Origin of the sequence: Streptomyces caeruleatus (assembly GCF_001514235.1) — a bacterium.
Taxonomy (GTDB): Bacteria; Actinomycetota; Actinomycetes; order Streptomycetales; family Streptomycetaceae; genus Streptomyces; species Streptomyces caeruleatus.
Window position 1 is genome coordinate 516,428 of record NZ_KQ948928.1, and the last position, 57,137, is coordinate 573,564.

Here is a 57,137-nt window from a genome sequence, read left to right on the forward strand (position 1 = left end):
CCGCGAACGGCTCGTCCATCAGCAGCAGCCGGCTGTCCTGCGCCAGCGCCCGCGCCATGGCGACCCGCTGCCGCATCCCACCCGACAGCTCGTGCACCCGCTTGCCGTACGCGCCCTTCAGCCGGACCAGTTCGAGCAGCTCCTCGGCCCGCTCGCGCCGCTCGGCCTTGGCGACCCCCCTGAGCTTGAGGGCGAGTTCGATGTTCTTGCCCGCGGTCAGCCACGGGAACAGCGCGTGCTCCTGGAACATCAGCGCCGGCCGGCCGTCGGTCGTGATGCTGCCCGCGCTGGGCCTGTCCAGCCCGGCGACCAGGTTCAGCAGCGTCGACTTGCCGCAGCCGGACGCCCCGAGGAGGGTGACGAACTCGCCGGGAGCGACATCGAGCGTGATGTCGTCCAGGACGAGCTGCTGTCCGGCGGGGCCGGCGAAGGACTTCGAAACGTGGTCGATACGCGCGGCGTGCTCCACGGACGCATCCGTGTCGGCGGCCTTGGCGAGGGCGGTAGCCATGGTCGTCACCTCCTGGGGAACTCGCTCAATCCGGAAACGGGACTTACTCGACGCCGAGCCCGGCGTCGTCGACCTCGGGTTCGCCCTCGGCCTTGAGGACCCTGTTCAGCGGTGTCAGGTCGTAGATGCCGGTCAGGTCAGGCTTCTGCAGCAGGCCCGCCTCGACCGCGTGCTTCGCCTCGGTGTCGAGCGTGGCCGCCAGCGGGTCGTCGGTGACCTGGATGGACTGCCACGCCGGGTCGAGCACGGCGGCCGGCAGCGCCTTGCCGGTGTCGGCCTTCAGCTGCGCGTTCGCCGCGGCCTTCGCCTTCTCCGGGTTGTCGTCGATCCACCGGTTGGTCCGCACGGAGGCGCGCAGTACGGCCTCGACTGCCTCGGGGTGTTCCTTGAGGAAGTCCTGCCGCACGATGACGTTCGTGATCACGAACTTCTTGTCCGGCCACAGGTCGGCCTCGTCCAGCAGCACCTTGCCGCCCTCGGCGACCAGCTTCGACGCCGTCGGCTCCGGCACCCACGCGCCGTCGATCGAGCCCGACTTGTAGGCGTCCGGCGTGATCTTGTTGTCCGTACGGACGACGGACACATCGCCCTTGCCGCTCTCCGCGTCGACCTTCCAGCCCTGCTCGGAGACCCAGTTGAGGAATGCCACGTCCTGGGTGTTGCCGAGCTGCGGCGTGGCGATCTTCTTGCCCTTGACGTCCTTCAGGGACTTGATCTTGTCCGGGTCGACGACGAGCTTCACGCCGCCCGAGGCCGAACCGGAGACGATCCGCAGGTTGGTGCCGTTCGACTTGAGGTAGCCGTTGATGGCGGGGGAGGGGCCGATCCAGCCGATGTCGATGGACTGGGAGTTCAGCGCCTCGATCTCCGACGGCCCCGCGTTGAACGTGGCGTACTCCGCCGTCGTGCCGCCCAGCTCCTTCTGGAACAGCCCCTCGTGCCGCCCGACCAGCGCCGTGGCGTGCGTGAGGTTCCCGAAGTAGCCGATCCGCACCGAGTCCAGACCGTCGACCTTGGCCGCCCCGGCGACGGCGTGCTCCGTGTTCTCCTTGGCCTGGGAGCCGTAGCCGCAGGCCGCGAGGGCCAGCAGCGGCAGCGCGGCCAGGACCGCGAACGTCCGTCGCAGGGCGGGAGTGGCAGGCACGGGAGGTGTTCCTCTCGGTGGCCCGGCGTCACGCCCGTGTCAGGTCGTGGCCGGGAAGTCGGCGGGTTCGTGCGCGGCGGCGCGCATACGGTGCACGCGGGTCAGCGCACACATCGCGCCACTCCGCCCTGCCCGCTGCCCAGGGCGCCGCTGCCGACGCGGCCGCCCTCCTTCGCGAACGTGGAGTAGACGTCGTGGGCCAACATGATCAGAAGTCCCACCCGTCGTCCTCGGCCTCGTCCTTGACCGGCTCAGGCGAGGCGAACGACTCGCCGACCATGCCCGCGGTGAGCGTGGTGCCGTCGTTCGGGTCGATCAGGATGAACGATCCTGTGCGGCGCGAGTCGGCGTAGGAGTCGACCGGCAGCGGCTCGGCGGTACGGATCTTCACCCGGCCGATGTCGTTGGCGACGAGCTGCCCGGGGTGCGGGTGCAGGGACAGGTCGTCCAGCGTGAGCCGGGACGGGATGTCCTTGACGATCGCCTTGACCGTGCGGGTGCCGTGCTTCAGCAGCACCCGGTGACCGACGGTCAGCGGCGCGTCGGCGACATGGCAGACCGTCGCCTCGATGTCCTGCGTGGTCGGGGGCGCGTCCTTGGTCGGCACGATCAGGTCGCCGCGCGAGATGTCGATGTCGTCCTCAAGCAGGAGGGTCACCGACTGCGTGGTCCACGCGATGTCGACCGGCTCGCCCAGCAGGTCGATGCCGGAGATCGTCGACGTACGGCCGGACGGCAGCACGGTCACCGACTCGCCGACCCGGAACGAACCGGCGGCGATCTGACCGGCGTAACCCCGGTAGTCGGGGAGCTCGGCGGTCTGCGGCCGGATCACGTACTGCACGGGCAGCCGGGCGTGGCAGTGGCTCAGGTCGTGGGTGACCGGGACCGTCTCCAGGTGCTCCAGGAAGGTCGGCCCGCCGTACCAGTCCATGTTCGCGGACGGGTCCACCACGTTGTCGCCGGCCAGCGCCGAGATCGGGATCGCGGTGATCTCCGGGACGCCCAGCTCCAGCGCGTACGCCGTGAACTCCTCGGCGATCGCGGCGAACACGGACTCCTGGTAGTCGACCAGGTCCATCTTGTTCACGGCGAGCACGACGTGCGGCACCCGCAGCAGGGCCGCGATGGCCGCGTGCCGGCGGGTCTGCTCGACGACGCCGTTGCGGGCGTCGACCAGGATCACCGTCAGCTCGGCCGTCGACGCGCCCGTCACCATGTTGCGGGTGTACTGCACATGCCCGGGGGTGTCGGCGAGGATGAACCGGCGGCGCGGCGTCGCGAAGTAGCGGTACGCCACGTCGATCGTGATGCCCTGCTCGCGCTCGGCCCGCAGACCGTCCGTCAGCAGCGCCAGGTCGGGCGCCTCCTGGCCGCGGTTGCGGGAGGCGTGCTCGACGGCCTCCAGCTGGTCGGCGAGGACTGACTTGGAGTCGTGCAGCAGCCGGCCGACCAGGGTGGACTTGCCGTCGTCGACGGAGCCCGCGGTGGCGAACCGCAGCAGGGTGGTGGCCGAGAGCTCCTCGGTCGTGATCGTGCTCATGCTTAGAAGTACCCCTCGCGCTTACGGTCTTCCATCGCGGCCTCGGAGAGCTTGTCGTCGGCGCGGGTGGCGCCGCGCTCGGTGAGCCGGGACGCGGCGATCTCGGCGATGACCTGCTCCAGCGTCACCGCGTCGGAGTCGACGGCGCCCGTGCAGGACATGTCACCGACGGTCCGGTACCGGATCAGCCGCTTCTCGACGGTCTCGCCGTCCTTGGGCCCGCCCCACTCGCCCGCCGTCAGCCACATGCCGCTGCGGGCGAACACGTCACGCTCGTGCGCGAAGTAGATCTGCGGAAGCTCGATGCCCTCGCGGGCGATGTACTGCCACACGTCCAGCTCGGTCCAGTTGGACAGCGGGAACACACGGACGTGCTCACCGGGCGCGTGCCGGCCGTTGTACAGGTTCCACAGCTCGGGCCGCTGGCGGCGCGGGTCCCACTGCGAGAACTCGTCCCGCAGGCTGAACACCCGCTCCTTGGCGCGCGCCTTCTCCTCGTCGCGCCGCCCGCCGCCGAAGACCGCGTCGAACTTCTCGCTCTGGATCTTCTCCGTCAGCGGCACCGTCTGCAACGGGTTGCGCGTGCCGTCCGGGCGCTCCTTGAGCACACCCCGGTCGATGTAGTCCTGCACCGACGCGACATGCAGCCGCAGGTTGTGCTTCTCGACCGTACGGTCGCGGTACTCGATCACCTCGGGGAAGTTGTGCCCCGTGTCGACGTGCAGCAGCGTGAACGGCACCGGCGCCGGCGCGAACGCCTTCAGCGCCAGGTGCAGCATGACGATGGAGTCCTTGCCGCCGGAGAACAGGATCACCGGCCGCTCGAACTCGCCCGCCACCTCACGGAAGATGTGGACGGCCTCGGACTCCAGCGAGTCCAGGTGGGAGAGGGCGTACGGGGAGTCCGTACCGTCCTCGCCCCCCTTGACCGTGGCAACGGTCGTCGTCATGCCAGTCCCCTCTCGGTGAGCAGCGCGTGGACCGCGCCCGCGGATTCCTGGACGGTCTGGTTCTGCGACTCGATGCGCAGATCGGGCGACTCGGGCGCCTCGTACGGGTCGTCGACGCCGGTCAGACCGCTCAGCTCGCCCGCGGCCTGCTTGGCGTAAAGACCCTTCACATCGCGTACGGAGCACACCTCGACCGGAGTCGCCACGTGCACCTCCAGGTACGGCGACCCGTTCTCCTGGTGGCGCTTGCGCACCGCGTCACGGCTGTCGGCGTAGGGCGCGATCACTGGGACGAGCGCCGTCACGCCGTTACGGGCGAGCAGTTCGGCGAGGAAGCCGATGCGCTGCACGTTGGTGTGCCGGTCCTCACGGCTGAAGCCGAGGCCCGCCGAGATGAACTCGCGGATCTCGTCGCCGTCGAGCACCTCGACGCGGTGGCCCTCCTCGCGGAGCCGGCCGGCCAGTTCGTAGGCGATGGTGGTCTTGCCGGCGCTGGGCAGACCCGTGAGCCAGACGGTGGCTCCGCTCGTCACGTGGTTCTCCAAATTCGCAGAAGGCGTGGGAAACGCAGAAGACTCGGTCATGGGTCAGCCGTGCAGCCCGCACTCGGTCTTGGCGCGGCCCGCCCAGCGCCCGGCGCGGGCGTCCTCGCCCTCAAGGACCCGGCGGGTGCAGGGGGCGCAGCCGACGGAGGCGTAGCCGTCCATCAGCAGCGGGTTGGTGAGGACGCCGTGCTCGGTGACGTAGGCGTCGACGTCGTCCTGCGTCCAGCGGGCGATCGGGGAGATCTTGACCTTCTGCCGCTTCTCGTCCCAGCTGACGACCGGGGTGTTCGCCCGGGTCGGGGACTCGTCGCGGCGCAGTCCGGTCGCCCAGGCCACATAGTCCTTCAGGCCCCGCTCCAGCGGCTCGACCTTGCGCAGCTTGCAGCACAGGTCGGGGTCGCGGTCGTGCAGCTTGGGCCCGTACTCGGCGTCCTGCTCGGCGACCGTCTGGCGCGGGGTGAGGGTGATGACGTTGACGTCCATCACGGCCTCGACCGCGTCCCGGGTGCCGATGGTCTCCTCGAAGTGGTAGCCGGTGTCGAGGAACACGACGTCGACGCCGGGCATCGCACGGGAGGCGAGATGGGCGACCACCGCGTCCTCCATCGACGAGGTCACGCAGAAGCGCTTGCCGAAGGTGCCGACCGCCCACTGGAGGATCTCCAGCGCGGAGGCGTCCTCCAGGTCACGGCCCGCCTGCTCGGCGAGCGCCTTCAGATCGTCGGTCGTGCGCTCTTCCTGAAGCGTCGTCATATCTGTTCTCCCCCTGCGTCGTTGTGCTGAAGGCCCTGGGCGAGCAGCCCGAGGAACTTCAACTGGAATGCGCGGTTGCACGCCGCGCATTCCCACGCGCCGTGACCCTGCTCGCTGGGACGGAGGTCCTCGTCACCGCAGTAGGGGCAGTAGAAGGGGGCGGCCCGCTCGCTCATGACCCCTCCTTTCGCTGTCGTTCGCTGACGCTCACGACAGTGCCTCCTCGGAGGCGCGCGAGGCCCAGGCGGCGAACCGCTCGCCGTCCTCACGCTCGTCCTGGAAGCGCTTCAGCACGCGCTCGACGTAGTCGGGCAGCTCGTCGGAGGTGACCTTCAGACCACGCACCTTGCGGCCGAAGCCGGCCTCCAGGCCCAGCGCGCCACCGAGGTGCACCTGGTAGCCCTCGACCTGCTCGCCCTGCTCGTTGAGGACCAGCTGACCCTTGAGACCGATGTCCGCCACCTGGATACGGGCACAGGCGTTCGGGCAGCCGTTGAGGTTGATGGTGATCGGCTCGTCGAACTCCGGGATGCGGCGCTCGAGTTCGTCGATCAGCTGGGAGCCGCGCGCCTTGGTCTCGACGATGGCGAGCTTGCAGTACTCGATGCCGGTGCAGGCCATGGTGCCGCGCCGGAACGGGGACGGCTTGGCCGTCAGGTCCAGCGCCTCCAGGGCCTCGACCAGCGGCTCGACCTGCGCCTCCTCGACATCGAGGACGATCATCTTCTGCTCGACGGTGGTCCGGACCCGGCCCGAGCCGTGCGCCTCCGCGACCTCGGCGATCTTCGTGAGCGTGGCGCCGTCGACGCGGCCGACGCGCGGCGCGAAACCGACGTAGTAGCGGCCGTCCTTCTGCCGGTGCACACCGACGTGGTCGCGCCAGCGGCCCGAGGGGTCGGCGGGCGCGGGGCCGTCGACCATCTTGCGCTTGAGGTAGTCGTCCTCCAGGACCTGGCGGAACTTCTCCGGGCCCCAGTCGGCGACGAGGAACTTCAGACGGGCGCGCGTCCGCAGCCGCCGGTAGCCCCAGTCACGGAAGATGCCGACCACTCCGGCCCACACCTCCGGCACCTCGGCCAGCGGCACCCAGGCGCCGAGCCGGACACCGAGCTTGGGGTTGGTGGACAGGCCGCCGCCGACCCACAGGTCGAAGCCGGGGCCGTGCTCGGGGTGCTCGACACCGACGAAGGCGATGTCGTTGATCTCGTGGACCACGTCCAGCAGCGGGGAGCCGGAGATCGCCGTCTTGAACTTGCGCGGCAGGTTGGAGAACTCCTTGCTGCCGATGTACCGCTCGTGGATCTCGTCGATCGCCCAGGTGCCGTCGACGATCTCGTCCTCGGCGATCCCGGCGACCGGGGAGCCGATGACCACACGCGGGCAGTCGCCGCAGGCCTCGGTGGTGGACAGCCCGACCGCCTCCAGGCGGTTCCAGATCTCCGGCACGTCCTCGATGCGGATCCAGTGCAGCTGGATGTTCTGCCGGTCGGTGATGTCCGCGCTGCCCCGCGCGAACTCCTCGGAGATCTCACCGATCACCCGCAGCTGCTGGGTGGTGAGGCGGCCGCCGTCGATGCGCACCCGCAGCATGAAGTACTTGTCGTCCAGCTCCTCCGGCTCCAGGATCGCGGTCTTGCCGCCGTCGATCCCGGGCTTGCGCTGGGTGTACAGACCCCACCAGCGCATACGACCGCGCAGGTCGTTGGGGTCGATCGAGTCGAAGCCCCGCTTGGAGTAGATCGTCTCAATGCGTGTCCGCACATTGAGACCGTCGTCGTCCTTCTTGAACTGTTCGTTGCCGTTCAGCGGGGTGTGGTGCCCCGCGGCCCACTGACCCTCACCGCGGTGACGGCTCACCTTGCGGCGGGGAGTCGCGGCGGCAGGTTTCTGCGGGGTGGCGGCCATGGTTGATACGTCCTTCGGGACAGGCGGGAATTCGGCTCTGACCTGCGCATACGGGCGCATGGGTATAGGTGCGCGTCATTGCGCGGGAATGAAGCGACAAGAGAGAGATGTCGGGCGCTGCGGGGCTGTCAGCGCGCCGGACAGATGGCGCTGGACATGCGGCCGAGGTCGACGTGCCGCCGACTCACCAAGGCAATTCCAGTTCCGGACATGACGGAAGCGTGTCACGGCGATCTGGACAGAGTCCAGCTTCGTCCAAGATGCGGACACCCTTGTCCCGGAGGGTGAGACAAGGGTGGTGTCGGTCACATGGCCCGTATCGGACCGTTTCTCCCCAGCTCAGCCAGGGTAAGCGCCGGACCACGGACCGGGCGTGGCCACCACGGCCTCCTCCTCGACCTTGGTGTCGAAGAGCTTGAAGCCGCGCCGCAGGTAGTTGTCCATGGCGTGTTCCCCGTCCTTGCTGCACGTGTGCAGCCAGACCCGCTTCGTCTGCGCCAGCCCCGGCCAGCGCTCCGCGAGATCCCAGGCGCGGGCCGCGCCGTACGAGAGCAGATGACCTCCGATACGGCGGCCGCGGAAGGCCGGAATCAGCCCGAAGTACTCGATCTCCACGACCCCGTCGTCCTGCGGGCTCAGCTCCACGTACCCGGCCGGGGTCCCCCGGTCGTAGGCGACCCACGTCTCGACACCCGGACGCTCCAGATGCGCCTGCCACTGCGCGTACGTCCAGCGCAGCCGGTCCACCCAGAGGATGTCGCCGCCCACGGACGCGTACAGGAACCGGCTGAACTCGGGGGAGGGCACCTCGGAGCGGACGATCCGTACGTCGCCCTCCGGGGCCTGGGCCGGGAGGAGGTCGGTGGGTGCGGTCTGTTCCAGGGACCAGGTGGTCACGGCGATGTTGGGCATGTCGGTCAGGGAATCATCCGGGCGGCCGATCTGTCGATCGGCGTCCACGCCGGCCGGCGCCGGCCGGGCGGTTACCCCAGCGCCCGCTCGATCGACGTCAGCGGTACGGCGAACAGTGCCCGGCCCGACTGGGACCAGACCTCGCCGGTCGCCTCCCAGTACGACAGCGGGCCGGCCTGGACACCCCAGCAGCGGGGCGCGTCCTCGGAACCGCAGCGGGTCGCCTCGGCGCCGTCCGTGTCCTGGCGCCACAGGCTGCCCTGCCGGTCGGTGGAGCCCGGGGCGCGGCTGACGTACCAGTCGGAGCGGTCCGTCCCGGCGGACGGGTGCGACAGGACACCCGCGATGCCGGAGGCCTCCGTCTCGTACGCCTCGACCGCCGAGGCGGATCCGGTGGCGTCCGTGGAGAGCAGACCGGGGCGGGCCGGGTCCTTGCTGAAGTCGTAGCGCCACAGACGGGCGTGCCGGTCGCTGTCGGCGCCGGTCCACTCGCTCGCGACCAGGCTGTCGGGCGCCGTGGCCCGGTCGAGGGAGATGCCGCCGAGCGCGGGGGCGATGCTTCCGCCGGTCAGCCGGTACGAGCCGACGGCCGGCAGGACGAAGCGGTAACCGTGCGCCGACCAGCCTTCCTCGACGCGGCCCACCGCGGGGCTGTCCACCGTGGTGCGCTGGACGCGGTTCATGTCGTACACGTACAGGCCGTCGCCCGCGGTGACCAGCAGCTTGTCCTGGTACCAGACCATGCCGGAGAGACGGGAGGTCAGCGCGCGGTAGTCGCGTCCGCCGTCCACCGGGACGACGAGGAGGGCCGACGCGTACCTCAGGCGGCTCAGGTCGCCCGCGTCGACGAAGGCGATCCGGGCGAGACCGCGGTCGGCGGAGCCCTGGCTCCAGCCGGAGAGCAGCACCCGGTGGTCGTTCCACCAGCCGTCGTCGTCGGCGTCGCCCGAGGTGGTGACCGCGCCCGCCCGCCAGCTCCGGGTGTCGGCGGCGTCCCAGCAGTACGCGCGGGTGGCCGCCGGCGCGACCGGCAGCGCCGTGCGCTCGTCGGCCGTACAGCCGGACGCGGTGCGCAGACTGCGGTCGGCGGTCTCCAGGACGGCGCCGACACCGACCGGCCTGCCCATCCCGGAGGAGAGCTCGTCGAGGGTGGCCTGCGGGACCAGCTGCTCCTGGAGCCGCAGTGCGCGGGTCTCCGCCGCCCTGGTGAGGGGCTCCAGCGCGCCGGGGTTGTCGCCGACCGTGGCCTGTGACGCGCTGATCATCGTGGCGGCGGCGGTGAGCGCGAGGGCGGTTCCGGCGAGGAACGCGCGCGCCGCGCGGCCCTGCTTGCGTCGACGATGTCTGCCGCGGTGCTTCATCACAACCTCCCGAGGCGGGCCAACTGCGGCTATTGGTCCGTGCGTTGACCAAAGGAGCAGGTGGGGCGGCCCGTACAGGGATGCTACGGCAGTTGGGCACGGTTGCGGACTAAGACCCTGCAAATATGCGGAAGATGCACTCCCCGGGACGTCCGGAGTCAGGGCACGTCGGCCGAGATCCGCCCCCGCGCCACCGCGGGTGCCGTCGAGTGCGGCAGCAGATCGCGCGGGTCGTCCGGCAGCAGCACCTCGACCTCCGCGTCCTCGCGGAAGCGGTACGGCCGATGTTCAAGGAAGGCCCCCAGGTAACGCCGTACCCGGGACATCTCCGCGCGCACCGTCACCGTACGGCCCGCGTCCCCGAACACGTCCTCGGCCAGCCCCGCGGCGCTGCGGCCGGACCGGTGCAGCGCCAGCAGGTACAGCAACTCCGCGTGCCGGGGACTCAGTTCATGGCTCCAGGAGCCCGCGCCGCCGGACACCGTCACCGACCAGCGGCGCGGCTGGGTCAGGTCCAGCGCGATCCGTGTCGCGGCCGGAACCTGCTCCTCCGAGGCCCGCAGCAGCCAGCCGCCCGCCAGCGGCTCCACCGAGCACAGGCCCAGCGGCGGCAGCCACCGCCGGCCCGGCGACAGCGACTTGGGCAGCGCGATCCGATGCGTGTACGGCATCCCGGACACCGCGGCCGTCCAGCCGTCCCGGTCCACCACCAGCGCCCGGTCGGGCAGCCGCGCCAGCAGCGGCGCCGCCACCGCGCGCAACCGCTCCAGCGAGGTCAGATGCAGCTCCCGCAGCCGGGCCTCGGCGAGCTTGGCCACCGAGTCGACCCAGGCGAGCGTCGCCGGATGCATGGTCTCCAGCGGCCCACTGACGTCCACTACGCCGATCAGCCTGCCGTCCCGGGGATCCGTGATGGGGGCACCGGTACAGGTCCAGGAGGTCTGCGAGCGCTGGAAGTGCTCGGAGGCGAAGACCTGCACGGGCCGGCGCACGACCGCCGGGGTGCCCACGCCGTTCGTGCCGACGACGCTTTCGCGCCAGTCGGCGCCGAGTTCGAAGCCCAGGTTGTCCGCCTTACGCAGCACGGAGGAGTTGCCCTCCCGCCACAGCACCCGGCCGTCGTCGTCGGCGACGACCATGATGTGGTGGGCGACGTCCGCGACCGACAGCAGGCCCTCGCGCAGCACCGGCAGCACATGTCTGAGCGCGGTGTCCTCCCGGCGCCGCTGCACCTCCTCGCGGGTCAGCAGCCCGGACCGGACGTCGTGGTCCGGGTCGACGCCGCTGCGCAGCATGCGTGACCAGGACTGCTCGATCACCGGGCGCGGCGCGAGGGGCGCGCGCCGGCCGGAGAGCGTGGCGGCGCGGACCTCGCTGAGTACTCGCGCCGCCCGCGCCGCGTCCACGACCGCCAGCTGCGTCACGTCCGTCGGCGAGTGCGCCAAGGGTCCTCTCCGTTCGGGTGTGTCCTGACCGTGTGTCTCATAGTGCCGCCCGCCGCTCGCGGAGGCACACACTCCGCACACAGACGCCAACAAGTTGCAACCCCTTGCAACCCTGGTGGACTGGCTCTGGCCTGGTTGAAACTTGAGCAACGCCGTCCCGAGCGGCGTTCGCGGCCTCGAACGGGCCATGGTGGGGGTGGTGCCGTGTCGGCGCAGCACCACCCCCTACCTCCGGCGGTTGAGCAGGGCGCCTCAGGTGGGTGCCGGGGTGGGTTTCGTTTGCGGCTGCGGGTGCGTCGTGGCTGGTCGCGCAGTTCCCAGCGCCCCTCGGTCAGGCCTGCGGCCTTGACCGGGTCACCACTGAACGCAGGTTCAGCGTCGAGGGCAGGGTGCCGAAGGTGGATCCTCCGTCGGTGCCCAGGCGGGAGGCGCAGAAGGTGTCCGCTACCTCTGGGGGAGCGAAGCGGACCAGTAGGGAGGCCTGGAGGACCAGGGCCAGGCGCTCTGTCAGTCGCCGGGCCCGTCCCTCGATGTGCTCCAGGTCGGCCAGTTCCGTCAGGAGGGCCTTGATCGCCGCGTCGAGGCGGTGGTCGGCGCCGCGGGCCTTGCCCACCTCCTGGAGGTAGGCGTTGAGGGCAGCCGGCTCGCGCTGCAGGGCGCGGAGGACGTCCAGGGCCTGGACGTTGCCGGCGCCCTCCCAGATCGAGTTCAGCGGGGACTCACGGACCAGGCGGGGCATGCCGGAGTCCTCGACGTAGCCGTTGCCGCCCAGGCATTCGGAGGCCTCGACCGTGAGGGGCGTGCAGCGCTTGGTCACCCAGTACTTGGCGGTCGGCACCGCGATCCGCAGCAGGGCGCGCTCCTGTTCGCCGCCGTCGTCGTAGGCGGCGGCGAGGCGCAGCGCGAGGACGGTCGCCGCCTCGGACTCGACGGCCAGGTCGGCCAGGACGTTGCGCATCAGGGGCTGGTCGACGAGCTTCCCGCCGAACGCCTCGCGGTGGGCGCAGTGGTGGACCGCCTGCGCGACGGCCTGCCGCATCAGGCCCGCCGAGCCGAGGACACAGTCCAGGCGGGTCGCCGCCACCATCTCGATGATGGTGCGCACCCCGCGGCCCTCCTCACCGACCCGGCGCGCCCAGGTCCCGTCGAACTCGACCTCGGCGGAGGCGTTGGAGCGGTTGCCCAGCTTGTTCTTGAGACGCTGGATCAGGAAGACGTTGCGGCTGCCGTCCTCCAGCACGCGCGGGACGAGGAAGCAGGTCAGCCCCGCGGGCGCCTGCGCGAGAACCAGGAAGCCGTCCGACATCGGCGCCGAGCAGAACCACTTGTGGCCGGTCAGAGTGTACGTGCCGGCCTCCGCGAGCGGGGTGGCGGCCGTCGTGTTGGCGCGTACGTCGCTGCCGCCCTGCTTCTCCGTCATGCCCATCCCGAACAGGGCACCGGCTTTGTGCCCGGCGGGCCGCAGCTCACGGTCGTAGATCATGGACGTCAGCCGCGGCTCCCACTCGGCGGCGAGGGCGGGATCCGTGCGCAGGGCGGGGACGGCGGCATGGGTCATGGACAGCGGGCAGCCGTTGCCGGCCTCGACCTGGGTCCACAGGACGAAGGCCGCCGCCCGTCGGACGTGGCCGCCGGGCCGCCCCCAGGCCGCGGTCAGCCCCGCAGCGACGCCCTTGCCGAGCAGCCGGTGCCAGGCCGGATGGAAGTCGACCTCGTCGACCCGGTGGCCGTAGCGGTCATGGGTGCGCAGCGTCGGCGGGTGCTCGTTGGCCAGCACTCCCCACTCCTGCACCTGCGCCGACCCGCAGGTCTTCCCGAGCGCCGCCAGCTCGCCCCGGACCTCGTCCAGCAGCTCCGGGTCGAGATGCCGTTCGACGGCTTCGCTCAGGGCCCGGTCGGAGGTGTAGGCGTCGTACCCGACAAGGGGCGGGGGCTGGTTGGTCACGGTGTGCGTGCTGCCTGCCATGGCTGTGAACCTATCCCTCCATAAGGCGTCGGTCTCCACCGTGACACGGCACCGGCGCGCGGGATCGGACAGGCCGTGAACATCGGACCCGGCGCCGCGGTGAGTGCGCCCCCGCACGGCGGATACCTTTGGTTCGTGCAGCCAGCAAGCGAATCGTCCCCTCAGCAGCCCTCCGGGCGTCTCCACCGGGCGCGTGTCCTCTACCGGAACGTCTCGAAGCGCAGGACCGCCTGGCTGTTGATCAAGGACACCGTCAACTCCTGCATCGAGTACCGCATCCTGGGCCTCGCCGCCGAGGCCGCGTTCTTCACGCTGCTGTCGGTGCCGCCGCTGCTGCTCAGCATGATCGGCCTCCTCGGCTACGTCGACGACTGGACCGGCACCGACACCATCAGCAGCCTGGAGGCCAACCTCATCGAGGCCTCGCGCACCGTCCTGTCCGACAAGGGCGTCCGCCAGATCGCCCAGCCGATCCTGGACGACGTGATGCACGGCGGCCGCCCCGACGTCATCTCCGTCGGCTTCCTGTTCGCCCTGTGGTCGGGGTCGCGCGCGGTGAACGTCTTCATAGACACGATCACCGTGATGTACGGCCTCGACGGCGTCCGCGGCATCGTCAAGACCCGGCTGGTGGCGTTCCTGCTGTTCATCGCGGCTCTGCTGATCGGCTCGGTGGCGCTGCCGCTGATGGTGGCGGGACCGGACGCGGTGGTACGGATCGTGCCGTGGTCGGAGACCTTGGTGCAGGTCCTGTACTGGCCGGTCGTGATCGTCCTGTCGATCGCGTTCCTGACGACGCTGTACCACGTGTCCGTGCCGGTCCGCTCGCCCTGGATCGAGGACGTGCCCGGCGCGCTGGTCGCCCTCGGCATGTGGGTGCTGGGCAGCTTCCTGCTGCGCATCTACCTGACGAACACGATCGAGGGCGCGTCGATCTACGGCTCCCTCGCCGCCGCCGTCGCCGTGATGCTGTGGATCGGTGTGTCCGCGTTCGCCGTGCTCGTCGGGGCCGCGGTCAACGCCGCGATCGACCGGGTCTGGCCGGCCGCCGCGACGGCCGCGGCCCGCGCCGCGAACGAACGCCTGCGCGAGGCCCAGGTCGCCGAGTACGTCGCCCGGGCCGCCGCGGCCCACGACCACGACCCCGAGGACCCGGACATGCCGTCCGAGTTCCCCGAACGCTGGACCCGCTTCCTCCCCCCGGAGGACGTCACCTCGCGGCTGCGCACCCACGCCAAGAGCACCCACCACCACCCACCGCACAAGCCCGAGGACTCCTAGGGCTTGTGCGGCCGCGCGTCCGCTCAGGCCTTCCACGCCCCCGCCGCCGCGGCCTCCCGCGCGAAGTCGGCGAAGTCGCGCGGCGCCCGGCCCACTACCTCCCGGACGTCGTCCGTGACATGGGCGTTGCGGCCGTCCATGAGGGTGTCGAAGACCTCGGTCAGAAGCTCGACCTCCTCGGGCGGCACCCCGAAACCGGCCAGGGCCTCGCCGTAGGACCGGGTCGGGACCGGTGTGTACGTGATCGTGCCGCCCGTCGCCCCGGAGATCTCCGCGACCGCCTCCCGCCACGACAGCAGCCGCGGCCCGGTCAGCTCCAGCGTCCGCCCCACATAGCGGTCACCGGACGTCAGCACCGCCGTCACCACGTCCGCGATGTCCCGCACGTCGACGAACGGCTCCCGCACCTCGCCCGCCGGGAACACCAGCTCCCCGTGGACCATCCCCTCCACCAGCGGCCCCTCGCTGAAGTTCTGCGAGAACCACGACGCCCGTACGATCGTCCAGTCCGCGCCGGACGACGTCAGCGCCTCCTCGGTCGGCAACGCCTGGTCCTCACCGCGCGCCGACAGCAGCACCAGCCGCCGCACCCCGAGCCCGACCGCCTCCCGCGCCAGCGCCCCGACGCCCTCCGCCGCCGCCGGGGAACCCACGTCCGACGGGTACATCAGATACGCCGCGTCCGCGTCCCGCAACGTCTGCGCCCATGTCGTCGGGTCCTCCCAGTCGAAGCCCCGCGCCCGGGAAGCGGCCCGTACCGCGAGCCCCGCCCCGCGCGCCGCTTCCGCCACCCGGCTGCCCGTACGACCCGAGGCCCCGGTCACCACTACCGTCATCCGCTGCGTGTTCGCCGTTCCGGCTGCGTTCTGCGTCATGCCTCCAGTCAACGGCCGTGCGCCCCAACAGCCCATCGCTGAACGGCTCATTCCCATGCGCGGCCGTCTACGCTGACGCCATGGACGCCCTTGCCGGCCTGCTGGAGGGCCCACGCGCGCGTGGCGCCTTCATGATCCGCGCGTGCTTCGAACCGCCCTGGTCCATCCGCGTCGAGGACCGCGCCCCGCTCACCGTCATGGTCATGGTCCGCGGCGAGGCCTGGGTCGTCCCGGACAGGGGCGAGCAGATCCGGCTGCGCCCCGGCGACCTCGCCGTCGCCCGCGGCCCCGACCCCTACACCTGCGCCGACGACCCCGGCACCGCGCCCCAGGCCCTGATCCTCCCGGGCGCCGAGTGCCGCTACCCCGACGGGCGCTCCCTCAACGGCTCGATGGACCTGGGCGTGCGCACGTGGGGTGATCGGCTCGACGGGTCGGCCGTGATGCTGATCGGAACCTATCTGTGGCAGGGCGAGATCAGCGGGCGGCTGCTGAATGCCTTGCCGCCGCTGCTGTGCCTCCCGGCCGACGTGTGGGACTGCCCGCTCACGCCGTACCTCATGGAGGAGATCGTCCGCGACGAGCCCGGGCAGGAGGTCGTCCTGGACCGGCTGCTCGACCTGCTGGTCATCGCCGCGCTCCGGGCCTGGTTCTCCCGTCCCGAGGCGGCGGCCCCGGCCTGGTACCGGGCCATGGCCGACCCGGTCGTCGGCCGGGTGCTGCGGCTGATCCAAGACGATCCGGCCCACCCGTGGACGGTGGCCTCGCTGGCCGGCAAGGCGGGGGTGTCGCGGGCGGCGCTGGCCCGGCGGTTCACGGAGCTGGTGGGGGAGCCGCCGATGACGTATCTCACGGGGTGGCGGCTGGGGCTTGCGGCGGACGCGTTGCGGGACACCGGGGACACGTTGGATGCCATCGCCCGGCGGGTTGGCTACGGGGGCGCGTTCGCGTTGTCCAGTGCGTTCAAGAGGGTTTACGGGGTGAGTCCGCAGGACTATCGGGCTCGGGTCGTGGGATAGAGCGGGTTCGCCGTGGGAGTGCGTGTGGTGGGCGGGGCGCGCCACGTAGCCTCGTCCGTATGTACGCGGAGTGGGCCTCACGGTTGCCTGGTGCCGTGATGTGGACGAACACGCCTGGTGGACCCGGCGCGGGGCGGGTGCTGCCCGACGGGTGCATGGATCTGCTCTGGAACGACGGGCGGCTCCTTGTGGCCGGGCCCGACACGCGGGCGTACGTCACCGAGGGCGCGCCGCGTACCTGGGTGGGGCTGCGCTTCGGGCCGGGGACCGCGCCCGCCTTCTTCGGGGCGCCGGCGTACGAACTGCGCGACCGGCGGGTGGAGTTGACCGAGCTGTGGCCCGCGGCGGAGGTGCGACGGCTGCAAGGGCGTGTCGCGGCGGCCGCCGACCCCGCGACGGCGCTCGAAGAGGTCGCACTGGAACGCGCGACCCCGTCGGACCCCCTGCTGGACAGGCTGGTCGGAGCCCTCCACGCCGGCCGTCCGGTCGCCGCCACCGCCGACGAACTCGGCCTCGGCGCACGCCAGTTGCACCGCAGATCGCTCACCGCCTTCGGGTACGGCCCCAAGACGCTCGCCCGGATCCTGCGGCTGCAACGGGCTCTCGCGCTGGCCCGGGAGGGCGTCGGCTTCGCCGAGACGGCCGTTCGGGCGGGGTTCGCCGACCAGGCTCATCTGGCCCGGGACGTCAAGGAACTCACGGGACTGCCGCTCGGTCAGCTACTCGGCCGGCGTGGCGGTTAGGGCCCTAGGGGCGCGAACAGGTCGACGCCGTTGCCGTCCGGGTCGTGTACGGAGGCGTACCGCTGGCCCCAGAAGGCGTCCCACGGCTTGAGCTCGCCGTGGTAGCCGGCGTCGACCAGGTCCTCGTACACCGCGTCGACCTCCGTCGGATCGTCGCAGCGCATCGCCAGGGCGTGACGGCCGCCGCCGCTGGGCGGCTGCCACTGCGGGAGGAAGGACCGCACCGTCGCCTCGGTGTCCAGCAGCAGGCGCAGTCCGCCCGGGAGTTCGGCCTCGGTGTGGGGCTCGTCCTCGGCACCGTCGGGGAAGGCGAAGCCCAGGCGGCGGTAGAAGGCGACCGAGGCGGCCATGTCGGAGACGACCAGGCCGATGGCGTCGAATCGTGGAGTCATGCGGCCACCGTAGGCAGCCGGTCGGCGGCCGGTCTTGAAGGAATCGGACGTCTTTCGGACATCTAGAGCCCTAGTGGAACGTGACCGGACCCCGCGGTGTGTCCACCGTGAACGAGATGCCCACCGGGCCCGTCGTGAGGTCGAGGTCCGTGCCGAGTGCCGACAGCAGGGGGCGGATCTCGGCCGGGTCGGGGGCGCTCGCGGACAGGGAGAGCAGGGGGGTGACCGGCAGGTCGGAGGCGGTGGGGTGGACCGTGGCGCTCCAGTCGATGAGGAAGGGGACGAGGCCGGACGGGTGGGCGTCGTCGCCGTCGGTGAGCCGCCACCGGAGCAGGGTGCCGTCGGGTCTGCGGCGGCTCATCGTCTGCGCCGCGCCGGGGTCGTATCCCTGGGCCCGGGCGGCCTCGATGGCCTCGTCCAGGTCGGGCGGGCTGATCGCCCAGGTCACCGTGCGCGGGGCGGTGAGTCCGTCGACCTCGAAGGGGCGGGGCTGCCCGGGCGCGGACTGCTCGGGATCCGGGCCGATGATCTCCAGATAGCTCGCGCCGCCCAGCGACACCAGGTAGTTGCGGGTGCCGAGCCCGATGTGCACGCCGCCCGGGGCGGGGGTCACGCCGGTGCGTCGGGCGAAGCCGGCGACCGTGGCGGACAGGTCGGGGGTCGCGAGGACGAGATGGTCCAGGAGCGCGGGAATGGCGTTCATCGCAGCCGAGGCTACGCAGAGCGGCGCGCCATATGGAACACCTGTGCGCCGGACGGTGGGCGTCGGGTCACTCGTCGTAGACGAGCGTGCCGTCGTCGAGCAGCGTCGGATGGATCTTCATGGGGCCGTAGTCGTCCCTGTCCGAGGGGCGCGGGGTCTCCGGGCCGTCCGGGCCCATACGAAGCAGGCGCTCGGTACGGCAGATCCGGAAGACGCGGCCCTCTACCCGGGCCTCGTCGGCGCGTTCGCGCGACCGGAACTCCTCGGCGGCCTTCGCGTACACGGCCTTCCTCGCGTCGTCGAACCGGTACAGCATGGGCCACATCTCGCCCAGCGCGTCGTACAGCACCCGCCGGGCGTCATGCGGGGTGGACTGGAGGGCGAGGGCCGGCTCCCAGCCGGTGCGTTCCCGTTCGACCACGCCGAAGCAGGTCGGCAGCAGCACGATCGTCGGATGCGAGAGCACCGCCCGTTCCGAGTCGCGCCGCACCAGGGCCGGGAACCGGATGCCCTGATACGCGAAGCCTCGCAGCGCCGCCCGCAGGGCGCCGGCCATCGGGCCGTCGTCGAGGGGATCGGGGTCGAGGACGAAGTCCAGGTCGGGGGAGGGGACGTGGTCGGCGCGCGGGTCCCAGGTCCGTTCGGCGGGCTCCGGGTCGGTGGGCCGGGGCGGCTCCAGCCCGTTCCGGTCGTCGCAGCGCGTGAACTCGTCCCCGCGCACGATCCGGTACCGCACCCCGCACGCCACGACCTCGTTCACCGGCTCCCGGCTCAACACGTCCACGGCGGCCAGCAGTTCACGCCGTACGGCCGGATCGTCGGTGTCGTCCTTCGCGCGGAACCACAGATAGGTGTTCAGCGCGTCCCGGCACATCTGCGGCATGCCGTTCACGACCGGCTGCAACACCCGCCACTCGGGCCCCACCGCCGGATCCTGCACGGCGACCCCGAACACCGGCCCCCGCAGGGCGAACCCGGGATACTGCAGAGAGGCGTCCACCGCGTCGGCCTCCCGCACCCAGGCGGCGGGGTCGTCACGCCGGACCAACTCCTCGTGGAGCGCGTGGATCTGTTGCTGCCAGTCATGGTTCATGCACGCATTGTCGCGGGGTGCCCTCTGCCCTTGTGGGTGAACCGGCCCAACAAACCGGGTTGTTGGACCCGTCGGCGCCGCTGCCGCGTGGGATCCGAAATTTTCGGACCACTTGCGGCAGTGGGCCCGTCCGCCCAGGTCACCTAGGCTCGGCAGCATGCCCGCACGACTCCTCGTCCACACCCGGACCACCGGCTACCGGCACGCGTCCATCCCGGCCGGCGTCGAAGCCGTACGCACCCTCGCCGACTTCGAGGTTGACCACACCGAGGACCCGACAGCCCTCGACCGGCCCCTGGACGGATACGCCGCCGTCGTCTTCCTCTCCACCAGCGGGGAGGTGCTCACCCCGACCGGGCGCGAGCGGCTCGCCGCCTACGTCGAGGCGGGCGGCGGCTTCGTCGGGGTGCACGCGGCGGCCTGCACCGAGTACGACTGGCCGTACTACGGCGAGCTGCTCGGCGCCCGGTTCGACCGGCACCCCGAGTACCAGCCGGGCAAGGCGCTCGTCGAGGACCACGAGCACCCGGCCACCCGGCACCTGCCCGCCGTATGGGACTTCGTCGACGAGTGGTACGACTTCCGCAGCAACCCCCGGGGCGCGGTACGGGTGTTGGTCAGCGCCGACGAGTCCTCGTACGACGGCGGCGGCATGGGCGAGGACCATCCGCTGGCGTGGTGCCGTGAGCAGGGAGCCGGGCGCGTCTTCTACACGGCCCTCGGCCACGCCGCCGAGGCCTACGACGACCCCGACTTCCGCGCCCACCTCCTCGGCGGCATCAACTGGGCGGCGAAGTCGGCCTAGCGACGAGACGGGCCGGCGTGGCGCGGCCGGGCGGGCCCCAGGTGGGCTTGCCACCGGGGCGGCCCTGGACTCCGGCCTCCCCGATGAGGAGGCCGGCGATGGCCTTGGCGGCCGCCCAGCCGCGGGCCCGGCGCAGGGTCGCGGCGTCCGGCGTCGGCTCGTAGGCGGCGAAGAAGCGGTCGGCCGCGCCGTCGGGCAGCAGAAGCCAGGCGCCGGAGAGATCGTAGGCCGGATCGCCCGGGCAGAGGTCACCGAAGTCGATCACGCCGCTGAAGGTGCCGTGCGCGGTGCCGACGTTGGCCGGGTGCAGATCGGCGTGCGGCCACAGCGGCGGCCCCGCCCACTCGGGCGCGGCGACGGCGTCCTTCCAGACCGCGCGCACGGCGTCCGGGTCGGGGATCAGCCCCATCGCGGTGGCGGCGTCCAGCTGCCCGGTGAACCCAGCGGAGTGGTCGGCCGGCGGACCGCCACGGTGGCTGCGGCTGACGGGCGCCCCCGCGGGGGCGGGACGGTGAAGGGCCGTCAGGAACGCGGCCGGCGCGTCGGCGGAGGACTCGGCGTCGGTGGCGGGGGCGCGGTCGGCGGGCTCGCCCCGCACCCAGGTGGTGACGATCCAGGGCCGCGGAAACCGCTCGGAGGCGTGGCCGAGGCGCTGCGGGACCGGGATGGGCAGCGGCAGGTGCGGGGCCAGCGCGGGCAGCCAGGTGTGTTCGTTGTGCAGCAGCACGTCCGCGGACTCGGTCACCCAGGGCAGACGGACGGCGAGTTCGTCGCCGAGCCGCCACAGCCGGTTGTCCCAGCCGCGCGCGCCGAGCCGCACGGGGCGGTCGGCGAGATCGGGGTGCTGCTCATTCAGCAGCTCCCGGACCAACTCGGCGGTGATCTCGATCGGGGTGTGCGTCATGCGGATCAACGGTGGCCGTGAGCACGTTCACGGCCACCGGCATGCGTCAGGAGACCACAGGCCGCTTGCGGAGCGCGCGGAACTGGGGGCCGTAGGTGCCGGGGACGTAGCGGTTCGGGGTCTCCATCAGTTCCACGGCGGGCCGCTCCAGACCGCGCATGGCGTGGATGGCCGCGTCCAGGGTGCGGTGACCGCCGCCCGCCCAGGCCGCGTCGAGGGTGTCCAGCACGGTGCTGTAGGTGGCGTCGAACTGGTACAGGAGCTGCCGCACCCGGGCCGGCGGATCGGGCCAGCCGCCTGCCGGGATCGGAGCCATGGGCCGTACGTCGGGGAAGGGCACGGGCGCGCCGACGTAACTCCAGCCCTGGTCGGTGCGGCGCAGCTCACGGCCGTGGTAGATCTCGCCGAAGGCGTAGTAGTGCGCCGGGTGGTCGTCCTCGAAGGAGGCCGACGGCGAGCTGCTCGTGCCCTCGCCCTGCTCCATGATGATCTCGACGGCCTGCTCGACGTGGTCGGGGGTGACGATCGGCGACAGGTCGTCGGAGAAGACGTACTGCGACAGCTGCCCCCGCGCCGACAGTTCCGGCCGCACCGTCCGGAACGCCCGCAGCAGCTCCTCGTAGAACTCGCCGACGGTGGGCGAGGCCTGCGCGCTGCGGACCAGCGACTCCTCGGGGGCCTCGATCGCCATCATCACATCGCGTACGTAGGCCTTGGTCAGGCCCGACAGGTAGACGGTCACGCCGGCCCGCACACCGCCCGGCAGCGGGCCGGGGTAGACCGGCGCCGCGGCCTTGATCTGCGGCCTTCCGCCCACGGCCACCAGCAGGTTGCAGACGATGCCGAGGTGGTACATCTCGTCGCCGACGATGCGCTGGATCAGCCGCGCGACCTCGCTGCGCCGGTCCTTCACGGACCACAGGCCGCAGAAGTACGGCGGGATGGTGGCGAGTTCGAGTCCCACGGCCACCTGAAGGGCCGACCTGATCCAGTTGACCCCGCGGCTGTCCGCGGGAACGGCCAGCAGCCGCGCCACGGATCCGAGGGCGGGCGCCGCGAGCGCACCGCCCGCCGCCGGCGCGGCGGCCTGCGCGGGACCGGCGGCCACGACGGCGGCCGGCGCGCCGCTCGCCAACGCGGCCGACGCCAGGAAACTCCTGCGCCTGAACGGGGCAACCGCCTGACTGTCCGGCTCTTCGCTCATACCCGTCCCTCTCGACTCTCGCCTCAGCTGATGGCCGTGGCCCCGCCTCGGCTCGATGCCCCGGGACCCTCGGACAGCTCGCGAAGCTAGCAATGATCAACGCCGCGACCAGGGCGGACGGGCCGGTCGGCGCATCAACCACCCTGTCGGGCCAACGTGATCAAGGTCGGCGCCGCGCGCCGGAACCGCTCAGTGGGCGTGGGTGCCTACGGCGCTGCCGTCGGCCTCGCGCACCGCGATGCGGGCGAGTTTCGTGAGCATCATGCCGTTGCGGATGCGGACGAGATAGTCGACGGGAAGCCCGTGCATCCGGATGCCGGGGCCGCGCAGGGCGTGCCAGTCCAGAGTGACGAGGGTGTTCTCGCCCCAGGGGATCAGCCGCATGGCGATCCGGGCCGCGCCGAAGGGATCCGCCTTCGCCTCCAGCTCCAGCCGGCGCTGCGGTTCGCAGATCCGCACGACGCAGGTGTCGTCGAGGACCAGCGGCCCCACCCCGACCCGGACCTGGAGCCGGGCGCCCACGTCGGGCCAGTGCGGGTCAGCCTCGAGGACCTGCTGCGTTCCCGACACCCACTCCCCGTAGCGATGGCCCTCGGACAGCAGCCCCCAGACCTGCGACGGCGAGCTCAGGATCAGACGGCGGTTACGGGCCACACCGACCACGCTCCTTCCGGACACTGCCGAGTTGCTCGACCTGGCGGTCCACCGGCCCCTCGACGCTAGGGCCTGTCCGGCGGATCAGCCCGGCGTCACGGGGCCCGGCCCGCCCCTCTGCCGCGTTGTCGTCAGTGACCGACGCCCCGCGTCGACCCCGTCCTCCGCCGTGCGGCAGCCCGCACCGGACCCCGCTCACCTGCGCTGACGAGGTGCCGTGCCGTGCGGCCGCCCTGGTCCGCCGGCCAGGCGCTCGCCGCGCACACGGCCCGGCATCCGTAACCGGGGCCCGCTCGGCCGACCAGGTGAAGCCTCAGCGGGACGGCGCGCGCGGCACGGCCGTGCTCGCCCGCTCCACCAGCCGCGTCGACAGCTCCGTCCGCGTGCTCTCCGGCCGCTCCCCGTCCATCATCCGCACCAGCAGGCGCAGCGCCGTCGCCGCCATCTCCGACAGCGGCTGACGGACCGTGGTCAGGGCCGGGGCGATCCAGCGGGCCTCCGGCAGATCGTCGAAGCCCACCACGCTCATGTCGTCCGGCACGCTCAGTCCCCGTTCCGCGAGCGCCTCGTAGACACCGAGGGCCATCCGGTCCGAGCAGACGAAGACGGCGGTCGGCGGTTCCGGCAGGTCGAGGAGTTCCAGCATCCGGCGCCGGGCGACCCCCTCGTCGAAGCTCGCGTGCCGGACGTACTCGGGACGGTGCCGCACCCCGGCCGACGCGAGCGCCGAGCGGTACCCGGCGACCCGGGCGGTGCTGCACATCTTGCGCTGGTGACCGGCGATGACCGCGATCCGCTCATGGCCGAGCGCCAGCAGGTGCTCGGCCGCCGTCACACCGCCGTGCCAGTTCGCCGCGCCCACCGACACCACGCCCGGCGGCGGCTCCAGCACCGGGTCGATCATCACGAACGGGATGCGGTGCTGCTCCAGCCAGGCGTACTGGGACGCCGTCAGCTCGGCCAGGTTGAACAGCACCCCGGACGAGCCGCGCGCGGTGAGCTTGTCCAGCCAGCCCCGCTCCGGGCGCCCGCCCCGCGTCCGGGTCAGCCCGGCCGAGACCACCACCTCGAGACCCGCGTCATGGGCCGCCGCCTCCACCCCGTGCAGCACCGCACCCGACCACGAGGTGTCCAGCGAGTGCACGACGAGGTCGACCAGGCCGGGTGTCTTCGCCGCGTCGAAGCGCGGCCTGCGGACATAGCCGAGCCGGTCCAGCGCCTCGGTGACCCGGCGGCGGGTCTCGGGGGCCACGTCCTCCCGGCCGTTGACCACCTTGGACGCGGTCGGCACCGACACCCCGGCCTCACGGGCCACGACGGCCAGGGTCGGTCCGGCGGTCACGCTCGCTCCGCCCGTACGGACCATCGGGAACCACCTCTCCGGCCCGCCCGAGGGCCATGAAAAGTTTCGACCAACGCGGCAACAGTAAGCGCTTCCTACCCTAGGTTCGCCGCACTGAGTCCGGAAGAGGCCGGAGATCGAAGGTCTGCCAGGTCCGCGACTTTTGAAACTTCGAACACGCCCTGGGCTACCAGCAGGTGAGGCGGAATCCCGTGAAATCGGCCGTGAACGACGCGTCGACGAGATCCACGGCATGGATGCCGGCCATCGCCCCGGTGAAACGCAGCTTGGAGCCGTAGTCGTCCGACAGCTTGGTGAAGTCGAGCGGCGGTCCGACCAGGGCGCGCGCACCCTCGCGCACGTACCAGAACTGCGCCAGGCCGTCCTCGACCGTCACCCCCAGGGTCAACGGCGTGCCCGCGTCCACCTCCATGACGGCCATCTGCTGCGTCCCGAACTCCTCCCGCTCCACGAGCCTGAGCACCGTACGCCCCCCACCGCGCCACTGCTGCCCGCGCTGCCCCTCGCCCGCGGGCTCCGCCCAGGTGAGGTCGAGGCTCAGATACGCCTCCGCGTTGTACCGCAGGACCAGCCCGGCGGCCTGCGTGAAGGTACGGGGCCGCGCCTGAACGGTGACCTCGGCCTCCGCCCGGTGCTCGGTGATCCGCTGGGCCAGCAGACTGTGCGCCCACCGGGACTCGGGACCGTGCCGGCCGCGCAGCCGGATCCAGCCGGGCCGGACGCCGGCATCGGCCCAACTCGGGTCGACCCGGCCGCGCAGGGTGCTCCAGGGCCAGCCGAGCTCCGCACCGGGCTCGGCGCCACCCGGCCCGGGCTCGGCCTCCGCCTCGACGGGAGGCGTCGACACCTCGACCTCGACGGCCGGATGCCACCCGCCGTGCCGCAGCCGCGGCCACCCGTCCTCGTCCCAGGTCACCGCCTGGATCGCGGTCTCCCGCCCGAGCGGGCAGCGCGGACCGTCCGGCGTCCGCAACGGCCGCGCGGCGAGATGGCTCATCACCCACTCACCCTCGGGCGTCTCCACCAGCTCCGCGTGTCCGGCCTTCTGCAACGGCACCGAGGCATCGTCACGCGTCGTCAGCAGCGGCCGGCTGTCGAGCTCGTACGGCCCGGTGACCGCCCGACTCCGCGCGACCAGCACCCCGTGCTCCACCCCCGTGCCGCCCTCCGCGAGCACAAGATGGAACCACCCGCCCCGCCTCAGCAGTTTCGGCCCCTCGATGAGCCGTTCGTGCTGCATCAGCAGATGCGTCTCACCGACCGGCGCGAGGGTCTCGCGATCGATCTCCGTGAGCACGATCCCGGCGAACCGCCGGCCGTCCGGGCGGTGGTCGTTCTGCAGGTTGAGCAGCCACAGCCGCCCCTCGTCGTGGAAGAGCGCGGGGTCGAACCCATGGCTGGCGATCCGCCGCGGCGGCGTCCAGGGGCCGCCGACCTCCGGGGCCGTACTGACATACGTGTCCGTGTCGAAGTACGGCGTGCCCACCGAGCGCACGACCGAGTACACCACCCAGAACCGCTCCCCGTCCCAGCTCAGCGAGGGAGCCCAGATGCCACCCGAGTCGGGGACCCCGGCGAGCGAGTCACCGGGAACGGCCCCCCGCACATGACCGGCGTACTCCCAGTGCGCCAGGTCGCGGGAGCGATGGATCGGGATCGTGGGGAACCACTCGAAGGAGCTCGTCGCCACGTAGTACCAGTCGCCGACCCGGACCAGGGAGGGGTCCGGGGCGAAACCACGGATGACCGGATTGTGCAGCAAGGTCACTTCAGGGCTCCCAGCGTCACGCCGCTCCGCCAGTAGCGCCGCATCGCGACCATCACGATCGCCATGGGGATGATGGACAGAAGCGCGCCCGTCAGGACGAGGCTGGTCACGTCGATGCCCGACTCCAGGCGCTTGCCGGACCAGTTGTACAGACCCAGGTTGAGCGTCCAGTTCTCCTCGCCCCGCAACACGGTCAACGGCAGGAAGAAGGCGTTCCAGGTGTTGACGAAGGCGAGCAGGAAGACCGTCGCACCGCCCGTCGTCATCATCCGCAGCACGATGCTGAAGAAGATCCGCAGCTCCCCGGCACCGTCGATGCGGGCCGCCTCCAGCAGCTCGAACGGGATCGTGGCCTCGGTGTACACCTTGGCCAGATAGACGCTGAACGGGTTGATCAGACACGGGATCAGCATCGCCCACGGGGTGTCGACCATGCCGATCGCCGAGAAGAGCAGGTACAGCGGCAGGGTGAGCAGCGCGATCGGGATCAGGTAGGCCCCCACCACGGCGGCGAACACCGCGCCTCGCCCTGGGAAGTCGAAGCGCGCCAGGCCATAGCCCGTGGCGAGGGCGATGAGCGTGCCGCCGAGCGAGCCGACACCGGCGTACAGCAGCGAGTTGGCGGTCCAGCGAAGGAAGATGCCGTCCTCGTACGTGAACACCTGTTGCAGGTTGTCCCAGAGATGCCAGCCCGAGAACCACAGCCCGTTGCTCTGGTAGAGCCCCACGCGGTCCTTGGTCGCGGCGATGATCAGCCAGTACACGGGGAACAGACTGTAGACACTGGCCAGGACCAGGCCGAGCAGCATGAAGCGCTGCCCGCCGCGGGAGCGCGCGGCCGGGTCGGGGCGGGTACGCCGACGCAGTCCGCCTCCGCCGGCCGGCGCGGCCGTGGTCTGCGTGCCGTTTTCCTTACGGTTGGCGGTCAGCGCCATCAGTCCGCCTCCCTCGAGGTCAGCCGGTAGAAGAGCAAGGACGCGACACCGAGGATCAAGGCGAGCAGCACCGAAAGGGCCGCGGCGTAGTGATAGTTGCCGGCGTTGAACGCCTGGTTGTAGATGATCATGATCGGGGTGAAGCTGTCGCTGACGGTCTGCGGGGTGATGTTCCGGAACAGCGCGGGCTCGTTGAAGAGCTGCAGCATCTGGATGATCGACAGCAGCGCCGTCAGCACGAGCGCCCCGCGCACGAACGGGATCTTGATGTTCAGCGCGATCCGCAGCTCGGAGGCGCCGTCCAGCCGCGCGGCCTCGAACAGCTCCCGGGGCACGCCCTGGAGCGCCGAGTAGATGATCACCATGTTGTAGCCGATGAAGTGCCAGGTCAGCAGATTGCCGATGGCCGGCCACACCATGGACGGTGCGAAGAAGTTCCAGTCGAATCCGAAGAATTCACCGAGCGAGGTCAGGGGCCCCACCTCGGGGCTGTACAGATTGATCCACACGATGGCGGCGACGACACCCGGGATCATGTACGGCACCAGCAGCAGAATCCGGAACCGGCCGGCCACCTTCGCGCTGACCGCGTCCAGGAACAGCGCCAGGACCAGACTGATGAGCAGCACGAACGGGATCTGCACACAGGCGAAGAGGACGACCCGCAGGATCGACGTCATGAACGCCGAGTCGGTGAGCCCGTTCTGATAGTTCTCCAGCCCCACGAACTCGGTCGTGGCACCGCCGAGCCCGAGCCCGGACTGCTTCTGCAGAAACAGCGACTGGTAGACCGCGTACCCGATCGGGAGCAGGTACAGGAAAGCGAAGCCGAGCTGGAAGGGCACCGTGAAGGCGGCACCCTTCCAGCGCTGGGAGCGAATCATCGAGTCCGCCTCAGCCCTTGACGCTGATGCCGCGCTGCTTCAGGTCGTTGACCGTCCACTCCTGCATGTGGTCGAGCAGATCGGTGACCTTCTGCTTCTTGCTGACGACCGCGGCCCACTCGTCCTGCATCTCCGTGAACATCGCGGTCCAGTTCGGCCCGAAGGTCCAGTCCGTGGTGACGGTCCCCAGGCTGTCGGTGACGACCTTCTTCCCAGGCTCGTAGTTCTTCCCGAGCAGCTTCTGGGAGATCGCCTCGCTCACATACGAGTCACTGTCCTTGAGGGCCGGCATCACACCACTGCCGGTCTCCGGACTGGCCATGGTCTTCACGGCCCCGGTGTCCGTGGACATCCACAGCGCGGCCTGGGCGGCCTGCTCCTTGTTCTTGCACTGCTCGCTGACCAGCGTCAGATTGCCGCTCTGGTTGGTCGCGGCCGGCGTCTTGGCGGCCTCGCCCGCGAAGGTCGGCCACGGCGACAGCGCCCAGTCACCGAAGGACTTGGTGAAGTTCTGCACCATGCCGGACATCTGCCAGGTGGAGATCTGCCGGGTGGCGGTCCCACCGTTGTCGTAGTTCCGCTGCACGGCCGCGTAGTCGGCGAACGACAGCTTCGAGTTCAGGTCGTTGTCGATGATCTCCTGGATCACCTTCGCGGCCTTGAGGGTGCCCTCGTCCTTGAAGTTCACCTTCCACGCGTTGCCGTCGATGGCGTACCAGTGCGCTCCGGCCTGCATAGCGAGCACCTCCAGGGTGCTCGGGTCCTCACCGGCGTAGTTGGTGATCTTGATGTCGTGCTTCTTCAGCTCCTTGCCCGCGGCGATGAAGTCGTCCCAGGTCGTCGGCGCCTTGAGCCCGTACTTGGCGAACAGGTCCGTCCGGTAGATGGTGAACGCCGGAGCCGAGGCGGTCGGCACCCCGTACACCTTCCCCTGCACCTGCCCGGTGGCCCATGACCCGGCGTTGAACTTGTCCTTCTCGCCCTCGACGTACTGGGTGATGTCGGCGAGCGCGCCCTGCGAGACCCAGCTGGTGACGTACTCACCGGTGTTCTGCAGCAGACAGGGCGCGTTGCCCGCCTTGACGGCGTTCGTCAGCTGCTTCTGCATGGTCAGCTGGTCGGTGACCTTCGAGTACTTGAGCTGGACGTCCTTGTGCGAGGCGTTGAACGCCTTCACGACCGCCTCCTGCCCGTTGGCCCAGCCCCAGAAGTCGAGGGTGACCGGACCGGAGGAATCGGCCCCGGAGTCCTGGGAGCCGGATCCGCCACAGGCGGCGAGCAGACCGGACAGTGCGATTCCCGCGACGGCGGCGGAGGCGAACCTTCTCCGGGGGCTGGTGAAGTTCATCTGACCGTGATCCTTCGGAATGAGAGCGTTCTTGCGGAACGGCGGCGGCTCGGTGGCGCCGGCCAGGAACGGCGGCCGGGAAAGCGTCGGCTCGCGGTTGCGGGGGGTCGGCCAAGCGGAAGCTGTAGTAAGCGGTTGCAGGGACGGTAGGCCGAGGGCTCGGTTCATAGCAAGGGGTGAGCGGAAATTTGTTACGCCGGTTTGTCCCCGCGGTTATGTCCGGCGGTGCGGGAGGCGGTTCGGTGAGGGTGTACTTACCCGCAGGTCAGGGGCTTGCGGTCGCGCCGGACGGGGCGCCGGGAGCGCTCCCAAGGGTCCAGAGGACGGCCTGGGAATCACAGCGGAAAACGCTTACGAAACAAAGTCGAACCAAGCAGCGAGGACACGAAGACGACAGCCGGCCCGCCGGGACCCGGTGGACCTGCCCCTGACGGGCCCGCCGCCGGTCCCTCGCCGGTCCCTCGCCGGTCTCTCGCCGGTCCCTCGCCGGTCAGTCGCGCCGAGCGGCAGGCGGCCGCACGGAGTTGCGTACGACGACATGGGTGCCCAGCACCAGATGGTCGCCGTCGCCGCCCTTCCGGCGCCCGGAACCACCCTCGCGCCGGTCGGCCACGGCACGCAGCGCCACCCGTCCCATCTCCTCGTACGGCACGTGCACGGTGGTGAGTTGGGGCGTGAGCTGTGAGGCGAGCGGGATGTCGTCGTACCCGACGATCGACACGTCGTCCGGCACCCGAAGCCCAGCGGCCCGCAAGGCCTGCATGGCCCCCGCGGCGACCACGTCGGTCCCGGCCAGCACGGCCGTGAACTCCACGCCCTCCGTCAACGCGTCCTCGACGGCCTCGTACCCGTGCTCGTAGTCGTACGGACCGTGCCGCACCATGCCCGGCTCGAAGGGCACGCCATACGCCTCGAAGGCCCGCCGAGCGCCACTCAACCGGCCCTGCGCGGTGGTGAGTTCGGCATGCCCCGGCAGCACGAGCACCCTCCGGTGACCGGCGGACAGCAGATGGCTGGCCATGGCGTACGCGCCGCCCTCGTTGTCGTAGTCGACCGTCGTCGCCGGCACGTCGCCCTCCAGCGGGGGCCTGCCCACCAGCACCAGATGGGATCCGGCGGCATCGAGGGAACGCGCGAACCGGGCCATGCGCAGCTGGTACTCGTCGTAGTCGTACGCCCCGCCCAGCAGCACCACGGCCGCCACGCCCTGCTGCCGCATGAGGTTGACCAGGGCGAGCTCCCGCTCGGGATCGTCGCCCGTGGTCCCCACCAGCGAGAGCCAGCCGCGCAGCGTGGCTGCCCCCTCGACGCCCTTCGCCACATGGGCGAACGCGGCGCCGGTGATGTTGTTGATGAGGATCGCCACGGTGGGCGTACCGCCGCCGGCCAGTGAGCGGGCGTGGGCGTTGGTGACGTAGTCCAGGTCCCGGACGACCTTCATCACCCGGCGTCGCAGGTCCTCCGACACCGGGTAGTTGCCCGACAGGACACGCGACACGCTGGCGACGGAGACGCCGGCGCGCTCCGCCACGTCCCGGATGGTGGCCCGGCCGACGTCGCCGGCCACCTTGCGCTGACTCACCCTTGCGGCTCCTTCACCGTTGCGCCTGCGTCGGCATACGGCCGGAAAACGCGCCCCCACCGATACAGAAACCGTATCCCATACACCTCACCCGAGCCCTTGCCCTCTCTCCACCCCGCCCACTGCAGGCGCACCGGCGCCGGGCAAGGGCCCACCAACCTCCACTGTCTGCCGGACACCGGCCGCGAGGGAGCCGAAGGGGCGCGCCGGTGTCGAGACGGCGAACGCGCGGAGGCCCGAAGGGTCGAGCACGATCGCCGTCTCGACACCGGCACAAGGCGCCCCGTAGGCGACCGAGCCAGACATTCGGCACACCAGCTGCAGGACTTGGCCATGCGACGTGCCTCGCCACAAGGCCCGGCCGTCCAACGCGCCCGGCTGCAGGCCTCGGGCCGGCAACCCGCCCAACCAGACTTCGCCCCCGCCGCCCCTACCCGTCCCATCCCTGGGGGCTGCGCCCCCAGACCCCCGCTGTCGGCCCTCCGGGCCTCGTCCTCAAACGCCGGACGGGCTGAAAGTGTCTGGGCCGGTTGTAGCCCTCTGCGGGTGGGTGGGGGTTGGGGACGGTGGCTCGTCCTCGAACGCCGGACGGGCTGAAGATGTCTGGGCCGGTTGTAGCCCTCTGCGGGTGGGTGGGGGTTGGGGACGGTGGCTCGTCCTCGAACGCCGGACGGGCTGAGAGTGCCTGGGCCTGCGTCGCTCCCTAGCGGCCTTGCCCTCGTACGCCGGGCGGGCTTGAGAGCGCAGTGCTCTCAAGCCACCCGAGCCATATCCGCATGAACCACCTCATGCCGCAACTCCCCTCCACCCGCCACCCGCTCCAACTCCTCCACCACGATCCGCCCCAGCCGCTCCAGCTCGTTCCCGAGGGACCCGGCGATATGAGGGGTGAGGAAGACGTTGGGGAGGTGATAGAGCGGTGACCCCGCAGGCAGCGGCTCGGGTTCGGTCACGTCGAGAACGGCGTGGAGTCGACCGGAGACGAGTTCGTCGGTCAGGGCGTCGGGGTCGACCAGGGCGCCGCGCGAGGTGTTGATCAGTACGCCCCCGTCGCGGATGAGCCCCAGCCGGTCCCGGTCGAGCATCCGGTAGGTCTCGGGGATGTCCGGCGCGTGCAGGCTGACGATGTCGCTGTGCCGTAGGAGGTCGTCCAGCGACAGCAGTTCGGCGCCCAGTTCGGCGGCCTCGGTGGCGCTGACGTACGGGTCGTGCAGGAGGACCGTGAAGTCGAACGGCTGGAGGAGCTCCAGGAGCCGGCGGCCGACCCGGGAGGCCCCGATGACGCCGACGCGGCGGCCGACGTTGCCGATCGCGGCGGTTTCGCGCTGCGTCGGGTAGGCGTGTGAGCTGCGGAAACGCTCGCGGTGGCCGAAGGTGTCCTTTCCGGCGAGCAGGATCATGGCGAGGGTGTACTCGGCGACCGGGAGGGCGTTGCCGGTGACCGCGCTGGAGACCGTGACGCCGGCTTTCCAGAGCGCGTCGCCGACGAGCGAGCGGACCGAGCCGGCGGCGTGCAGTACGGCGCGCAGTCCGGGTGCGGCGGCGAGGAGGTCGGCGTCGAGGTGGGGGCAGCCCCAGCCGGTGATCAGTACCTCGGCCCCGGCGAGGGCCTCGGCCGCGGCCGGGTCGGTGAAGTCCTGTACGACGAGGGCGGGGTCGATCTGGGCCGCCTGCCTCAGCCGGGCCATGAGCGGTGGGGGGAAGAGCAGGGGGAGGTGCACCGGGTCCATGGCGAACACGGCCCTCGGCGGGTGCGGGCTGGGCATGACTCTCCTGAGGCGCTGGGTTGAGATGCTGTCGAGATGCGGGGTAGAAACAGTTTCAGAAAGCGTCTTCTACCGTAGATCTGCCAGGAGACTCGGTCAATCGGTCGGATGAAGAGGCGCGTTTCCCGAAGCTGTCATCGGCTACCGCGGTGGCGTACCGCTCGCCGAGCGGTCTCACCGGGTGTGTTCCGAAATCGGTTACTAGGTGTTCCTGGTGTTCCAGGTGTTCCAGGTGTCCAGGCGTTCCGGCGGGTTTCGGTCCGGTCGTGGGTCTGCGTAGACAACCGGTTTCCATCGGTCGGATTCCAGCCGTCGGCTCAACATCCCAGGTCAGGCGCGCTCTTCCTGCCGCCTCATACCCCTGCCGCCCATGAAGCCGAGGTTACAAAGACTTTTCGAAAATCCGTCAAGCCTCTTGACGTGCCCCCCGCCCCAGAAGAGGCTCTGCCCCAACGCCATAGCAACCGGTTGCCAAGTTGGCTGGTTCATGACCGGCAGGCCGCTCATTGGCCGACATATCGAACGAACTGAGCAGGAGGTGGTGCGCTCATGCGCCCACAGGCCGGCGCCCCCTTGAGCCGCCGCCGTTTTCTCGCCCTCTCCGCGGGCGGTGCCGCGGGCGGTGCGGCGGCGTTGAGCGGCTGCGCCATGCAGGTGTCGACCGGGGTCAGTGGTGGCTCGGGAGAGACCGTCACGCTGATGGTCAAGCCCGAGGACATCTCGCCCGAGCTGGTCAAGCAGGCGAAGAAGGACACCGGCATCACGATCAGGCGGGTCGACTACGACATCACCAAGCTGATCGCGATGCTCACCAGCGGCAACCCGCCGGACCTGGTCCGAGCCGTCGGCGCCACGGACGCGGCGTACTTCGCCGCACGGGGCGTGATGCAGAACCTCGACCCCTACTTCGCCAAGAGCAGCGTTCTCAGGCCGGACGACCTTGACCCCGTCAACGACCTGTGGCGTTACGACGGCAGGGTGCAGGGCAAGGGTCCCCGCTACGGCATGGCCAAGGACTTCTCCCAAGACTCCATGTACTGGTACAACACGGCGGCCTTCGACAAGAAGGGTCTCGACTACCCGTCGGAGACCGAACCCGTCACGTTCGAGAACTGGCTGGAGAGCGCCCAGCGGCTCGTACAGCGCTCGAAGGGTCAGACGACCGTGTTCGGCGGCAGCTACAACGGCCAGACCAAGATCACGCTGATGGCGGCCCTGACGGCGTCCGCCGGGGGCAGCCTGTTCAGCGACGACTTCTCCCGGGTCGACTTCACCACACCCGAAGCCCGCAAGGCGCTCGCCTGGTACATCGGCTACTGCAGGCTCAACGTCGGGCCGACGCCCATCAATCCCGCTCCCCAAGGCTGGGACGGGCCGAGCTACCAGGCCGGACGGATGGCCATGTCGAACAACGGCTACTGGATGGGCGGCATGATCGGCGCCGACAAGAAGCTGGCGCAGGTTTCCCGCCTCGCCCCCGCACCCGTCTTCGCGGGCGGCCCGCGCATCAGCGCCTGCCAGGGCGGCACCGGTATGTGGATGCCGCGGAAGGCGAAGAACAAGGACGCCGCGTGGCGCCTGTTCGAGTGGTACTTCGGCGAGGCGCCGGCCAAGGAGCGCGCCTCCAGCGGCTGGGGCATCCCTACCCTGAAGTCCCTGCGGCCGCTGATACCGGACGAGGAGGACTACCAGAAACGGACGCTGAGGACACAGGAGAACGAGCTCAAGCACTTCTCTGTGGTCTCCCTCAGCCCCTACATCACGGGGGACGGCTTCGAGTCCCTCTTCAACCAGGTCACCCCGGCCGCGATGAAGGGCGAGATGTCCGTCGACACCCTCGCCGGACGCCTCAACTCGCTCGTCAACGAGCAGCTCAAGCGCGGTAAGGAGCAAGTGGGATGACTGTCGATCAGGTCTCCTCGGTCGCGGACCGGCCACGCTCGACCGCGAACGCCCGCCCGGCCCGGTCCGACACCCGCACCGGGCCCTCGATGACGACGCGCAGGCACCGCGCGTTCTACATGTTCACCTCGCCGTGGATCATCGGCTTCGCGCTGCTGACGATCGCACCGATGGCGTACGCGCTGTGGCTGAGCTTCACCACGTACGACGGCATCTCACCGAACTGGCACTACGTCGGCCTCGGCAACTACCGCGAGTTGCTGCACGACGCGCAGACCTGGGACTCCCTGGGCCGTGCGGGCCTGTTCGCGGTCATCTCGGTGCCGTTGTCGATCATCGCGGGGCTCGCTCTCGCCGTCCTGATCAACCGGCCGATCAAGGCGCGCGGACTCTTCCGGACCCTGCTGTATCTGCCGGCCGTGGTACCGCCGGTCGGTGCGGGCATCGCCTTCAAGATTCTCTTCGACCAGAACACCGGTGCCGCCAACGGTGTCCTGACCTTCTTCGGCTTCGACGCGATCGGCTGGCTGGCCGACCCCTACGCCCGGTACGTGCTCATCATGACCGTGCTGTGGTCGGCCGGAAACATCATGATCATCTCGCTGGCCGGACTCCAGGACGTGCCCCGTGAGCTTCACGAGGCGGCCCGGATCGACGGCGCGAGCGCCTGGCGGACCTTCCGCAGCATCACCGTGCCGCTGCTCTCGCCGGTGCTGCTGTTCCAGACGGTGACCGGGGTGATCGCCTCGGTGCAGACCATCATGCCGATGCTGCTGGCTGCCAACCCGACCACGGGCGGCCTCACCACGATTCCGCAGTCCAACTACACGTACATGATCCACGTGTTCTCGGAGTACTTCGCGCTCGGCCGCTACGGATACGCCTCCGCACTGCTGTGGGTGCTCTTCGTCCTGATCCTCGTCGCGACCGGACTCATCTTCAAGTTCACGTCCGGCGTGGTGTTCTACAACGTCGACCCGGAGGCGAAGAAGTGACCGTCACCAGCTTGAACCCCAAGTCTCCGGTCCGCGTGCGGATACGCGTCAACCGCCTCGTCCTCTACACGGTCCTCGTCGCCGTCACCGGCCTCTTCGTCGGCCCCTTCGGCTGGCTGATCCTCGCCGGTCTCAAGACCCCCTCCGAACTGGCCGCCGCCCCCGTGCACTGGCTGCCCGCCGATTTCCAGTGGCACAACTTCACCGACGCCTACAAGCTGATCGACTTCCTCGGATACGCCCGCAACTCCCTGATCATCGCCCTGATCTACGCCACGCTGGTCACTCTCAGCTCGGCCTGGGTCGGCTTCGGTTTCGCCCGGCTGTCCGCACCCGGCAAGAAGACGCTGTTCGGCGTCCTCATCGGCTCGATGATGCTGCCGCAGATGATCACTCTGCTGCCGACCTACCTGATCTTCGCCAAGGTGGGCATGGTCGACACGTACTGGCCGTGGGTGCTGTGGGGTCTGTCGTCGGCTCCGTATCTCGTCTTCCTCTTCCGGCAGTTCTTCGCCGGCCTGCCTCGCGAGCTGGAGGAGGCGGCAATCGTCGACGGCTGCGGATACGGCAGGATCTTCTGGCGGATCTTCCTGCCGCAGTCCTGGCCCGTCCTGTCCGCCAGCTTCGTCATCGCCTTCACCTGGACCTGGGGCGACTACATCGCGCCCCAACTTCTGCTCTCCACCGACAAGTCGACGCTCGCCGTCGCCGTGATGACCACCTACGTCTCCTCGGCCGGCACACCCGTCACCAATCTCCAGGCCGCCGCCTCCGTGATGTACGTCGTCCCGATCCTGCTGATCTTCCTCATCGCCCAGCGCGGATTCGTCGCCGGGATGTCCACGTCCGGGCTGAAGTGACCCCTCTTACCGAACCTTTTGCAAGGAGTTACGCATGAACCCGCCCCTCTCACGCCGGAACGCCCTCCAGGCCGCCGGTGTCGTCGCTGCCGCCGGCCTGGCCGGCAGCAGCGTGGGCACCGCACAGGCCGCCGCGGCCGAGGAGACCGGCACCACCGGCGACAGCGTGGTCATCCACCCGCCCCTTCCGCAGGTGCCTGTCAACAACTCCTTCACCGTCAAGGTCCGGCCGCTCGGCGGCACCTGGCAGAAGCTCGGTGTCTACCTTGCCAAGCTCGCGCTGATCGACGCGAACACCGGCAGCAACAGAGCCCAGAACTCCTCCTGGGCCGCCTTCGACTTCTGCGGCACCGTCGAGGTCGAGGTCACGTACAACCCGGGCGGCGGCGAGAAGGTCCGCGTCCGCCCGGACTCGTACGGCATCAAGCCCGAGGTGCTCGGCAGCACCGCGCGCTTCACCCTGGACCGGCCCCGCAACCTCGTCGTCCAGATAGACGACAAGATCTTCGACTGCCTGCACCTGTTCGCGAACCCGATCGAGCGGAACGTGCCCACCGAGGGCGACAAGAAGGTCATGTACTTCGGGCCCGGGCTGCACACCACCGCCGACCGGTTGCTGAAGGTGCCCAGCGGCACCACCGTCTATCTGGCCGCCGGTGCCGTCCTCACCTCGCAGGTGATCTTCGAGAACGTGGAGAACTCCCGGCTGATCGGCCGCGGCGTGCTCTACAACTCTCCCAACGGGGCGCTCTTCATCCGCAAGACCGAGAACGTCACCGTCGACGGCGTCACGATCCTCAACCCCCGCTACGAGAACGTCCGGGTCGCCGAGTCCAAGAACCTCACCATCAAGAACCTGCGCGCCTTCAGCCACCAGGGCTGGGGTGACGGCATCCAGCTCTACTGCTCCGAGAACGTCAAGATCGACGGCTGCTTCCTGCGCACTTCAGACGACTGCGTCGCGCTCTACACCCACCGCTGGGACTTCTACGGCGACACCCGCAACATCACCGTCAAGAACTGCTCCCTCTGGGCCGATGTCGCCCACCCGATCAACATCGGCGTGCACGGCAATTCCGACACCCCCGAGGTGCTGGAGAACCTGCGCTACGAGAACATCGACATCCTCGACCACCGTGAGCCGCAGGTGACCTACCAGGGTGCCATCGCCTTCATGGTCGGCGACAGCAACATCGTCCGGAACGTCAAGTTCGACAACATCCGCGTGGAGGACTTCCGCTGGGGCCAGCTCATCCACATGCGGGTCGAGTACAACCCGAAGTACAACACCTCGGCAGGCCGCGGCATCGAGTCCGTCTACATCAAGGACCTCAGCTACAACGGCGAGAACGCCAACCTCTCGATCATCGCCGGCCTCGACGCGGAGCACGCGATCAAGGACGTCACTTTCGAGAACCTCCGCGTCAACGGCAAGGTGATCGCCGACAGCACGGGCAAGCCGAAGTGGTATCTGGCCGCGGACGGCGTGCCCATGTTCGTCAACGAGCACGTGACGAACCTCAAGTTCCTCACCACCGCCGAGGCCGAGGCGGCCGCCGCGTCATGAGCACCCTGAGAACCACCCCCGCCACGAGCCGCCGGGGATTCCTCGGCGGCGCCGCGGCCCTGCTGCTGGCGTCGGGCACGAGCGGACTGCTCCTGCCCGGCACGGCCCGGGCGGCGGCACAGAACGACACGGGCAGCCGGGAGTTCACCCACCCCGGCCTGCTGCACACCGCCGACGACCTCGCCCGGATGAAGGCCGCGGTCGCCGCCCAGGAATCCCCGATCCACGACGGCTACCTCGCCTTCGCGGCCCACGCCCGTTCGAAGTCGACGTACGCCGTGCAGAACACCGGGCAGATCACCTCCTGGGGCCGCGGCCCCACCAACTTCCAGAACCAGGCCGTCGCCGACTCGGCCGCCGCCTACCAGAACGCCCTCATGTGGTGTGTCACCGGCGTGCGCGCCCACGCCGACAAGGCACGGGACATCCTCAACGCCTGGTCGGCCTCGCTGACCATGGTCACCGGCGCCGACGGTCCGCTGGGCGCCGGCCTTCAGGTCTTCAAGTTCGTCAACGCGGCCGAGCTGCTCCGGCACAGCGGCTACGACGGCTGGACGGACGCGGACATCGCCCGCTGCGAGCGGTCCTTCCTCGACGTCTGGTATCCGGCGATCTCCGGCTACATGCTCTACGCCAACGGCAACTGGGACCTGACGTCCGTCCAGTCCATCCTGGCCATCGGCGTGTTCTGCGAGGAACGCACCCTCTTCGAGGACGCCCTGCGCTTCGCCGCGGCCGGCGCCGGCAACGGCAGCGTCCGCAACCGGGTCGTCAGCGACACCGGCCAGGGCCAGGAGAGCGGCCGCGACCAGGGCCACGAGCAGCTCGCCGTCGGCCTGATGGGCGACGCCGCGCAGGTCGCCTGGAACCAGGGCGTCGACCTGTGGGGCTTCGACGACCACCGGATCCTCGCGAACGCCGAGTACGCCGCCCGCTACAACCTCGGCGGCGACGTCCCCTTCACCCCCGACCTGGACCGCACCGGCAAGTACATCAAGACGGCCGTCTCCGACAAGGTGCGCGGCGCCCTCCCGCCGGTCTACGAGATGTACTACGCCCACTACGCCGGCGTCCGCGGCCTCGACACCCCGTACACCAAGGCGGCCGTCTTCCGCGGCACGGGCGGCGCCCGCCTCGTCGAGGGCAGCAACGACGACCTGCCGAGCTTCGGCACCTTCACCTACGCCGGTACGAAGGCCCCCGCGCCGACCGCACCGACGGCCCCGGCGGGCGTCACCGCCCTCGGTGACTCCGACGCCGTGACCCTGGCCTGGCTGCCGTCCGCGTGGGCGACGACGTACACCGTCCTCAGGGCGAACCGCGCCGAGGGGCCGTACAAGAAGATCGCCGAGGGGAACGCCGAGCCGGAGTACAGGGACACCGACGTCCACGCCGGACAGACGTACTACTACACCGTCACGGCCGCCAACTCGCAGGGCACGAGCGCGAGTTCGGGCCCGGTCGCCGCCGCGGCCGGTCTTCCTGAACCCTGGTCCACCCGGGACATCGGACAGGTGCGGATCCCCGGCTCGGCCGCCTTCGACGGGGAGCGGTTCCTGCTGGAGGCATCCGGTACCGCCGACACCTACCGCTCCGTGCACCTCCCGCTGCGCGGCGACGGCACGATCACCGCACGCGTCGTGTTCCCGCTCAGCTCGCAGTACGCCAAGATCGGCGTCACCCTGCGCGACTCCCTCGACGCGGACGCCGCGCACGCCTCGATGCTGATCCAGGGGCTGCCGCTGCACACCTGGAGCGGCGTGTGGACCGTACGCGCCGAGACTGGAGCGGCCGTCTCCGGCACCGGCAGCACGTCCGTGCCGCCCACCCAGCAGCAGGCCGTCACCACGTCCGCGGCCTTCCCGATCTCCGACCTGGGTGAGCTGCCCGAGTCGGCGACCCCGCTTCAGGCCCCGTACGTCGAGGGCGCGGGCGACGGCTACCGGCTGCGGGCGCCCTACTGGGTCCGGGTGACCCGCAGGGGCCGCCGCTGCACGGGCGCGATCTCCCCGGACGGCATCCGCTGGACCCAAGTCGGCTCCAGCGAGGTCGAGTTGGGGCGTACGGCGTACGCCGGGCTGGTCCTCACCTCCTGCCTCGGCGTCGACGCGGACTACGCCGAGACCGGCACCGGCGCCTTCGACAACGTCAGCGTGACGTCCGCGTCCTTCGGCGAGGTCTGGTCCGTGCCCCGGCCCACCCGCACCGCCACCGGCCTGACGGCGTCCACCGGCGCCGACGCCGTGGAGCTGGCCTGGACCGACCCGGATCTCTCCGCCCGCTACAAGGTGCTGCGGGCCGACAGACCGGACGGCCGCTACGAGACGATCGCGACCGGCGCCGGCCCGGTCGGCTTCGGCACCCGGATCCGGTACGCGGACGCCACGGGCACACCCGGACGGACGTACCACTACGTCGTCGCGAAGACCAACCACGGCGGCCGGGGCCCGCTGTCCGAACCGACGTCCGCACGGATGCCGACCCCGGGGCTGCCCCAACTCACTTCCGCCGCCGCCGTGTTCGCCAACAAGGGAGTGCCCTTCCGGCACCTCCTGCGCGGCTCGCACGAGCCCGTGCGGTTCACCGCGGCCGGGCTGCCCGACGGTCTGCGGCTGGACAAGCGCACCGGCATCGTCTCGGGCACGCCCACGGAGACCGGCGAGTTCACCGTCACCACCACCGCGGGCAACGCGACGGGGGAGGGCACCGGCACGCTCACCCTCACCGTCGGCACACCCCCGCCGGCCCCCTGGACGTACGGCGACCTCGGCGACCCGGTGCTCGACGAGCGTGCCTTCGGGACGCTCGGCGTGGTCGCGATCCGCACCCCGGGCAGCACGTCGTACGACGGCGGGACCTTCACCGTGCGCGGGGCCGGTGTCGACCTGAGCACCAACAACCAGGGTATGACCGGGCAGTTCGTGCGACGGCCCGTCACCGGCGACTGCGAGATCACCGCCCGGCTCGGCTCCCGCACGGGCGCGAGCGCCGACCAGGTGGGACTGCTGATGGCCAAGTCGCTGTCGCCGTTCGACCAGGCCGCCGGGGCGATCGTCACCGGCGGGTCCACCGCGCAGCTCATGCTGCGCACCACCGTCGCCGGGAAGTCGGCCTTCACCGGCAACACCCCCGCCGCCCTCCCCAACCTGCTGCGGCTGAAGCGCGTAGGGACCGCCTTCACCGCAGCCCTGTCCACCGATGACGGCGCCACCTGGACCACTCTCGCCACCGGCGAGATCCCCGGGTTCGGTGACGCCCCCTACTACGTGGGCCTCGTGGTCTGCTCCCGCAACCAACTGGCCCGCTGCACCTCTGAGTTCAACGAGGTGAGCATCACCACCGACTGATCCCCCCACGGATTGGAGTGCACCACAATGAGCCGCACTTCCCCCCACCAGCACCACCACTCAGGTGAGGTGAGCCGTCGCGGTCTGCTGAAGACCGCCGGCGGTCTCACCGCGGCCGTCGCACTGGGCGCTGCGTCTGCCGTGACTACGGCGGTCGTCGCCCCCACGGCGGACGCGGCCCCCGCGACCTTCACCCACCCCGGCATGCTGCACAACGCCGGAGACATCAACCGGGCCAAGGTCAGGGTCGCCGCGGGCGACGACCCCTGGCTGTCCGGCTGGAACCGGCTGACCGCCAACTCCCGCTCTCAGTCCACCTGGACCAACAAAGCCACGGCCACGATCATCCGCGGAGGTACCGGACAGAACTACGGCCTGCTCTACAACGACATCGCCGCCGCCTACCAGAACGCCCTGCGCTGGCGGGTCGGCGGCACCGAGGCCAACGCCCAGTGCGCGGCCACCATCCTCAACGCGTGGTCGAGGACCCTGACGACGGTCACCGGCAACGCCGACCGGTTCCTCGCCGCCGGCCTCTACGGCTGGCAGTTCGCCAACGCCTGTGAACTCATGCGCGGCTACAGCGGGTTCGACCTCGCCGCCGCCCAGGAGATGTTGGTCCGGGTCTTCTACCCGCTCAACAACCAGTTCCTCACCGGCCACAACGACGCCTGCATCACCAACTACTGGGCCAACTGGGACCTGTGCAACATGGCCTCGGTGATGGCCATCGGGATCCTCACCGACAACGCGGCCAAGTACGACCAGGCCGTGAACTACTTCAAGAACGGCGCCGGGAACGGTGCCATCCAGAAAGCGGTGCCGTTCCTGTACTCCAACGTCGAGGGCTACGACCTCGGCCAGTGGCAGGAGTCCGGCCGCGACCAGGGCCACACCATGATGGGTATGGGCCAGATGGGCGCCATCTGCGAGATGGCCTGGAACCAGGGCGACGACCTGTACTCCTACGACGGCCGCCGCTTCATGAAGGCCGCCCAGTACGTCGCCAAGTACAACCTGAACAACAACGTCCCGTACACCACCTACAACTGGGGCAGCGGCCAGAACTGCGCCCCACAGTCACAGACCGTGATCTCGTCGGCCTCCCGGGGCCAGGTCCGCCCGGTCTGGGCCATGCTCCACTACCACTACAACCGGCGCGTGAGCCTGGACGACAAGTACATCTCCCAGATGTGCTTCTCGGTCGCCCCCGAGGGCGGCGGCGGTGACTACGGCACCGACAGCGGCGGCTTCGACCAGCTCGGCTTCGGCACGCTGATGTACGCCAAGTAGCGCGGCACTCCAGGACGGGCTGTACGCCGAACAGCCCTCACACCCGCTCGTGCACCGGAATATCGGGCCACAATGAGTTGCTCTGATCTTCACGGTGCACGAGCGCGGTGAGGAGGCTGGTGGACACATGGCAGCAGTCCAGACAGATTCCGGTACAGACCCCGTGGTGAGCACGCCTTACGGTGCCGTACGGGGCCGGTACGAACAGGGCGTCGCGGTGTTCCGCGGCATCCCCTACGCGGCGCCCCCGTTCGGCCCGCTCAGGTTCCGGCCGCCCGTGCCGCCGGAGCCCTGGGACGGTGTGCGCGAGGCCGTGGCCTTCGGGCCGACCCCGCCGAAACCGCCGTACTCCGAGGCCTTCGCGCAGTACCTGTCCGACCCCGTCGTGCCCGGCGACGACTGCCTCAACCTCAACGTCTGGACCCCCGAACCCGGCCCGGGCGCCCGGCTGCCGGTCATGGTGTGGCTGCACGGCGGCGCCCTGACCCGCGGCTCCTCGGGCATGCCCGTGTACGACGGCCGGTCCTTCGCCCGCGACGGCGTCGTCCTGGTCTCGGTGAACTACCGGCTGGGCGTCGAGGGCTACGGCTACTTCCCGGACGTCCCCGCCAACCCCGGCCTGCGCGACCAGCTCGCCGCCCTGAACTGGGTGCACGAGTCCATCGAGGCCTTCGGCGGCGACCCCGGCCGCATCACCCTGTTCGGCCAGTCCGCCGGCGCGATCAGCATCGGCGCGCTGCTCGCCGCCCCGCAGGCCCAGGGCCTGGTCCGGCGGGCGATCCTGCAGAGCGGACCGCCCGAGACCGCCGACCGCGACAAGGTACGGCGGATGGTGCGCCGTATGGCCACCCGGCTGAAGATCCCCGCGACCGCCGTCGCCTTCGCGGACGTCGACCGTGAGCTGCTGCTGCGCACCCAGGCCGAGGTCGGCCGGCTCAGCAGCCCCGTGCTGGGCGGGCCCGCCTTCGGGATCGTCGTCGACGGCGACATCGTGCCCCGCGACCCCCTCACGGCGATCACGGAGGGTGACGCCGCGGTCGGCGTGGACCTGATGATGGGCTGGACCCGCGACGAGTACCGGCTGTGGCTGGTGCCCGGCGGGCTGCTGGAGCGCGTCGACCGGCTCGGCGCCGTCGCCCTGGCCGGCGCCATGGCCCGCTGCCACGCAGGCGCCGACATCCCGCGCGGCTACCGCATCCTGCACCCGGAGGCCGGCACCGCCGAGATCGTCGGCCAGATGGTCACCGACCACCTCTTGCGCATCCCCCTGCACCACCTGGCCGACGCCCGCCCCGGGACGTCGTACATGTACGAGTTCGCCTGGCCCTCCACTCTCCCCGACCCAGGGCGTGTGGCGAAAGCCCCGCCTGCCGGGCGACGCCTGGCACGCCCTCTCGCCGCACCGGGCGAAAGCCCACGTACAACCAGTACGAGGGCTTCCGCCCGGCACGCCGAGAGCACGCACCAGACGCCGCCCGGCCCGCCCTCCGGGCGGACGACGGGACTTTCGCCACACGCCCTGGGCTCCTGCCACGCGCTGGAGCTCGGCTTCGTCTTCGACACCGGCGGCGTCCCCGAGTCCCGCAAGCTGGCCGGGGACGGAGCCCCGCAGGAGCTGGCCGACGAGATGCACCGGGCGTGGGTGCGGTTCGCGGTCGAGGGCGACCCGGGGTGGCAGCCCTGGGACGACTCGCATCCGGTGCGGGTCTTCGGCGACGGCGAGACCCGTACCGCGCACGGCCCGCGCGACGCCGAGCTCGCCCTGTGGGCCGCAGCGGCCACCGCCCCGCAGACCCCACCCGCCCCGGCCCTCGGTCCGGCCGGGCGCGGCGCGGAGCTGCGGGCGGTGGTCCGACGTCTGCGGCTGCCCGGCGCGGTACGGCGGCACTGATTCCGGTCCCGGGGGCGGGCGGCGGGCCGACTCGGCCGTAGGGCAAGATCCTTTGCATGTACGAATACGAGGATCCCTCGCGCTGGACGCCCGAACCGGTGCGGCCCCGAGGGAAGTTGACCCTTCTCTTCCTCGCGAGTGTGGTGTTCTTCCCGGTGCTCGTCGTGGTGTGGCTGGCCGTGTTCGCGGTGCTGCTCGCCGTGGGCGTACTGACCGAGGTGATCGCGGCGTTCAGCGATCGGTACGAGCAGGGGTTCATGAAGGTGATGGACCGCACCCTCGGCCCTCTCATGGACCTGGCCGGCTGGTGCGTGACCTGGCCGGAGCTGCGGCACGAGGGCGACACGGAGTACTACCGGGCCCGCGTCGACAAGGTGGTCGCCCGCTGGACGGCCCGCGCCTCGGCCCCGGCCCGCCCGAACAAGGCGAAGCCGCCCGTGGAGTGCGCCATACGGCTGCGCGACTACCGCGGCGTGGGCGGCGGCTACGTCGCCTACGCGGCCCGCGCCCAGGGCTGGGAGCTGCGGCCCACGGACGTGCGCAAGGAGGTGCGCCTGTGGTGGTCGGCCGCCTCGCCCGCTGAACCGCGCTGACGTTCCTACTTCGCCGGCGCCACCGAGTCCCGCACCACCACATGCGTGCCCAGCAGCAGATGCTCGTCCGGATTCTCCGGGGTCCGGCCGAGCGCGGTGCGTACGGCGAGGCGGCCCAGCTCCTCGTAGGGGACGTGCACCGTCGTCAGGGCGGGGTGCAGGTCGCGGGCGAACGGGATGTCGTCGTAGCCGGCCAGCGACACGTCGCCGGGCACGCTCAGGCCGGCCTCGTGCAGGGCGGTCAGCGCACCGGCCGCGACCATGTCGGTGGCGGCGACCACGGCCGTGAACTCCAGGCCCTGCTCCAGGGCCTCGCGCATCAGGCGGTGCCCGGAGTCGCGGGTGAAGTCGCCGTGCCGGAGCAGCGCGGGGTCGGGGTCCAGGCCGCGGGCGCGGTGGGCGGCGAGATAGCCGCGCTCACGGCCCTGCGCGGTGGTGTGGTCGGACGCGCCGCCGAGGAACAGCACCCGCTGATGCCCCTGGGTGAGGACGTGGGCGACCAGGGCGTAGGCCCCGCCCTCGTTGTCGTACTCGATGACCGTGACCGGCGCCCCGGGGCCGAGCGGCGGCCGGCCGCACAGCACCAGCCGGGAGCCCGCCGACGCCAGCGAGTCGGCCATGCGGCGGGTGCGCTCGCGGTACTCGGGGGTGTCGGCCGAGCCGCCGACCAGGATCACGGCGGCGGCACGCTGGGCGCGCATCATCTCGACGAACTCCACCTCGTGCTGGACGTCGCCCTCCGTGGTGCACACCAGGCACAGATGCCCGAGCCGCCGCGCCTCCCGCTCCACCCCGTGCGCCATGTGCGCGAACGACGGCCCGGTGATGTCCTCCAGCACGAACGCCAGCGTGGGCGTGCCGACGCCCGCGACCGCCTTCGCCCGCGCGTCGGCGACGTAGTCCAGGTCCCGCACCGCCCGCATCACACGCGTCCGGGTCGCCGAACTCACCGGATACACCCCGCCGAGGACCCGCGACACGGTCGACGCAGACACCCCCGCCCGGGCCGCCACGTCCCGGATGGTGCTGCGCCCCGCGTCCTCGCTCTTCCTGGTCATCCCTGCCTCGCCCCCTCGAACTGCGGAAACACGGCAGCAACCGGTTCCCGTCCGGAGGCTAGCAGTGCGGTGGGGGAGTCGGCAGACGTTATGCCTTCAATGACCTCGCGATCCCCGCGACCGCCTCGGGCCCGACCCGGCAGCACCCCCCGATCAGCCGCGCCCCGGACGCGCGCCACCCCAGGACCTCCTCCGGGGTGAAGGAGGAGCGGCCGTTCCAGGCCCGCGCCTCGGCGTCCCAGGCCTCCCCGCTGTTCGGGTAGACGACGACCGGCTTGCCGGTGACCCGGGCGGCGGTCTCGACGGCACGCTCGACGTCCTCCGGCACGCAGCAGTTCACGCCGACCGCGATCACCTCGTCCGCGTCGGCGGCCAGGGCGAACGCCTCCTCCAGCGGCTGCCCGGCGCGGGTGCGCTCCCCGGCGACGGAGTACGACAGCCAGGCCGGCACGTCCAGCCCGCGCACCGCCCGCAGCAGCGCCTCGGCCTCGTCGGCGTCCGGGACGGTCTCCAGAGCCAGCACGTCGGGACGGGCCGCGGCCAGCACCTCCAGCCGGGGCCGGTGGAAGCGCTCCAGCTCGTCCACGCTCAGCCCGTACCGCCCCCGGTACTCGGAGCCGTCCGCCAGCATCGCCCCGTACGGCCCGACCGACGCGGCCACCCACAGCGGCCGGGCGACCCCCTTGCGCTGCGCCTGCCGGGCGGCCTCGCGCGCCAACTCCACGCTCAGGGCGAGCAGTTCGGCCGCCCGCTCCCGCCCGATCCCTCGCTTGCCGAACCCCTCGAAGGTGGCCTGGTAGCTCGACGTGATCGCCACGTCCGCCCCGGCCTCGAAGTAGGCGAGATGCGCCTCGGTGATGGCCTCCGGCTGCTCCGCGAGCAGCCGCGCCGACCACAGCTCGTCGCTCAGGTCGTGCCCGGCGGACTCCAGCTGGTTGGACATGCCGCCGTCGAGCACGACGGGTCCGGCGGCGAGGGCTTCGGCGAGGGTGATGGTGCTGGTCATGGTGACGACGGTAGTCGAGTGGGGGCGGGTGTCCGGCATGCGGGACACCCCGGGCGTCCCTACGCCGCGTGCCGCCCACCGCGCCGCCGCCCGCGTCCCCGTCCGAACCTCGTCGCCGGGACGGCGAGCCCGACGAGCAGGCCCGAGGCCAGGACGTAGGGCCACCAGCCGAGGCCGCTGCTCGCGACGCTCGCGGTGCGGGGGCCGGGGGAGCCGAGGGTGTCGGCCGCCGTGCGGGGGGTGTCCGAGCCGGGGGAGGGGGTGGCGGTGACGGCGGTGAGGACCACGTCGTTGCCGTCGCCGCCCCGGTAGCTGATGCGGTAGGTGGTGTCGTCCAGCTGGAGCTTCCTGCCCTCCTTGAGGCCGGTGAAGCTGCCGGACGTCTTCGCGCGGCCCCGGTGGTCGAGGACGGTGATCTTCGGGGCCGGTGCGGTCGCGGTCGCGGCGGACGCCAGGTCCAGGTCGCCGGCCAGGCGGACGGCGCCCGTGACCTTCAACGGGCCCTCGCGCAGAACCAGTTCGCCCTGCGCCGACTGGGTGTAGTCGCCGGAGACGGTCAGGCCGCTCGCGACCACCCCGTCGTTCGTCACCGCTCCCCGCACGGTGCCCCTGCCGGTCAGTGTCCTGCCCGTGCCCACGCGCAGTCCCGAGGCGCCCGCGTCCAGCCGGGACTTGGCCGTCGTGAGCCGGATCGTCCTGCTGCGGGCGAGGGTCGCGCCGTCGCGCAGGGCGAGGGTGCCCCGCTCGACGGTGGTGGTGCCGGTGTACGTCACCGCGCCGCCCGTCAGGGTCGCCGTCGCGGACCCCGCCTGGGTGAGCGAGCCGCTGCCGCTGACGCGGGACAGCGACAGGGGTTTGCCCGTGTTGTTCAGGACCAGTGAGCCGTCGTTGACGACCTTGTGGAGGGCGCCCCGGGTGTAGAGCCCGCCGTCGCCGCCCGCCCGGCCGCTGCCCAGGCGCAGCACGGCACCCTTCTCGACGGTCGTCGAGCCGTCGTAGTACTGCACGGCCGCGAAGGTGACGTCGTTGCCCTTCGTCCCCTTGATGACGACGTCCCCGGCGCCGGGCGCGGCGAGCGTGTCGTGGAACCTGCCGCCGCCGATGGGGGCGCCCAGCGTCACCGGGCCGTTGTAGTCGAAGGTGAGCAGGGAGCGGGAGCGGGCCGCCAGGAGGTTGATGTAGACGGTCTCCGCCGTGCCTGGCATGAAGATCTTGTTCGTGGTGCCGTCGCCCCACTGGACGTTCGCGCCCTTGATGTTGGTGCCGCGCTTGTTGACGTTCTTGGGCGCGGGCGTCCAGTTCAGGGCCGGGTCGCTGAGCGAGGGGTCGGTGTCGCCGCCCTGGTCGGACCAGCTGTACTGGCCCGTGAGGATCACCTTGCCGCCCGGCCGGGACTGGACGTTGATGTCGCTGCCGTACTCGCGCTGGTAGAAGTCCATGCCCATGGTCACGGTCCGGCCCAGCGGGGTGTCCACCGTGTACGTGCCCTGGTTGAGGATCTTCCGCAGGTGCGGCAGCGATGTCGCGAACTCCGGGCGTCCGGCGTTGACCTGCGTGCCGTTGTCGATCACCCCGGAGAAGGGGTGGGTGCCCGCCAGGTCCCAGGTGCCCCAGAGGAAGCGGGGCTGGGTGATGAGGCCGGAGCCGCTGATCGTGCCCAGGTTGTAGGCGCTCTTCAGCGACAGCCGCAGGGTGCCGTCGACCCGGATGTTGTCCTGGTTGAGCCGGAACGCCGGGGTGCCGTACGGGAAGTGGCCGATCAGCCCGGTCGTGCCGCCGTCGCCGTACTGCAGGGTCGCCCCGCGCTCGACCGTGATCGCGGGCGGGTCGGCGTCGGTGGTGGTGACGTACGGGTGGTTGCCGCCGAGGACGCTCACCTTCTGCCGCTGCCGGGACTTCGGCAGGGTGAAGTCGCTGTCCCTGGTCAGGACCAGGGTCCCGGTGCCGCGCACGGTGAGCGTGCCCTCGCCGCGGAAGACACCGTCGTACGTCGTCGTCCCCGACGGCACGGTGACCACCGTGTCGCCGCCGAGCGTCACGTCCCGGTCGGCCAGGACGCCGGCGGTCACGTCCCGGTCGGCGGCGGCCGCGGGAGGAGCCCCGACGGTCAGGGCGGCCACGGCCGCGAGGGCGCCGACGGCCGCTGCTGTCTTGTGGGTATGGCTGCGCACGTCATCGGAGACGGGCGGGGAGGGCGCCGATAACAGAAAATCGCGACTCTTCGGTAAGCGCTCTCTTGGTCACGTCGAACCCGTTGACCTCCTGGTTCCACACCCTTACCTTTTCGGCGTTCGTAATGACAGATCATGTCCGTTATTTCGAACAACTCCCCCTGTGAGAACCCCGAGAGGCAGTCCGCATGAGCCGCGCAGACGACCTGCCCCACCTCCCCCCAGACCCTCAAGTGCCCAGCCGCAGACTGCTGCTGAAGGGCGCCGCAGCCGCCGGTGCCCTGACCGCCGCGTCCACCCTCCCCGGTGTCGCCCACGCCGCGCCCCCGAAGGCAGCCCCCTACGTGAACCCCCTCGTCCAGCAGCGCGCTGACCCCCACATCAACCGTCACACCGACGGCTTCTACTACTTCACGGCCACCGCCCCCGAGTACGACCGCATCATCCTGCGCCGCTCCCGCACCCTGAACGGCCTGACCACGGCCGCGGAGTCGGTCATCTGGCGGGCCCACGCCACCGGCGACATGGGCGCGCACATCTGGGCGCCGGAGCTGCACCGCATCGGCGGCAAGTGGTACATCTACTTCGCCTCCGCGCCCGCCGAGGACGTGTGGAAGATCCGCATCTGGGTCCTGGAGAACTCCCACCCCAACCCCCTCAAGGGCACCTGGGTGGAGCGCGGCCAGGTGAAGACCGCCTGGGAGACCTTCTCTCTCGACGCCACCACCTTCACCCACCGAGGCACCCGCTACCTCTGCTGGGCGCAGCACGAACCCGGGCTGGACAACAACACCGGGCTCTTCCTCTCCGAGATGGCCAACCCGTGGACCCTGAAGGGACCCCAGATCCGGCTGTCCACACCGGAGTACGACTGGGAGTGCGTCGGCTTCAAGGTCAACGAGGGCCCCTACGCCCTCAAGCGCAACGGCCGGATCTTCCTCACCTACTCGGCCTCCGCCACCGACCACCACTACTGCGTCGGCATGCTCACCGCCGACGCCGACGCCAACCTCATGGACCCGGGGAGCTGGGCCAAGTCGCCGACGCCCGTGTTCACCAGCAACGACACCACGAAGCAGTACGGCCCCGGCCACAACTGCTTCACCGTCGCCGAAGACGGCCGCAGCGACGTCCTCGTCTACCACGCCCGCCAGTACAAGGAGATCGTCGGCGACCCGCTGAACGACCCCAACCGCCACACCCGCGTCCAGAAGCTCGGCTGGAACCCGGACGGCACCCCGGACTTCGGCGTACCCGTGGCCGACACGGCTGCCGCGACCGTGAAGGAGAGTGCGTGAGATGAGACGTGCGTACGCCGTTCTGCTCGCCCTGTGTCTGGCGGTCGCGGGCGCCCTCGCGGCCGCCGGCCCCGCCCAGGCGGCACCCCAGACCGTCACCAACGGCACCCAGTTCACCGACACCTCGGGCAACCCGGTGCACGCCCACGGCGGCGGCGTCATCAAGGTCGGCTCGTACTACTACTGGTTCGGCGAGCACCGCAACAGCGACAACACCTTCCGGTACGTGGACGCCTACCGCTCCACCGACCTGAAGAACTGGGAGTTCAGGAACCACGTCCTGACCCAGTCGAGCGCCGCCGAGCTGGCCACCGCCAACATCGAGCGCCCCAAGGTCATGTACAACGCCTCCACCGGCAAGTTCGTCATGTGGATGCACAAGGAGAACGGCACCGACTACAGCGAGGCCCGCGCCGCCGTCGCCGTCTCCGACACCGTCGACGGCAACTACACCTGGCAGGGCAGCTTCCGCCCCCTCGGCCAGCACATGTCCCGTGACATCACGGTCTTCGTCGACACCGACGGCACCGGCTACATGGCCTCCGCCGCCCGCGAGAACTACGACCTCCAGATCTACCGCCTGACCAGCGACTACACCGGCATCGCCGCCCTGGTCGCCGACCCCTGGCACGGCGGCCACCGCGAGGCCCCCGCCCTGTTCAAGCGCAACGGCGTCTACTTCATGCTGACGTCCGGCGCGACCAGCTGGAACCCCAACCAGCAGCAGTACGCCACGGCCACCAGCATCGCCGGCCCGTGGACCGCGATGACGAACATCGGCGACTCCACGGCCTACGGCTCGCAGACCGCGTACGTCCTCCCGGTGCAGGGCACTTCGACCACCTCGTACCTCTACCTGGGCGACCGCTGGGGCAACTCCTTCGGCGGCACCGTCAACGACTCCCGCTACGTCTGGCTGCCGCTGACCTTCCCCTCCTCGACCTCGATGTCCATGTCCTGGTCCCCGGAGATCACCATCGACACGGCCACCGGCTCGGTCAGCGGGACGAGCGCCACGTACAACACGCTGATCGCCCGGAACTCGTCCAAGTGCGCCGACGTCACCAGTCAGTCGCTGTGGCAGGGCGCCCAGATCAAGCAGTACGACTGCAACGGCGGCAACAACCAGAAGTACTGGTTCAAGTCCGTCGGCAGCGGCTACTACCAGCTGCTGGTCAGGAACAGCTCCCTGTGCGTGCAGGAGAACGCGAGCACGGTCACCCAGGAGAACTGCAACGCCTCCTCGACCAGCCAGCAGTTCTCGCTCACGACCACCGGCTCCTACGTGAACGTCAAGTCCCGCGCGACCGGGGAGTGCCTGGACGTGAACGGCGCGTCCACCGCCAATGGCGCCGCGATCATCACGTACACGTGCAACGGCGCGACGAACCAGCAGTGGACGCGCGGGACATGAGGTGCCGGTGCCGTCAGGCGAGCAGGTCGATCGCGTCGATCGCCGTGCCCGCGCTGAGATAGCCGGTCAGCCCCGAACCGCTCACCACGTCGATCTTCAGCACGTTGTACTGGCCGGTGTCCGTCAGCCAGGCGGACGCCGGCACGCTGTACGTGAAGGTGTGGTTGTTGCCCCGGTACGAACCGTTCGTCAGCGAGCGGGTGTCCGGCTGGGTGGGCGGGGAGGGGATGGCGGAGGTCCAGTTGCCGTTGACCGACACCTGGGGGCGGCCGTTGGCGTACGCCGTCGTCACGCCGATCCGCAGGGTGTGCGCGGCCGCCGCCTGCGCCGCCGTCAGCTTGAAGTACACGAGGATGCCGCTGTTGACGTCCTTCCAGAGGTAGCACGGGAAGGAGGCCGTCTCGTTGCTGCCGATGACGACGTTGCCGGTCCAGGACGCGGCGCGGACGTCGGAGGGGTGCGCGTAGGTCATCAGGTCGGCGTTCTTGAACCCGCTCGGCGTGCCGTTCCAGTCGCCGATCCGCCAGATCGCGCTCGCGTTGCCCGGATCGTTCGAGGACGGGATCGCGATCGTGTTGAGGGTGGTCGTACCACCGGCTGTGACCGTCACCGACCCCGTGTACACGGCGAGTTCGCCCTTGAACACGGTCAGGGTGTACGTCCCCGGCAGCACACCCTCGATCGAGAAGAAGCCGTCCGACGAGCGCGCCGAACCCCAGTACTGAGCCGCCGAGTTGGCGAGCCCGACCGTGTACGGGTAGGCCGTGTTCCGCCCGGAGATCCCGACCCCGGCCACCTTGCCGCGCCCGCTCGCACCGACGTAACCGGACATGCCGAGCGAGTCCGCCCACGAGGTGGTCAGCGTGCCCGGGAACAGCGACGAGGAGGGCGCCCCGCCGTCCGTGAGGGCGATGACGTACGGGCCCTGGAGGCCGAAGCGCTGGGCCTCGGTCTGGTTCTGGCCGTAGTACAGGATCTCGTACAGGCCGCCGCCGTCCGCGCTCTGGTGGCGCAGCAGCGAGCGGTAGAACGGGCCGCCGGACGCCTTCTCGTGGTTGCTGCGCACGATCCACAGACCGACGCCGCCGCCGGACCAGCCGACGTAGTCGTAGTCCATCACCCGCCGCTTCGAGTAGTGCTTCGAGCGGGTCTGGCCGTCGGACTTCGCGAACACGTCCGAGGCCTCGATGGTGCTGTTGGTGTACGTGTAGGAGTCGGGCTCGTCGTTGAGGAACAGGCCCTTCTTCACCCGCAGGATGTAGCGCGTGGCGGAGACCGACGTGTCGGCCTTGTTGGTCCACAGGTAGATGTTGTTCTCGCCGCTGCGGGCCGCGTAGTAGTGCCGCAGCGTGCCGTACGCGACCGAGATCAGGATGGTCGAACCCGACTGCCTGATGGACACGGTGGAGCTGCCGAGGCCGGACTCGATGTGCGAGTTCATGCCGCCGTAGCCCTGGTACTCCGTGCCCCGGTAGACCAGCGAGGTCAGGTCGCCGTTGGACTTGCTGACCTTGAAGACGAGGTTGGCGCCGGTGTCGACGACGTAGTTCGACCCGTCGTCGCTCCAGCCGAAGGCCGCGGCGGCCGCGGTCCCGCTCAGCGCGGCGGTCCCGGCCGCGGCCGCGGTACCGAGCACGAAGGTACGGCGTCGGACCGCTCTGTCGGTGGATCCGGACATGGGGGGTGCCTCCTTCGAGAGGTGTTCGAGAGGTATCTCGAGGATCGTGGGGGTGGTGCGGGTGAGAGCGAGAGTGACAGTTGAATCGATTTCGCGAAAGGGCTTTCGTCGCGGAGGAGTTGGCAGTTCTGTGAAATCCGACCGGACTCTAGAAAGCGCTTGCGGAAACGGGTACGGTCCAGCGCCAGGCCTTGTCGTCCTGTGGAGGAGTCGACGAATGAGACGTTTCAACCTCGCCGTCCTGGCTGCGCTGACGCTGAGCACCGGCCTGGCGGCCGTACCGGCCCAGGCGCACGGGTCGTACGACGGTCAGCGCCCCCTCGGCCTGGAGAGCTGCACCGCCACCGTCTGCCACTTCGACGTCCCGCCCGGCACGTACGACGTGAAGGTCCTCCTCGGCGGCGAGGCCGCGTCCAGCACGAGCGTCACCGGCGAGACCCGCCGCGCCCTGCTCCCCGAGACGGCAGCCCCGGCCGGCGCGCGTGTCTCCCGCAGCTTCACCGTGAACGTCCGCACCCCCGAGGGCGAGCCCACCGGCCCCGACGGCACCGCCGGCCTCGACCTCCGGCTCGGCGGGGCGGCCCCCGCGCTCGCCGACATCAGGGTCACCCCCGCACGGCACGCCCGCCAGATCTTCCTCGTCGGCGACTCCACCGTCTGCGACCAGCCCGCAGACCCGTACTCCGGCTGGGGCCAGCAGCTGCCGCAGTACCTCCGCAAGGGCGTCTCCGTCGCCAACTACGCCGACTCCGGCGAAAGCACGGTCACCTACCTCGCGGACTCCCGCCTCTGGGCCACCGTCCAGCCGCGGATCCGCCCCGGCGACCTGGTCCTGATCCAGCTCGCCCACAACGACAAGACCACCGACGAGGCGACCTACCGGGCCAACCTGGAGGCCCTGGTCGCCGGGGTCCGCGAGAAGCGCGGCGAGCCCGTCCTCGTCACCCCGATCGTGCGCCGCTGGTTCAACGCCGACGGCACGCTCAACAACGGCACGGCCCTGCTGGTGAACGGCCTGGGCGTGGACCACCCGGCCGTCATCCGCTCGGTCGCCGCCGACCGGGACGTCCCCCTCATCGACCTGACGGCGAAGACGAAGACGCTGGTGGAGTCCCTGGGCGTCGAGGCCTCCAAGGCGCTGTACCTCTACAACGAGAAGCGCGACAACACCCACACCTCGGTGCACGGCGCCACGACGTACGCGGAGCTCGTCCGCGACGAACTCACCGCCCTGCATCTGGTGCCGAACGGCCTGGCGCGGGTGGGATGAACCCCTGGGGCGCCCCGACCGGAACCGGGGCGCCCCAGGTCTGAACCGAGCCGGCGAGAAAGAGAACAACCGATGCACCTGCCCCCCGACGACCGCACCCTGAGCCCGCGCACCGGCTACACCCGCGCCCACTGGGAGACGGCCGCCGACTCCCTGCTCGCCGCCGTGGAGCCGTACGCCACCGAGGACCGCGCCCTCTACCACTTCCCGGGCGACCGCCAGAGCTGGTCGGGCCGCCTCTCGGACGGCCTGGAGGGCTACGCCCGTACGCTCCTGCTGGCGGCCTTCCGCCGGGACGAGACGGCCCTGGAGCGCTACGCCGACGGTCTCGCGGCCGGCGTCTCGGGTGTCTGGCCCCGTATCGAGGACCGCAGCCAGCCGCTCGTCGAGGCCGCGTCGATCGCCCTCGCCCTGCGACTGACCCGGCCGCTGTTGTGGGACCGGCTGGACGACGGGGTGCGCCAGCGTGCGGCGGCCTGGCTCGGGGACGGGCTGACCGCGGAAGCCTGGCCGTGCAACTGGGAGCTGTTCCCGGTGACGGTGGGCGGCTTCCTCCAGGAGATCGGGTACGAGGCGGAGGAGTCCCGCAAGGCGATCGACCGCGGGCTCGGACGCATCGAGGAGTGGTACGTCGGCGGCGGCTGGTACACCGACGGCGACGGCCGCAAGTACGACTACTACAACGGCTGGGCCATGCACCTCTACCCGGTGCTGCACGCCTGGCTGGCCCAGGACGAACGGCTCCTCGACCTGTACGGCGGCCGGCTCTCCCGCCATCTGGAGGACTACGCCCGCCTCTTCGGCGGCGACGGCGCCCCCATGCACCAGGGCCGCTCCCTGACCTACCGTTTCGCGACCACGGCACCCCTGTGGCTCGGCGCCCTCACCGGCCGTACGCCACTCACCCCGGGCGAGACCCGCCGGCTGTCCTCCGGCGCGCTGAAGTACTTCCTGGAGCGCGGCGCCGTGGACGAGCACGGTCTGCTGAGCCTCGGCTGGCACGGCCCCGACGAGGCCGTCCTGCAGGGCTATTCGGGCCCGGCGTCCCCGTACTGGGCCAGCAAGGGCTTCCTCGGCCTGCTCCTCCCGGCGGACCACGAGGTGTGGACGGCGGCGGAGGAACCCGCCCCCGCCGAGCGCACGGACGCGGTCACCGCCGTCGCCGCCCCCAACTGGCTCCTCCAGTCCACCAGCGCGGACGGCCTGGTCCGCCTCCACAACCACGGCAGCGAGGACGTCCGCTACGACCCGTACTACACACGCCTCGCCTACTCGACGGCGACGGCGCCCGCCCCGACGTACGACAACAGCGTGCTCGTCGGCGACGATCCGAGCCGTACGGACATCGTGCCGCTGGGCGTGGGCGACGGCTGGGCTGCGTCCCGGCACTCGGCCGGCGACGGGGCGCGAGTGACGAGCGTGGTGCTCGCGCGGGGGGCCGTGGAGGTGCGGGCCCATCTGGTGGCGGGGGCGGCGCAGGGGACGCCGGTCCGGATCACTGGGTGGGCCGCGACGGACGAGGTCCGCGCCGAACTCCGCCCTGTCGCCGGGCTCGACGACGAACTCACCGGCACCACTGAGGCCGGTCCCACCCTCTTCGTCGCCCTCGCCCGGCTCACGGCCGAACCGGAACCCGCGCCGCTCCAAGAACTGGTGACCGTGGACGTGGACGCCGACGGCGGGATCCATGTCCGCTGGAGCGACGACCGTGCCGTCCGCGTGTGGTTGACGGACGGCGACGGCGTGCGGGTCGAGACCGCTAGCGCCTGACCTCCTGGGCCGTGGCCGTGATGCCCGCCCGGTCCAGCGCCGTGGCGACGGCGGGCGGGTCCAGCGGGTCACCGTCGGCATGGGTGCGCAGGCACTCCAGCAGCAGCCGTGCGTCCAGCCGGTGCGCCTCGGCGTCGGCCAGGAGGCTGTCCCGGCCCGGCCCGTCGGCCGGCTCGTCGACGCGGACCGCCAGCTCCCGCAGCAGGGCTCCGCGGTCGACGAAGTCGCTCATGCCGCAGTCCAGGCCGTCGTCCCCGAGGCTGTCGGGGTAGGGCGCCCGGCTCCACGCCCCGTTCTCGTACCAGTAGACGCAGCCCAGTTCGTTGCCTTCCAGCCGGTACCGCAGTTCCTCGTACGGCAGCCAGTCGGGGCCGCCCGCCAGCATGTCGATCGGCGGCTCGTGCCACTTCACGCCGCTCGACTCGTCCTCGCCGTAGAGCACGAACCGGCCCTCGCCCATATTGGACATGACCCACCAGGTGCAGCCGGAGTCGTCCCAGTTCAGGCCCGCCTCGTCGATCCAGTGGCCGGACCGGTGCACGGTGGGGATCCTTTCCCGCTCGGTGGTCGTCGCGACGGCCGCGAGCAGCGCCCACCGTGCCCACAGCACCTCGCCCGGCGGAAGGTCCTCCGGCTGCCCCGGTCGGTGAATGGTCATGCGAGCCCCCGT

At 70.8% G+C, this 57,137-nt stretch carries 48 protein-coding genes; 16 read left to right on the forward strand and 32 right to left on the reverse strand.

Annotated elements, in window-relative coordinates; all coding sequences use genetic code 11:
• The 13 genes from AQJ67_RS17750 to AQJ67_RS17810 form a co-directional block, all read right to left on the reverse strand.
• Positions 1 to 511 (reverse strand): ABC transporter ATP-binding protein (locus tag AQJ67_RS17750; RefSeq protein WP_244190484.1); only part of this gene is annotated, 511 nt, incomplete at its 3' end.
• Positions 512 to 554: 43 nt separating this feature from the next.
• A complete protein-coding gene (locus tag AQJ67_RS17755; protein ID WP_062719801.1) occupies positions 555 to 1,655 on the reverse strand; it encodes an aliphatic sulfonate ABC transporter substrate-binding protein in 1,101 nt (366 codons plus the stop codon).
• Between the two features lie 208 nt (positions 1,656 to 1,863).
• Positions 1,864 to 3,198, reverse strand: a complete 1,335-nt coding sequence (locus AQJ67_RS17765; RefSeq protein WP_062719803.1) for a sulfate adenylyltransferase subunit 1 — start codon at positions 3,196 to 3,198, stop codon at positions 1,864 to 1,866.
• 2 nt (positions 3,199 to 3,200) lie between these two features.
• A complete protein-coding gene (cysD, locus tag AQJ67_RS17770) occupies positions 3,201 to 4,148 on the reverse strand; it encodes a sulfate adenylyltransferase subunit CysD (RefSeq protein ID WP_062719806.1) in 948 nt (315 codons plus the stop codon).
• A complete protein-coding gene (cysC, locus tag AQJ67_RS17775) occupies positions 4,145 to 4,732 on the reverse strand; it encodes an adenylyl-sulfate kinase (protein ID WP_079056007.1) in 588 nt (195 codons plus the stop codon). The genes cysD and cysC overlap by 4 nt, the downstream gene beginning before the upstream one ends.
• Positions 4,733 to 4,735: 3 nt before the next feature.
• On the reverse strand, positions 4,736 to 5,446 hold the full coding sequence (locus tag AQJ67_RS17780) for a phosphoadenylyl-sulfate reductase (RefSeq protein ID WP_062719810.1): 711 nt from the start codon (positions 5,444 to 5,446) through the stop codon (positions 4,736 to 4,738).
• Entirely contained in the window at positions 5,443 to 5,622 is a 180-nt protein-coding gene (locus AQJ67_RS17785; protein WP_062719812.1) for a hypothetical protein, read from the reverse strand. The genes AQJ67_RS17780 and AQJ67_RS17785 overlap by 4 nt, the downstream gene beginning before the upstream one ends.
• A 31-nt stretch (positions 5,623 to 5,653) precedes the next feature.
• The gene (locus AQJ67_RS17790; RefSeq protein WP_062719814.1) at positions 5,654 to 7,351 is read right to left on the reverse strand and encodes a nitrite/sulfite reductase; all 1,698 of its coding nucleotides are present in this window, start codon (positions 7,349 to 7,351) and stop codon (positions 5,654 to 5,656) included.
• Between the two features lie 128 nt (positions 7,352 to 7,479).
• Positions 7,480 to 7,563, reverse strand: coding sequence for a putative leader peptide (locus AQJ67_RS50435; protein ID WP_310591794.1), 84 nt, complete (start codon positions 7,561 to 7,563; stop codon positions 7,480 to 7,482).
• A 127-nt stretch (positions 7,564 to 7,690) separates the two neighbouring features.
• Positions 7,691 to 8,263 carry a GNAT family N-acetyltransferase gene (locus AQJ67_RS17795; protein ID WP_062720090.1) on the reverse strand — a complete coding sequence of 191 codons (573 nt, stop codon included), beginning with the start codon at positions 8,261 to 8,263 and terminating at the stop codon, positions 7,691 to 7,693.
• 71 nt (positions 8,264 to 8,334) lie between these two features.
• Positions 8,335 to 9,624 (reverse strand): hypothetical protein, encoded by a 1,290-nt coding sequence (locus AQJ67_RS17800; protein ID WP_062719816.1) that lies wholly within the window; start codon positions 9,622 to 9,624, stop codon positions 8,335 to 8,337.
• A 158-nt stretch (positions 9,625 to 9,782) separates the two neighbouring features.
• Positions 9,783 to 11,069, reverse strand: a complete 1,287-nt coding sequence (locus AQJ67_RS17805; protein ID WP_062719818.1) for a GAF domain-containing protein — start codon at positions 11,067 to 11,069, stop codon at positions 9,783 to 9,785.
• Between the two features lie 331 nt (positions 11,070 to 11,400).
• Entirely contained in the window at positions 11,401 to 13,035 is a 1,635-nt protein-coding gene (locus AQJ67_RS17810) for an acyl-CoA dehydrogenase family protein (protein WP_062719820.1), read from the reverse strand.
• Positions 13,036 to 13,170: 135 nt separating this feature from the next.
• Here AQJ67_RS17810 and AQJ67_RS17815 point away from each other — a divergent pair, with 135 nt between their 5' ends.
• Positions 13,171 to 14,316: a YihY/virulence factor BrkB family protein gene (locus AQJ67_RS17815; RefSeq protein ID WP_079056021.1), complete on the forward strand. Its 1,146-nt coding sequence runs from the start codon at positions 13,171 to 13,173 to the stop codon at positions 14,314 to 14,316.
• Between the two features lie 23 nt (positions 14,317 to 14,339).
• Here AQJ67_RS17815 and AQJ67_RS17820 read toward each other — a convergent pair whose 3' ends face one another.
• The gene (locus AQJ67_RS17820; RefSeq protein ID WP_062719824.1) at positions 14,340 to 15,191 is read right to left on the reverse strand and encodes a Rossmann-fold NAD(P)-binding domain-containing protein; all 852 of its coding nucleotides are present in this window, start codon (positions 15,189 to 15,191) and stop codon (positions 14,340 to 14,342) included.
• 80 nt (positions 15,192 to 15,271) lie between these two features.
• On the opposite strand from AQJ67_RS17820, the gene AQJ67_RS17825 reads away from it, so the two are divergent.
• Together AQJ67_RS17825 and AQJ67_RS17830 are read left to right on the forward strand one after the other, a co-directional pair.
• Positions 15,272 to 16,210, forward strand: a complete 939-nt coding sequence (locus AQJ67_RS17825) for an AraC family transcriptional regulator (protein ID WP_062719826.1) — start codon at positions 15,272 to 15,274, stop codon at positions 16,208 to 16,210.
• Between the two features lie 59 nt (positions 16,211 to 16,269).
• Entirely contained in the window at positions 16,270 to 16,953 is a 684-nt protein-coding gene (locus tag AQJ67_RS17830; RefSeq protein ID WP_062719828.1) for a helix-turn-helix domain-containing protein, read from the forward strand.
• On the opposite strand, the gene AQJ67_RS17835 is transcribed toward AQJ67_RS17830, so the two are convergent.
• From AQJ67_RS17835 to AQJ67_RS17845, 3 genes are all read right to left on the reverse strand, one after another.
• A complete protein-coding gene (locus AQJ67_RS17835; RefSeq protein WP_062719830.1) occupies positions 16,950 to 17,345 on the reverse strand; it encodes a VOC family protein in 396 nt (131 codons plus the stop codon). The two genes, AQJ67_RS17830 and AQJ67_RS17835, sit on opposite strands and share 4 nt — an antisense overlap.
• Before the next feature lie 70 nt (positions 17,346 to 17,415).
• On the reverse strand, positions 17,416 to 18,048 hold the full coding sequence (locus AQJ67_RS17840) for a VOC family protein (protein WP_062719832.1): 633 nt from the start codon (positions 18,046 to 18,048) through the stop codon (positions 17,416 to 17,418).
• Positions 18,049 to 18,115: 67 nt separating this feature from the next.
• Complete coding sequence (locus AQJ67_RS17845; RefSeq protein ID WP_062719834.1) at positions 18,116 to 19,141, reverse strand: DUF5954 family protein; 1,026 nt, start codon at positions 19,139 to 19,141, stop codon at positions 18,116 to 18,118.
• Positions 19,142 to 19,298: 157 nt separating this feature from the next.
• On the opposite strand from AQJ67_RS17845, the gene AQJ67_RS17850 reads away from it, so the two are divergent.
• Positions 19,299 to 19,946: a ThuA domain-containing protein gene (locus AQJ67_RS17850; protein ID WP_062719836.1), complete on the forward strand. Its 648-nt coding sequence runs from the start codon at positions 19,299 to 19,301 to the stop codon at positions 19,944 to 19,946.
• On the opposite strand, the gene AQJ67_RS17855 is transcribed toward AQJ67_RS17850, so the two are convergent.
• The 10 genes from AQJ67_RS17855 to AQJ67_RS17900 all read right to left on the reverse strand — a co-directional run bounded on the left by AQJ67_RS17855 (position 19,921) and on the right by AQJ67_RS17900 (position 32,354).
• Positions 19,921 to 20,850, reverse strand: a complete 930-nt coding sequence (locus AQJ67_RS17855; RefSeq protein ID WP_062719838.1) for an aminoglycoside phosphotransferase family protein — start codon at positions 20,848 to 20,850, stop codon at positions 19,921 to 19,923. The genes AQJ67_RS17850 and AQJ67_RS17855 overlap by 26 nt on opposite strands.
• Positions 20,851 to 20,896: 46 nt before the next feature.
• A complete protein-coding gene (locus AQJ67_RS17860) occupies positions 20,897 to 22,054 on the reverse strand; it encodes a ferritin-like domain-containing protein (protein WP_062719840.1) in 1,158 nt (385 codons plus the stop codon).
• 189 nt (positions 22,055 to 22,243) lie between these two features.
• Complete coding sequence (locus tag AQJ67_RS17865; protein ID WP_107122916.1) at positions 22,244 to 22,708, reverse strand: SRPBCC family protein; 465 nt, start codon at positions 22,706 to 22,708, stop codon at positions 22,244 to 22,246.
• Positions 22,709 to 23,021: 313 nt separating this feature from the next.
• Positions 23,022 to 24,074 (reverse strand): LacI family DNA-binding transcriptional regulator, encoded by a 1,053-nt coding sequence (locus tag AQJ67_RS17870; RefSeq protein ID WP_062719842.1) that lies wholly within the window; start codon positions 24,072 to 24,074, stop codon positions 23,022 to 23,024.
• Positions 24,075 to 24,237: 163 nt separating this feature from the next.
• Complete coding sequence (locus tag AQJ67_RS17875; RefSeq protein ID WP_062719844.1) at positions 24,238 to 25,839, reverse strand: glycoside hydrolase family 43 protein; 1,602 nt, start codon at positions 25,837 to 25,839, stop codon at positions 24,238 to 24,240.
• Positions 25,836 to 26,774, reverse strand: a complete 939-nt coding sequence (locus AQJ67_RS17880) for a carbohydrate ABC transporter permease (RefSeq protein WP_062719846.1) — start codon at positions 26,772 to 26,774, stop codon at positions 25,836 to 25,838. Before AQJ67_RS17880 ends, AQJ67_RS17875 begins: the two co-directional genes overlap by 4 nt.
• Entirely contained in the window at positions 26,774 to 27,658 is an 885-nt protein-coding gene (locus AQJ67_RS17885) for a carbohydrate ABC transporter permease (protein ID WP_062719848.1), read from the reverse strand. The genes AQJ67_RS17880 and AQJ67_RS17885 overlap by 1 nt, the downstream gene beginning before the upstream one ends.
• A 10-nt stretch (positions 27,659 to 27,668) precedes the next feature.
• Positions 27,669 to 29,006, reverse strand: a complete 1,338-nt coding sequence (locus AQJ67_RS17890) for an ABC transporter substrate-binding protein (protein ID WP_062719850.1) — start codon at positions 29,004 to 29,006, stop codon at positions 27,669 to 27,671.
• 490 nt (positions 29,007 to 29,496) lie between these two features.
• Complete coding sequence (locus tag AQJ67_RS17895; RefSeq protein ID WP_062719852.1) at positions 29,497 to 30,588, reverse strand: LacI family DNA-binding transcriptional regulator; 1,092 nt, start codon at positions 30,586 to 30,588, stop codon at positions 29,497 to 29,499.
• 752 nt (positions 30,589 to 31,340) lie between these two features.
• Positions 31,341 to 32,354, reverse strand: coding sequence for a hydroxyacid dehydrogenase (locus AQJ67_RS17900; protein WP_208614987.1), 1,014 nt, complete (start codon positions 32,352 to 32,354; stop codon positions 31,341 to 31,343).
• Positions 32,355 to 32,903: 549 nt separating this feature from the next.
• Here AQJ67_RS17900 and AQJ67_RS17905 point away from each other — a divergent pair.
• The 8 genes from AQJ67_RS17905 to AQJ67_RS17940 all read left to right on the forward strand — a co-directional run bounded on the left by AQJ67_RS17905 (position 32,904) and on the right by AQJ67_RS17940 (position 44,802).
• Positions 32,904 to 34,256, forward strand: coding sequence for an extracellular solute-binding protein (locus AQJ67_RS17905; protein WP_062719856.1), 1,353 nt, complete (start codon positions 32,904 to 32,906; stop codon positions 34,254 to 34,256).
• Positions 34,253 to 35,251, forward strand: a complete 999-nt coding sequence (locus tag AQJ67_RS17910) for a carbohydrate ABC transporter permease (protein WP_062719858.1) — start codon at positions 34,253 to 34,255, stop codon at positions 35,249 to 35,251. Before AQJ67_RS17905 ends, AQJ67_RS17910 begins: the two co-directional genes overlap by 4 nt.
• Positions 35,248 to 36,111 (forward strand): carbohydrate ABC transporter permease, encoded by an 864-nt coding sequence (locus AQJ67_RS17915; protein WP_062719860.1) that lies wholly within the window; start codon positions 35,248 to 35,250, stop codon positions 36,109 to 36,111. The genes AQJ67_RS17910 and AQJ67_RS17915 overlap by 4 nt, the downstream gene beginning before the upstream one ends.
• 34 nt (positions 36,112 to 36,145) lie before the next feature.
• The gene (locus tag AQJ67_RS17920; RefSeq protein WP_062719862.1) at positions 36,146 to 37,678 is read left to right on the forward strand and encodes a glycosyl hydrolase family 28 protein; all 1,533 of its coding nucleotides are present in this window, start codon (positions 36,146 to 36,148) and stop codon (positions 37,676 to 37,678) included.
• Complete coding sequence (locus tag AQJ67_RS17925) at positions 37,675 to 41,025, forward strand: alginate lyase family protein (protein WP_062719864.1); 3,351 nt, start codon at positions 37,675 to 37,677, stop codon at positions 41,023 to 41,025. The genes AQJ67_RS17920 and AQJ67_RS17925 overlap by 4 nt, the downstream gene beginning before the upstream one ends.
• Before the next feature lie 27 nt (positions 41,026 to 41,052).
• Entirely contained in the window at positions 41,053 to 42,318 is a 1,266-nt protein-coding gene (locus AQJ67_RS17930; protein WP_062719866.1) for an alginate lyase family protein, read from the forward strand.
• Between the two features lie 127 nt (positions 42,319 to 42,445).
• Positions 42,446 to 44,209, forward strand: a complete 1,764-nt coding sequence (locus tag AQJ67_RS17935) for a carboxylesterase/lipase family protein (RefSeq protein ID WP_062719868.1) — start codon at positions 42,446 to 42,448, stop codon at positions 44,207 to 44,209.
• Between the two features lie 56 nt (positions 44,210 to 44,265).
• A complete protein-coding gene (locus tag AQJ67_RS17940; RefSeq protein WP_062719869.1) occupies positions 44,266 to 44,802 on the forward strand; it encodes a hypothetical protein in 537 nt (178 codons plus the stop codon).
• 5 nt (positions 44,803 to 44,807) lie between these two features.
• On the opposite strand, the gene AQJ67_RS17945 is transcribed toward AQJ67_RS17940, so the two are convergent.
• The 3 genes from AQJ67_RS17945 to AQJ67_RS17955 form a co-directional block, all read right to left on the reverse strand.
• Positions 44,808 to 45,860 carry a LacI family DNA-binding transcriptional regulator gene (locus AQJ67_RS17945; protein ID WP_062719872.1) on the reverse strand — a complete coding sequence of 351 codons (1,053 nt, stop codon included), beginning with the start codon at positions 45,858 to 45,860 and terminating at the stop codon, positions 44,808 to 44,810.
• An 88-nt stretch (positions 45,861 to 45,948) separates the two neighbouring features.
• The gene (mmuM, locus tag AQJ67_RS17950; protein WP_062720092.1) at positions 45,949 to 46,866 is read right to left on the reverse strand and encodes a homocysteine S-methyltransferase; all 918 of its coding nucleotides are present in this window, start codon (positions 46,864 to 46,866) and stop codon (positions 45,949 to 45,951) included.
• Positions 46,867 to 46,925: 59 nt separating this feature from the next.
• The gene (locus AQJ67_RS17955) at positions 46,926 to 49,037 is read right to left on the reverse strand and encodes an autotransporter (RefSeq protein ID WP_062719879.1); all 2,112 of its coding nucleotides are present in this window, start codon (positions 49,035 to 49,037) and stop codon (positions 46,926 to 46,928) included.
• Positions 49,038 to 49,225: 188 nt separating this feature from the next.
• Here AQJ67_RS17955 and AQJ67_RS17960 point away from each other — a divergent pair, with 188 nt between their 5' ends.
• Positions 49,226 to 50,335 (forward strand): glycoside hydrolase family 43 protein, encoded by a 1,110-nt coding sequence (locus AQJ67_RS17960; RefSeq protein ID WP_062719881.1) that lies wholly within the window; start codon positions 49,226 to 49,228, stop codon positions 50,333 to 50,335.
• 1 nt (position 50,336) lies between these two features.
• Entirely contained in the window at positions 50,337 to 51,749 is a 1,413-nt protein-coding gene (locus AQJ67_RS17965; protein WP_062719883.1) for a family 43 glycosylhydrolase, read from the forward strand.
• Positions 51,750 to 51,762: 13 nt separating this feature from the next.
• On the opposite strand, the gene AQJ67_RS17970 is transcribed toward AQJ67_RS17965, so the two are convergent.
• The gene (locus tag AQJ67_RS17970) at positions 51,763 to 53,427 is read right to left on the reverse strand and encodes a rhamnogalacturonan lyase B N-terminal domain-containing protein (protein WP_062719885.1); all 1,665 of its coding nucleotides are present in this window, start codon (positions 53,425 to 53,427) and stop codon (positions 51,763 to 51,765) included.
• Positions 53,428 to 53,644: 217 nt separating this feature from the next.
• Between AQJ67_RS17970 and AQJ67_RS17975 the strand changes: the two genes are divergently transcribed.
• Both AQJ67_RS17975 and AQJ67_RS17980 read left to right on the forward strand, forming a co-directional pair.
• Complete coding sequence (locus AQJ67_RS17975; RefSeq protein WP_062719887.1) at positions 53,645 to 54,697, forward strand: rhamnogalacturonan acetylesterase; 1,053 nt, start codon at positions 53,645 to 53,647, stop codon at positions 54,695 to 54,697.
• Between the two features lie 72 nt (positions 54,698 to 54,769).
• Positions 54,770 to 56,467: a DUF2264 domain-containing protein gene (locus AQJ67_RS17980; protein WP_062719889.1), complete on the forward strand. Its 1,698-nt coding sequence runs from the start codon at positions 54,770 to 54,772 to the stop codon at positions 56,465 to 56,467.
• On the opposite strand, the gene AQJ67_RS17985 is transcribed toward AQJ67_RS17980, so the two are convergent.
• Positions 56,457 to 57,125: a hypothetical protein gene (locus AQJ67_RS17985; protein ID WP_062719890.1), complete on the reverse strand. Its 669-nt coding sequence runs from the start codon at positions 57,123 to 57,125 to the stop codon at positions 56,457 to 56,459. The genes AQJ67_RS17980 and AQJ67_RS17985 overlap by 11 nt on opposite strands.
• Positions 57,126 to 57,137: the final 12 nt, after the last annotated feature.

Excerpts from the sequence above, each read along its gene's own strand:
- AQJ67_RS17765 (WP_062719803.1), bottom strand. The coding sequence starts at position 3,198 with ATGAGCACGATCACGACCGAGGAGCTCTCGGCCACCACCCTGCTGCGG.
- cysD (WP_062719806.1), bottom strand. The coding sequence starts at position 4,148 with ATGACGACGACCGTTGCCACGGTCAAGGGGGGCGAGGACGGTACGGAC.
- cysC (WP_079056007.1), bottom strand. The coding sequence starts at position 4,732 with ATGACCGAGTCTTCTGCGTTTCCCACGCCTTCTGCGAATTTGGAGAAC.
- AQJ67_RS17780 (WP_062719810.1), bottom strand. The coding sequence starts at position 5,446 with ATGACGACGCTTCAGGAAGAGCGCACGACCGACGATCTGAAGGCGCTC.
- AQJ67_RS17785 (WP_062719812.1), bottom strand. The coding sequence starts at position 5,622 with ATGAGCGAGCGGGCCGCCCCCTTCTACTGCCCCTACTGCGGTGACGAG.
- AQJ67_RS17790 (WP_062719814.1), bottom strand. The coding sequence starts at position 7,351 with ATGGCCGCCACCCCGCAGAAACCTGCCGCCGCGACTCCCCGCCGCAAG.
- AQJ67_RS50435 (WP_310591794.1), bottom strand. The coding sequence starts at position 7,563 with ATGTCCGGAACTGGAATTGCCTTGGTGAGTCGGCGGCACGTCGACCTC.
- AQJ67_RS17795 (WP_062720090.1), bottom strand. The coding sequence starts at position 8,263 with ATGCCCAACATCGCCGTGACCACCTGGTCCCTGGAACAGACCGCACCC.
- AQJ67_RS17800 (WP_062719816.1), bottom strand. The coding sequence starts at position 9,624 with ATGAAGCACCGCGGCAGACATCGTCGACGCAAGCAGGGCCGCGCGGCG.
- AQJ67_RS17810 (WP_062719820.1), bottom strand. The coding sequence starts at position 13,035 with ATGGCAGGCAGCACGCACACCGTGACCAACCAGCCCCCGCCCCTTGTC.
- AQJ67_RS17820 (WP_062719824.1), bottom strand. The coding sequence starts at position 15,191 with ATGACGCAGAACGCAGCCGGAACGGCGAACACGCAGCGGATGACGGTA.
- AQJ67_RS17825 (WP_062719826.1), top strand. The coding sequence starts at position 15,272 with ATGGACGCCCTTGCCGGCCTGCTGGAGGGCCCACGCGCGCGTGGCGCC.
- AQJ67_RS17830 (WP_062719828.1), top strand. The coding sequence starts at position 16,270 with ATGTACGCGGAGTGGGCCTCACGGTTGCCTGGTGCCGTGATGTGGACG.
- AQJ67_RS17835 (WP_062719830.1), bottom strand. The coding sequence starts at position 17,345 with ATGACTCCACGATTCGACGCCATCGGCCTGGTCGTCTCCGACATGGCC.
- AQJ67_RS17840 (WP_062719832.1), bottom strand. The coding sequence starts at position 18,048 with ATGAACGCCATTCCCGCGCTCCTGGACCATCTCGTCCTCGCGACCCCC.
- AQJ67_RS17845 (WP_062719834.1), bottom strand. The coding sequence starts at position 19,141 with ATGAACCATGACTGGCAGCAACAGATCCACGCGCTCCACGAGGAGTTG.
- AQJ67_RS17850 (WP_062719836.1), top strand. The coding sequence starts at position 19,299 with ATGCCCGCACGACTCCTCGTCCACACCCGGACCACCGGCTACCGGCAC.
- AQJ67_RS17855 (WP_062719838.1), bottom strand. The coding sequence starts at position 20,850 with ATGACGCACACCCCGATCGAGATCACCGCCGAGTTGGTCCGGGAGCTG.
- AQJ67_RS17860 (WP_062719840.1), bottom strand. The coding sequence starts at position 22,054 with ATGAGCGAAGAGCCGGACAGTCAGGCGGTTGCCCCGTTCAGGCGCAGG.
- AQJ67_RS17870 (WP_062719842.1), bottom strand. The coding sequence starts at position 24,074 with ATGGTCCGTACGGGCGGAGCGAGCGTGACCGCCGGACCGACCCTGGCC.
- AQJ67_RS17880 (WP_062719846.1), bottom strand. The coding sequence starts at position 26,774 with ATGGCGCTGACCGCCAACCGTAAGGAAAACGGCACGCAGACCACGGCC.
- AQJ67_RS17885 (WP_062719848.1), bottom strand. The coding sequence starts at position 27,658 with ATGATTCGCTCCCAGCGCTGGAAGGGTGCCGCCTTCACGGTGCCCTTC.
- AQJ67_RS17890 (WP_062719850.1), bottom strand. The coding sequence starts at position 29,006 with ATGAACTTCACCAGCCCCCGGAGAAGGTTCGCCTCCGCCGCCGTCGCG.
- AQJ67_RS17900 (WP_208614987.1), bottom strand. The coding sequence starts at position 32,354 with ATGCCCAGCCCGCACCCGCCGAGGGCCGTGTTCGCCATGGACCCGGTG.
- AQJ67_RS17905 (WP_062719856.1), top strand. The coding sequence starts at position 32,904 with ATGCGCCCACAGGCCGGCGCCCCCTTGAGCCGCCGCCGTTTTCTCGCC.
- AQJ67_RS17910 (WP_062719858.1), top strand. The coding sequence starts at position 34,253 with ATGACTGTCGATCAGGTCTCCTCGGTCGCGGACCGGCCACGCTCGACC.
- AQJ67_RS17920 (WP_062719862.1), top strand. The coding sequence starts at position 36,146 with ATGAACCCGCCCCTCTCACGCCGGAACGCCCTCCAGGCCGCCGGTGTC.
- AQJ67_RS17925 (WP_062719864.1), top strand. The coding sequence starts at position 37,675 with ATGAGCACCCTGAGAACCACCCCCGCCACGAGCCGCCGGGGATTCCTC.
- AQJ67_RS17930 (WP_062719866.1), top strand. The coding sequence starts at position 41,053 with ATGAGCCGCACTTCCCCCCACCAGCACCACCACTCAGGTGAGGTGAGC.
- AQJ67_RS17935 (WP_062719868.1), top strand. The coding sequence starts at position 42,446 with ATGGCAGCAGTCCAGACAGATTCCGGTACAGACCCCGTGGTGAGCACG.
- AQJ67_RS17940 (WP_062719869.1), top strand. The coding sequence starts at position 44,266 with ATGTACGAATACGAGGATCCCTCGCGCTGGACGCCCGAACCGGTGCGG.
- AQJ67_RS17945 (WP_062719872.1), bottom strand. The coding sequence starts at position 45,860 with ATGACCAGGAAGAGCGAGGACGCGGGGCGCAGCACCATCCGGGACGTG.
- mmuM (WP_062720092.1), bottom strand. The coding sequence starts at position 46,866 with ATGACCAGCACCATCACCCTCGCCGAAGCCCTCGCCGCCGGACCCGTC.
- AQJ67_RS17960 (WP_062719881.1), top strand. The coding sequence starts at position 49,226 with ATGAGCCGCGCAGACGACCTGCCCCACCTCCCCCCAGACCCTCAAGTG.
- AQJ67_RS17965 (WP_062719883.1), top strand. The coding sequence starts at position 50,337 with ATGAGACGTGCGTACGCCGTTCTGCTCGCCCTGTGTCTGGCGGTCGCG.
- AQJ67_RS17970 (WP_062719885.1), bottom strand. The coding sequence starts at position 53,427 with ATGTCCGGATCCACCGACAGAGCGGTCCGACGCCGTACCTTCGTGCTC.
- AQJ67_RS17975 (WP_062719887.1), top strand. The coding sequence starts at position 53,645 with ATGAGACGTTTCAACCTCGCCGTCCTGGCTGCGCTGACGCTGAGCACC.
- AQJ67_RS17980 (WP_062719889.1), top strand. The coding sequence starts at position 54,770 with ATGCACCTGCCCCCCGACGACCGCACCCTGAGCCCGCGCACCGGCTAC.
- AQJ67_RS17985 (WP_062719890.1), bottom strand. The coding sequence starts at position 57,125 with ATGACCATTCACCGACCGGGGCAGCCGGAGGACCTTCCGCCGGGCGAG.